Genomic DNA, 57671 nt, shown 5'->3' with positions numbered 1-57671 from the left:
CTGGCGGTCGTGCCGGTGCAATATGTCGAGCGGGAACTGGAGAGCGGCGAATTACATTTGCCGCTCGGAAAGCCGGTTCGCTCCAGCGAATCCTATTGGGCCGTCTATTCGGAGCGCAAGTCGCAAAAACACAGCGTCATCGCATTCCGCGACTGGCTGTTGCATGAGAGCCGGAAAAACCGCCAAGTGACGGGTGGGACTGCGGCGTAACAACACCCCGGCCTGTCCTTGACCGCACTGCCTTTTTCTCTAGTCTTCATCGGTATTTGCAACACCGTGGCCGTTGAGGATTTAAGATGTTTGGAATGACGAAGGCGAGCAAATTTGGGCTCGTGTGCCTGGCCGTGGCGGCCATCTCCAGTTTCGCGTCCGCCGCAGAGACGAAGGTTTCGTTCAGCGTCGACGGGCAAAAGGTGATCGGCACCCTATCAACGATCGACAGCAACCCCAAAGCGCCCGTCGTTGTCATGTTCCACGGCTTTGGTGGCTCGCGCGACGAACTGCCCATCAAGGACACCAAGGACGGGGTCTTTTCACGCAGCGCCCGGCTTCTTGCCGAAAGCGGCTATGCAAGCCTGCGGATCGACTTCCGTGGATCCGGGGAGAGCGATGGCAGATGGGCGGATACCACCTTCTCCCGCCAGATCAAGGATGGCATCGCGGCGGTGGATTGGCTGAAGGCCAGCGACAAGGTCGATGGCTCCAAGATCTCGATCCTCGGCTGGAGCCAGGGCGGCCTCGTGGGCGCCCATGTGGCCAGGGCGCGCCCGGAGGTCAAGTCCGTGACCTTATGGGCGCCGGTGGTGACGCCGCTTTACACCTACGGCAACGTCCTCGGCGCGGATAATGTCGCGAAAGGATTGACCAGCCCGCCGGACACGGAGATCACCGCTAGGTTGCCCTGGGGCGTCGATACCACACTGAAGGCGTCCTTCTTCAAGGAAATGCCGACCACCAGCACGATCGCGGCGATCGCGCATTATCCCGGCCCACTGCAAGTCATTGTCGGCAGCAAGGATACGACGGTCACGCCCCAGCCGGCATCCGGCCAGGTCCTTCTCGACTATCACGATGGCGAGGAACGTCTGGACGTTTTCGACATGGATCACGTTTTCAACGCCTTTACCGGGCCGCAGACGATCGATAGCCACCTGGTTCCCGCAACGCTGGAATGGCTGAAGAAATTCAATCCCTGATAAGGTCACAGATCTGCTGAGCGGCGTTGCGTCCGCTCATCTTTTCTCCATTGATATCCAGCTTCAGCTCTTCAGACGACAGCCGTCGGCAGCGGCGTTCCGGCGAAATGGGCGTCGAGATTGGCAAGCACCAGATCGGCCATTGCCCGCCGGGTCTCATACGTGGCGCTGCCGAGGTGCGGTGCCAGAAGCACGTTGTCCATCTCGAAGAGCTCCTCCGGCACACGCGGCTCATCCTCGAAAACATCAAGTGCCGCGCCGCCGATCCGCCGATCCCGCAAGGCGACGACCAGCGCCCGCTCATCGACCAGCGAGCCGCGTGCCACGTTGACGAGCGTGCCGTTCGGCCCGAGCGCATCGAGCACTTCGGCGTTGACCACATGCCTGGTTTCGGCGGTGGCGGCGGCCGCGAGAATGAGGACATCGCAATTTGCGGCAAGCGCTGCGAGCGTCTCATGATAGTCGTAGGGCACATCCCGCTTCGAGCGGGCCGAATAGGAAATGCGGGCGTCGAAACCTTCGAGGCGCCTCGCAATCGCCATGCCGATACGGCCGAGCCCGAAAATGCCGTAGCGGCGGCCGGCGACCCGCGTCGAAAGCCCCATATCGGCCGAAAGCCACTTGCCTGCCCGGACATAGGCATCGGCACGCGGCAATTGCCGACCAAAGGCAAGGATCAGCCCAAGCGCCAGGTCCGCGACATCGGCCGTCAGTACATCCGGCGTGTTGGAGACACGAATGTCCCGCCGCTTCGCCTCGGCCAGATCGACCTTGTCGAAGCCGACGCCGTTGATCGCGACGATTTCGAGTTTGGGAAGGACGGCGGCCAGATCGGCGGGAATACCGAGGTGACCGCCGGTGACGGCGGCGCGAATGCTATCGCCATTGGCCGCCAGGAAGCCTGCCTTGTCCTCCATCTCGAAGAGGCGGTGGACGGCAAATCGTTTGGCCAACTCAGCCTCAAGAAAGGGCGTCAGTGGGCAGAGCTGCAGGATGTCTACGGTCATGGATCAACTCAAACTTTGAACGAGGGTCATTTCACGTCTGATTTCACGAACTGGCGCAGCTCCGGCGTTTGCGGGTTGGCGAATAGTTCCGCCGACGGTCCCTGCTCCCAGATCGTGCCCTTGTGCATGAAGATGGTTTGGGTCGCGACACGCCGGGCAAAGCTCATCTCGTGGGTGACGAGGATCATCGTCATGCCGTCGCGCGCCAGTCGCTCCATGACCAGCAGCACTTCCTCGGTCAATTCCGGGTCGAGCGCGGAGGTCACCTCGTCGAAGAGCATCACCTTCGGCCGCATGGCAAGCGAGCGGGCGATGGCCACGCGCTGCTGCTGGCCGCCGGAGAGCTGATCCGGATAGGCATCGAACTTTTCCGACAGGCCGACGAGTTGCAGCACTTCGCGGGCGATCTCGCGGGTCTGCGCCTTCTTGACGTCCTTGACGATGCGCGGCGCCAGCATGATGTTTTCGCCGACCGTCAGGTGCGGAAACAGATTGTAGCTCTGGAAGACGATGCCGACATCGGTTCTAAGATCCCTGAGCGACTTGGCATCGCCGCCGAGCGCATGGCCGGCAATCTCGATCCGGCCCGAATTGATCTTCTCCAGCCCGTTCATGCAGCGAAGCAACGTGCTCTTTCCGGAGCCGGAACGACCGATCAGCGCGAAGACCTCGCCACGCCCGACGCTCAGCGACACGCCTTTGAGAACCTCGAGCGCACCGAAGCTCTTGTGAACATTTTCAACGATTACTTCCGGCATGAAGCCTCCTTTCCAGCCAACGCGACAGCTGGGACAATGGGTAGCAGACGACGAAATAGAGGGCCGCCACAGCGATGAAGACGCGAAACGGCTGGAACGTCGCATTGTTGATGAGCTGCCCGGCACGGGCGAGTTCGACGAAGCCGATGATCGAGGTGATCGAGGTATTCTTGACCACCTGCACAGCAAAGCCCACGGTCGGCGGCAGGGAAATCCGCACCGCCTGCGGCAGGATCACGTAGCGATATTGCTGCAACCGGGTCATGGCGAGCGATTCCGACGCCTCCCATTGCTGCTTGGGCACGGCCTGGATACAACCCCGCCAGATCTCCGCCAGATAGCCGGAGGCATAGATCGTCATCGACGCACCCGCGGCAATCAGCGGCGGCAGTTCGAAGCCGGCAAGGCTCAGCCCGTAATAGGACAGGAACAGGATCATCAGGACCGGAATGCCCTGGATCACCTGGATGTAAGTGCCTGCAGCGATACGCACGGCCTTGATCGACGAGGTGCGGGCGAGCGCGACGGCAAAGCCCAGGAGCCCGCCGCCGATCAGCGCAATGATCGTCAGAACGACGGTCCATTGCAGCGATTGCAGTAGGAAGGTGAATTCATTGATACCGAATGTTCTGAGTGTCATGCCTGTGCCTCCGGCAGGGCCGTGATCGTGCGGCGTGCGACGCGGCGGCCGAAGAGCCACATTCCGACGAGCGCGAGACCGGCGCGCAACACAAGCGCCAGCGCCAGATACATCAGTGTGACGACGATATAGACTTCGAAGGACCGGTAGGTCTGCGATTCCACGAAGGCGGCCGAGGCGGCCAGTTCATGGGTCGAGATCGCCGAGCAGATGCTCGATGCCAGCATCATCAGCACGAACTGGCTGCACAGCGCCGGATAGACCTTGGCGACGGCCGGCACGATGATGACATGGCGATAGATCTGAAACCGCGTGAAGCCGAGCGCCTCGCCCGCCTCGATCTGAGATTTGTGCACCGCCTCGATGCCCGCCCGGATGATTTCCGTCGAATAGGCGGCGAGATTGATGGTCATGCCGATCAGCGCCGCCGTATCGGCACCAACCCTCAGGCCAATACCCGGCAGACCGAAATAGACGATGAAAAGCTGGACCAGAAAGGGCGTGTTGCGGATAACCTCGACATAGGCGTCGACCAGAAACCGCACCCACTTGCCCCGGACGGAGCGCAGAGAGGCAAGCACGATGCCGAAGGCGGAGCCAAGGATGATGGAGAGAACCGAAAGCCTGATGGTCAGCCACAGACCGCTCAGGAACTCACCCTGATATTGCGCGAGCGCGCTGAATTGAAACGTATAGGACATGGAAAGGACCTCATTGAGGTTTCGCGACCCGCCGGCGAATGTTCCGCCGGCGGGCACAGGCACAAACCCAATCAGAAGGACGGAAGCTGCGCCATCGGCCGGCCGGTCCACTTCATCGAGATCTTGTCGAGATCACCGGAGACCTTCATGAGATAGATCGCGGTATTCAGCCACTGGCGCAGTTCGAAATCATCGATCTTCGTCGCCATGGAGTTGCCCTGCTGGAAGAAAGTGAAGCCGACCTGCAGACCCGCATCCGGGCGCTGCTTGATGATCGCCTCGCCAACCGTGGACGGCACGGCCGCCGCGTCGGTCTGGCCGGCGATCAGCGCCTGTGCGCTGGTGGAATCGTCCTCATAGACAACGATTTCGAGACCGGGAACCGCCGCCTTGCGCAGCGCCGTTTCCTGCGACGAACCACGATTCACCGCAACGCGCTTGCCTTGGAGATCGGACAGCTGGGTGAATTTCTGGTCGGGACCGGAAATGATGTCCATGTTGAAGGCGCTGTAGGGCTGGGTGAACATCACCGTCTTCGCCCGCTCGCCGGTCGGCGCCAGCGTTGCGACGAGGAAGTCCACTTTACCAGTCTGCAATGCCGGAATGCGCGACGGCGGCGTCAGCGGAACCAGCTCTACCGGCAGCGAAAGGTAGCCGGCGATCAGATTGGCGACGTCGACGTCATAGCCGGCCGGATTGCCCTTCTCATCGACCATGCCCATCGGCGGAGCACCGGTCAGGACGCCAATGCGAACCTTGCCGCGCGAGACGATGTCGTTCAGCGTCGTCGCATGCGCCTGTGTCGTCGCGAGCAGCCCCGCGGCCACAATGCCGACTGCCGCCATGATCCCACGCAGGGATTTCGAAATGTTCATGATACTCCTCCATCTGGTGCTTTGTCACACTCCGCCGCTACCCACTCCCCGGAGCCTTCGCGGTGGAAACCACTACCCCATTCGCGGTACCTATGTTTGCGGTAACATAGGAAAAATGGATGGGAAAATTGCTCTGCCAAAGCCAGCAGCCTTGGGCCTATTAATCCGCTCCCACGGAATTCAAAACGATAATGCTTGCATTCCTCCACCGCTCCCGATCCAGTTCGCACCTTTTCGGTTGGTAGTTGCAATAGAGCATGTTACCGGTATCATTGCAAGTCAGATCAGACACAGCAATTCAGACAGAGCTTTAAGGGAGGAAAATTCATGTTCACTCGCTCCGCGATTTTCGAGGGCGCAATCCATGCCGGCCGCGAAGAGGAATTCTTTCGCATCGTCGAGGAAAAGCTGTTACCCGTGTGGAAGCGCATGCCGAATGCCCAGGCCGTGCGTGTGATGCGAACCGGGCGCAGCGACCCCGGAGCCGCGCCGATCATCATGGTCCAGGAAATCGATTATCCGTCGATGGAAGCCGTGGAAGAGGCGCTCGCCTCGCCCGTTCGCCTGGAGGGTCGCGCCATTACCGACGAGATGATGAGCATGTGCGACGGCCGGTTCTACCATCTCGTCTACCAGCGGATTGCGTGAGCCAGAAACAGGGGAAACCGTGGCGCATCCTTCAGACACATCCCGCAAGGCGACCATGAGCGACGTCTCGCGGCTTGCCGGCGTTTCGAAGATGACCGTTTCGCGCGTGCTGGCCGATCCAACGCTGGTCGCCGAGCCGACACGCAATCGCGTGATGACGGCGATCGAGCAGCTCGGCTATGTGCCGGACCGGACCGCCAGCTCACTCTCCTCGCGTCGGACCAACTTCATCACTGCGATCCTACCGACGCTGACCAACGCCAACTTCGCCGACACCGCACAAGGCCTTGCGGGTGCGCTGCGCGCCGCCGACTACCAGCTTCTGATCGGCTACACCATGTACAGCCTGACCGAAGAAGAACGCATCGTTCGCGCCATGCTGGCGCGACGTCCGGATGCCATCGTCATCGCCAGCGCGGTCCACACCAAGGCGACCAACGAGATGCTGCTGCGGGCGGGCATTCCGATCGTCGAAATCTGGGACGTGTCGGAACACCCGGTCGACCATGCGGTCGGCTTTTCCAACTACGAGGTCGGGCGCCTGGCGGCCCGGCATCTCATCTCCCTCGGCCATCGCCGCATCGGCGCCATCGGATCGGCGGTCACCGCGGACGCCACCGATTTTCGCGGCGAAAGTCGCCTGCTCGGATTTGCCTCGGCCCTTCGGGAGGCCGATCTCTCCGACGACTTCATCGTTCGCCAGAATGCCGCGCCCTCGTCCTACGATCACGGAGCGGAGGCGCTGAGCACGCTTCTCAAAAAAGCGCCCGACGTTCAGGCCGTCTTCGCGGTTTCCGACATATCCGCGGTCGGCGCGCTGATGGAATGTCATCGCCGCAAGATCGTCGTGCCGGACGACCTTTCCATTCTCGGCTTCGGCGATTTCGACATCGCCCACCAGTGTGTGCCAGCACTGTCGACCATCCGCGTCGACGCCGCAATGATCGGCCGAAAGACAGGGGAATTGCTACTTGCAATCCTGGAGCCGGACGGCACCACCGGGCAACCGATGGAGACCCGCCTGAATGTCGGCTTCGAACTCGTGACCCGCGAAACGACGAGCACGCCCAAAACATAGCCGTGTCGCTCGGCCGAACCGCCTCGCAGACAAGCCACGGAATTATCACTTCGCTTGCGGGGTTGACATCACCCGAACCGAGAGCATAGCCTTCACGACATTCACCAGGGGGGTCCCGGCAAGGGGCTGAGATACTGCTGGACAATACGGCTTTGCCGATTGTGGCGCAGTGACCCGTTGAACCTGATCCAGTTCATACTGGCGTAGGGACGGTGCAAGCGCTCGAAAGGCTTATGGATTCACGCGTGGAATCCTGAGCCGGCGTCTTTTCATCATTCCGGCTGAGGACTGGGTCTCCAATCGCAACTTGGAGCCTCAAACCATGAATATCGCCGCAAAGAATATCACCCCGACAGTCACCACCGGCCCCTTGCCGGCATCCCGGAAGATCTACATTCCCGGAGACATCCATCCCGACATCCGCGTGCCGATGCGCGAAATCGGCCTTCATCCGACTTCTGGCGAACCGCCGGTCATCGTCTACGATTCCTCCGGCCCCTACACGATCGAAGGCGCCGATATCCGCATCGAGCAGGGCCTTCCGGATCTGCGTCGCAACTGGGTGCTCGCCCGTGGCGACGTCGAGGCCTATCAGGGCCGTCATGTGCGCCCTGAAGACAATGGCTTTGCCAGCGGCGAAAGGCTGACGCCCGAGTTCCCCACGCTGCGCCAGCCGTTGCGCGCCAAGGGTGGCAGGGCCGTCACCCAGCTCGCCTATGCGCGCGCCGGCATCATCACGCCAGAGATGGAATTCATCGCCATCCGCGAAAACCTCGGCCGCAAGGCGCAGGCGGAGGCCATGGTCCGCGACGGCGAAAGCTTCGGCGCCCATATTCCGGATCATGTGACGGCGGAATTCGTCCGCCAGGAAGTGGCCGCGGGACGCGCTATTATCCCCGCAAATATCAACCACCCGGAAGCAGAGCCGATGATCATCGGCCGAAATTTTCTGGTGAAGATCAACGCCAATATCGGCAACTCGGCCGTCACCTCGTCGATGGCCGAAGAGGTCGAGAAAATGGTCTGGGCGGCGCGCTGGGGTGCCGATACCGTCATGGACCTTTCGACCGGCCGCAACATCCACAATATCCGCGAATGGATCATCCGCAATTCTCCGTTGCCGATTGGCACCGTGCCGCTCTATCAGGCGCTGGAGAAGGTCGAGGGCATTGCCGAGAACCTGACCTGGGAGGTCTACCGCGACACGCTGATCGAGCAGGCCGAACAGGGCGTCGACTATTTCACCATCCATGCCGGCGTGCGGCTCCACTACATCCCGCTCACCGTCAACCGCGTCACCGGCATCGTCTCGCGCGGTGGCTCGATCATGGCCAAGTGGTGTCTCCATCATCATCGCGAGAGCTTCCTCTACGAGCATTTCGAAGAGATCTGCGACATCTGCCGCGCCTATGACGTCTCCTTCTCGCTCGGCGACGGCCTGCGTCCCGGCTCGATTGCAGATGCCAATGATGCGGCCCAGTTTGCCGAGTTGGAGACGCTGGGCGAATTGACCAAGATCGCCTGGGCTAAGGATTGCCAGGTAATGATCGAAGGCCCCGGCCATGTGCCGATGCACAAGATCAAGGAGAACATGGACAAGCAACTCGCCGTCTGTGGCGAGGCGCCCTTCTATACACTCGGGCCGCTGACAACCGATATCGCACCCGGCTACGATCACATCACCTCCGGCATTGGTGCTGCCATGATCGGCTGGTTCGGAACGGCGATGCTCTGCTACGTCACGCCGAAGGAGCATCTGGGTCTTCCGGATCGCAACGACGTCAAGACCGGTGTCATCACCTACAAGATCGCCGCCCATGCCGCCGATCTCGCCAAGGGGCATCCGGCCGCACAGCTGCGCGACGACGCCCTGTCGCGCGCCCGCTTCGAATTCCGCTGGGAGGATCAGTTCAACCTCTCGCTGGACCCGGAAACCGCCCGCAGCTTCCACGACGAAACACTGCCGAAGGAGGCACACAAGGTCGCGCATTTCTGCTCCATGTGTGGCCCGAAATTCTGCTCCATGCGGATCTCGCACGACATCCGCGCTGAGGCACAGAAGGAAGGTCTGGAGGCGATGGCGGCAAAATACCGCGAGGGCGGCGATCTCTACATGCCAGTCGATGCCGTCGAGCCCTCGGCCGGCTGAGATGCAGGTCCTTGTCAAAGGGGCCGGCGTCGCCGGCCTCACGGTCGCGCATGAACTCCATGCTCGTGGTACCGAGGTCACGGTTTTCGACCCGCGTCCAGGGTTCGGCCATGCCGCGTCCTGGCTTGCGGGCGGCATGCTGGCGCCCTGGTGCGAGCGTGAAAGCGCCGAGGAGGCCGTGCTCTTACGTGGCATGGACGCTCCCGATCGGTGGGATGCTATCCTCCCGGGACACGTCGTCCGCAACGGAACGCTCGTGGTCGCACCGGCGCGCGATCACGGCGAGCTGAAGCGCTTCGCCGGCCGCACGACGGGTTATGAATGGCTGGAAGAAGAAGCCATAGCCGCGCTGGAACCGGCGCTTGCCGGACGCTTCCGGCAGGGCTTGTTCTTTCCCCGCGAAGCTCATCTCGATCCGCGACGAGTGTTGCGAGCGCTGCAAGAAAAGCTCTGCAGGCAAGGCGTCACCTTCGTCAGCGAGACTGCACGCGGACAGGATTTCGACGACATTGTCGACTGCACAGGCGGCGCGCGTCTCGCCCAAACTCCAGACCTGCGCGGCGTGCGAGGCGAAATGCTCTACCTCCAGACCAGCGAGGTTGTGCTCGCGCGGCCCATTCGCCTGCTGCATCCGCGTATTCCCGTCTATATCGTGCCTCGCGGCAACGGCCTTTTCATGGTCGGCGCAACGATGATCGAAACCGAGTTCGACGGGCCAATCGCGGCGCGCTCGTTGATGGAATTGCTGAATGCCGCCTATGCGCTGCATCCGGCGTTTGCGGATGCCACCGTCGTTGAAACCGGCGCCGGTATCCGCCCGGCCTTCCCCGATAATTTTCCGCGCGTGAGGCGAGAGGGGAATGCGGTCGTCCTCAATGGTCTTTATCGCCACGGCTTCCTGCTGGCGCCGGCCATGGCCGCTGAGGCCGCTAATCTTGTCTTTTCCCGAACCACCATAGGAGCGCCTTTCCCATGAGACTGATCGTCAATGGCGAGCCCCAGACCATCACCGTTAAGACGCTTTCCGAACTGCTGGTCACGCTGGACTATGAGGGCGACTGGCTTGCGACCGCCGTCAACGGCGAACTCGTTCATCGCGAGGATCGCGCCGACCACGCCCTCAACGACAATGACAGGATTGAAATTCTGACCCCGATGCAAGGAGGCTGACCCATGCTTGCTCTCTATGGAACCGAAGTCGCGTCGCGCCTTCTATTGGGCACCGCCCGCTACCCCTCTCCCGCTATTCTCGCTGAGGCCGTCAGACAATCGGCAACAGAGATCGTAACGGTGTCGCTGCGCCGCGAGACCGCCGGCGGGCGCAATGGCGGCGCGTTCTTCGAGATGATCCGCACACTCGGCGTCCGCATCCTTCCCAATACCGCCGGCTGCCATGGGGTTTCCGAAGCCGTACTGACGGCCAAGATGGCACGCGAGGTGTTCCAGACCAACTGGATCAAGCTCGAAGTGATCGGCAATCACGACACGCTACAACCGGATGTCTTCGGGCTCGTGGAAGCCGCACGCATTCTCGCCAGCGAAGGGTTCGAGGTCTTTCCCTATACGACCGACGATCTGGTGGTGGCCGAGAGGCTGCTGGACGCGGGTTGCAAGGTCCTGATGCCCTGGTGCGCGCCGATCGGCAGCGCGGCCGGGCCACTCAATCTGTCTGCTCTTCGGGCCATGCGGGCGCATTTCCCCGATGTGCCACTGATCGTCGATGCCGGTATCGGCCGGCCATCGCATGCAACGACGGTAATGGAGCTCGGCTTCGATGCGGTGCTCTTGAACACCGCCGTTGCCGGCGCCCGCGACCCCGCTGCTATGGCCGGCGCCTTCGCCAAGGCGATCGATGCGGGCCGGCTGGCCTTTACCGCTGGCATGCTGGAGCCGCGTGACATGGCGGTGCCATCGACACCGGTGATCGGAAAGGCGGTCTTCGCATGAGGCTCGACCCCTTCTACCTAATCGTCGACAGCGCCGACTGGATCGCCCGGCTGGTGCCGCTCGGCGTCAAGCTGGTGCAACTGCGCATCAAGGATCGCACGCCGTCGGAGATCCGTGCCGAAATCCAAAGGGCAAAGGCGATCTGCGCGGCGCATCAATGCCAGCTCATCATCAATGATTACTGGCAGCTTGCCATCGAAGAAGGGTGCGACTTCATCCATCTCGGACAGGAGGATCTGGTCGTCGCTGATCTCAGCGCCATTCGCAAAGCGGGCGTGAAGCTCGGGCTTTCGACGCATGACGAGGCCGAACTCGCCACAGCCCTTGCCGCCAGCCCGGACTATATCGCGCTCGGCCCGGTCTATCCGACCATCCTCAAGAAGATGCCGTGGGCGCCACAGGGCCTCGACCGTCTGCGCGAATGGAAGGACCGGATCGGAGGACTGCCGCTCGTCGCCATCGGCGGCCTGAACCTGGATCGCATCGCGGGCGTGTTCGAGAACGGCGCCGACAGCGCTGCCGTCGTGACCGACATCACGCTGAACGCCGATCCCGAAGCCCGAACCCTGGAATGGATCGCCGTGACCCACATCCCTGCGGCCGATCAATGATCAGATACCGGCAAAGCGAGCCATCCCTCAAGAAGCACTTGCGCGCTTGCGCCTAACCTTCCTGACCTGCCAGTTTGAACGAGCGTGCACGCCTCTTTCGCCTGCTCGCCCTTGCAGGTGTTTGCACCTGGCCTTCCTGTGGCAAGGAAATGACCGCCTTGAGACCGGGATCGTTGGGAGTGAGCTGAATATCGCCGCCGTGCTGTCGTGCAATGGCGCGGGCGATCGACAGACCCAGCCCAACGCCGCCCGTGTCCCTGCTTCGGGACGCCTCCAGGCGGAAGAAGGGCGCGAACACTTTCTCCCGCATGCTCTCGGGAATGCCCGGACCATTGTCTTCCACGACGATGTCGATGGTGGCGGCTGAATGGAGGATATAGACCTTCGCGTGGCCGCCATAGCGCGCCGCATTTTCGGTTAGGTTGCGCACCGCGCGGCGCAGCCCATCCGGCCGGCACCGGTAGGTTGTCTTCGGCCCCTCGATGTATTCCACCGGCAAGCCGAGATCGGCAAGATCGTCGCAGATGCTGCCGACCAGCGCCTCGAGCTCAATGGCGCGTGTTTCCTCCGCCGTGGACTCTCCCCGCGCAAAGGAAATGGCGGCCTCGGTCATGCTTTGAAGCTCGTCGATCGTCGACAGCATCTTCTGCTGGATGTCGGCGTCCTTGACGAATTCGGTCCTGAGCCGCAGCGAGGTCAGCGGTGTCCTGAGATCGTGGCCGATCGCCGCCAGCATCCGGGTGCGGTCATCGACAAAGCGATGAAGACGCTCCTGCATTTTATTGAATGCCTCGGCGGTGCGCCTGATGTCGTCGGGACCGTTTTCAGGCAGAGGCGGGAGGTTTTCACCCCTACCCAAAGCTTCCGCCGAAAGCGCGAGACGTCTCAGCGGGCGAGCGATGCGGCTAGCGATGAACACCCCGATCAGCGACAGGATAAGTGCGGTCATCGCCAGCGAAGTGAGTGATTTCACACTCCACCACTGGTCGATGTCGGGCTTGTAGAAAGCCGTGTTCAGCCAAACGCCATCTCCAAGTTTGATCGCCAGCCCATACCCGTTGTGATCGCCGAAGTAGACGAATTTGGCAGGCTGCGGCGAGTTCCACAGAACCGGCGGCGGCGTGGTCCATCTGATGGACGCATCTGCCGCAATCACCTCTTTGGACATCAGGCTGCCTGCCTTGGGGTTCGAGCGAACACCATACTTTCCGGTAAGATCGATGAAATTTTCGATCGGGCGGGTCAGCTCCGTTGCGGCGCGGGCACGCCACGCCTTAGCATCGGTCGGCTCGTCCTTTGAGAGCCAGAAGCGGGAATAGTTGGTCTCACTGGCGAAAAGAGCTTGGTTGCGTAGCGGCTCGGGCACGGATTCCATCAGCCGCGTGACCGAGGCGCACCGGCTGAAGAACTCGCTTTTCATGGCCGCATGCAGCGCCTTGGTTCGCTCATCCCAGGAGATCACGAATGTCAGGGCCTGCGACACCACGAGTGCAAGCAGCGTGAACCCTATGAACTGCGCGGCAAGGCTTCTCCTCCACCAGTAGATCATTCGAACCCCACATCCACCGACAGGCTGTAACCGCCACCCCAATGCGTCTTGATGACCGACGGGTTTTTCGGGTCCGGCTCAATCTTCTTGCGCAGCCGGCTCACCTGATTGTCGATGCTTCTGTCGAAAATATCGGCCGTCTTGCCGACGGTCAGGTCGAGAAGCTGCTCGCGGCTTAGAACGAGGCCCGGACGTTCGAGGAACACTCTCAAAAGCCTGAACTCCGCGGTGCTGAGCGGAATGCCGACGCCATCATCTCCGGAAAGTTCCTGCCGCCCCATGTTGACGCGCCAGTGCCCGACGCGGACGACCTTTGCCTTTTTCAACGTTTCCCGCTGCTGCTGCGGCACGCTGTTTGCCCGGCGCAGGACGGCCCTGATCCGCGCCAGCAGCTCGCGTGGATTGAATGGCTTCACGAGATAATCGTCGGCGCCGAGTTCGAGACCGATGATGCGGTCGGTATCCTCGGTCATCGCCGTGAGGAATATGATCGGAACATCCATCGTCGCTCGCAGGTGACGGCATACGGAAAGACCATCCTCGCCCGGCATCATGACGTCGAGAACGACGAGATCGACTGCACTGCGCTCAAGGATGCGCCTGAGTGCCGCGCCGCTGTCGGCCACGCTTACCCGGTAGCCCTGCTGCTCAAGATACTGGCCGACAAGGTTTCTTATATCCGCGTGGTCATCGACGACAGCGATATGCGCAGCTTTTTGCATATACAGTTTCCACCATGTTGAGCCACTTTACAAAAGCTCAGGCCCGTCCGCATCGAAAAAAGTGTATCAAAGTTTCACAATGACCGCCCGGTAGCGGCGTCCGTTCCAACCGGAACGGACGCCGCTACTCGACGGGCATTGCCATCAAGTTTCGTGAATGCCGGAACCGACCGCGTTGGTAAGCTCCGGTTCACGCGGATGCGGACTCTTCTCCGGCTTGCGGAGGAAACCGACGACGAAGGCGAAGAACACCGGGACGAAGAAGATTGCGAGCAGGGTTGCGGAAATCATGCCGCCAAGCACTCCGGTTCCGATGGCGTTCTGGCTTGCCGCACTTGCGCCCGTCGCGATCGCCAACGGCACGACACCCAAGGTGAAGGCAAGCGAGGTCATCAGGATCGGCCGGAACCTCATCCGTGCAGCCTCGATCGCAGCCTCCCGCACCGAGCGCCCCTCGGCGACGAGATCCTTTGCGAATTCGACGATGAGGATGGCGTTCTTGGCCGAAAGGCCGATGATGGCGATAAGACCAACGAGGAAATAGATATCGTTCGGCAGCCCGCGCAGCATCACCGCCAGGACCGAGCCGAGCACGCCGAGCGGTACGACAAGCATGACCGACAGGGGGATCGACCAGCTTTCGTAGAGGGCCGCCAGCAGCAGGAAGACGAAGAGAATGCTGAGGCCGATCAGGAAAGGCGCCTGCGATCCCGACTGGATTTCCTGGAAGGATTGCCCGGTCCATTCGAAGCCGAAGCCCGCCGGCAATTGCTGCGACAGCCGCCTCATTTCGGCGATGGCGTCTCCCGAGGAATACCCAGCCGCCGCCTGCCCGCCGATACGGATCGAGGGATAGCCATTATAGCCGACCACCTGCGATGGGCCGCGAACCCAGTCGATCGATGCGAAGGCGGACAGCGGAACCATGCTGCCGTGACTGTTCCTGACGTTCAGCCTCAGCAGGTCCTGGGTCTGCATGCGCTGCACGGCATCCGCTTGCACGGTCACGCGCTGCATACGGCCTGCATTCGGATAATCGTTGATATAGGAAGACCCAAAGTTCGCCGACAGCGTGGCGTTGATGTCGCTGAAGCCGACGCCGAAGGCATTTGCCTTTTCCCGGTCGATCATCAGGTTGATCTGCGCGGCATCCGGCAGGCCTTCGACACGCACCCCGGCAAGCACGGGACTTGCCCGGGCTGCGTTCAGCAACTGCGCCGAGGCCGCGGCAAGCGCCGCCTGCCCCGCGCCTGATCGATCCTGAAGGCGATAGGCAAATCCGTTCGAAGTGCCGAGCCCCTGGATCGGCGGCGGCGAGAGCGCGCGCACCGAGGCATCGCGAATCGCGGCAAATTTTGCATTCACCCGCGCGGCGATCGCGGCGGCGGAATCGCTCGGGCCGCGCTCGCTCCAATCCTTCAGCGTGATGAAGGCAAGACCGGCATTTTGCCCGGAACCAGAATAGGAAAAGCCCGAGACGGCGACGACATTCCTGATGGCGCTTTCCTCCATAAGGATGCCTTCCATCTGCCTGATCGCCTCGCGCGTCCTGTCGGTGCTTGCTTCGGCAGGCGCCTGCAGTTCGGCGATCAGGTAGCCCTGGTCCTCGTTCGGCAGAAACGAGTTCGGCAATTGCAGGTAAGCCCATCCAAGTCCGCCGAGCAGGGCAACATAGATGAGCATGAAACGGCCAGCGCGTCTGACCGTTGCCCCGACGCCGACCGAATATCGTCGCGTCAGGCTGTCGAAACCGCGATTGAATCCGCGGAAGAAGAAAGTCTTGCGTTCATGCCCGTGGGAGACAGGTTTGAGGAAGGATGCGCAGAGCGCCGGCGTGAAGGTCAGCGCCAGCAGGCCCGAGAACAGGATGGAGACCACCATGGTCAGGCTGAACTGCTGGTAGATGACCCCGACGGCGCCGGGGAAAAACGCCATCGGAATGAAGACCGCCGTCAGGACAAGGGTAATGCCGATGATCGCCCCGGTGATCTGCGACATCGCCTTCTTCGTCGCCTCCTTCGGCGACAATTTTTCCTCGGCCATGATGCGCTCGACATTCTCGACCACGACGATCGCGTCGTCGACGAGAATGCCGATCGCCAACACCATGGCAAACATGGTGAGCACGTTGATCGAGAAGCCGGCGGCGTACATCACCGCGCACGCGCCGAGAAGCGCGACCGGGACGACGAGCGTCGGAATGATGGTGTAGCGGATGTTCTGCAGGAAGAGGAACATGACGATGAAGACGAGGACGATCGCCTCCAGCAGCGTGTGCACGACTTTTTCGATGGAAACTTCGACGAAAGGCGTGGTGTCGTAGGACACTTCGTAGCTGAGGCCAGGCGGGAAATAACGGGAGAGGTCCTCCATGGTCGCGCGGACCTGCTCGGCCGTGGCAAGCGCATTGCCGGTCGGCGTCAACTGAATGCCGACATTCGCGCTTGGCTGACCGTTGAGACGGCTTGCAAAATTATAATTCTCTCCGCCGACTTCGACCCGCGCGACATCGCGCAGCCGCACCGTGGAACCGTCTGGATTGGCGCGAAGAATGATCTCGCCGAATTCCTGCGGCGACCGCAACTGCCCCTGGACGTTGACGATGGCCGATGTCTGCTGGCCGGGCAAATTCGGGCTGGCGCCGACCCGCCCCGCCGTGACCTGGGCATTCTGCGCGCTGATCGCATTGGTGATATCGGCCGCCGTCAGGTTGAGGCCGAGCATCCTGTCCGGGTCCATCCAGACGCGCATGGAGCGCTGCGTGGCGAAGAGCTGAGCGTTGCCGACGCCCGGAACGCGCCGCAGCTCGCCAATGACGTTTCTGCTCAGATAGTCTCCGAGACCGACCGCGTCCGTCCTGCCATCCTCCGAGCGCAGCACGACCATCATCAGGAACGAGGTTCCCGCCCGATCCACCCTGATGCCCTGCTGCGTCACCGCGCTCGGCAGGCGCGGCTCGACACGGGCAATGCGGTTCTGCACCTCGACCTGCGCCTCGCCGACATTCGTTCCCGTCTCGAAGGTGACGTTGAGCGCGATGCGGCCGGAGGCCTCCGATACGGATTCGAAATAGAGCAACCCCGGAACGCCATTCAGCTCCTCCTCAATGGGACGGGTGACCGACTGGTAGATGTCTTCCGGCGTGGCGCCGGGGTAGTTCGTCGAAACCGTGATCTGCGGCGGCGCGACCTGCGGATAGCGCGCGATCGGCATGAGCGGCAGGGTGAGGATGCCCGCAAGCGTGATGAAAATTGCCACGACCCAGGCAAAGATCGGGCGGTCGATGAAGAAATTGGCCATGGAGGCACCTTATCTTTGCAGGGGCAAATTGGCTTGGACGGCCGCACGCTCGGCCGTTTCCGCTGTCGGTTTGGCGGCGGCGACAGCAGGATCGATCCAGGGTTGAGGTGCTACCGTCGCGCCGGCGCGCGCCCGCTGGAAGCCGTCGACAACGACGCGGTCTCCGGCTTGAATGCCCTGATCTATGATCCAGCGCTGGCCGACCGCGCGGCCGACCGCAACGCTGCGCTGCTCAAGCTTGTTTTCATTCGCGATGACGAGAAGGCTCGCATTGCCGGCCGCGTCCCTCTGGACAGCCTGTTGCGGGACCGCAAGGCCCGCGTTTCGGGTTCCCTGCGCGACCTCGACGCGCACATACATGCCGGGCAGCAGTTCGCCGTCGGGATTGGGAAACTCGCCCCGAAGAGTGACTTGCCCGGTGGTCGCATCGACGGCCGCCTCCGAGAACAGCAGCCGTCCGGGATGCGGGTATTCCGTCCCGTCATCAAGGCGTAACCCGACGCGGGCCTCGTTGGACCCCGCGGTCAGGCTCCCATTGGCGAACGCCTTGCGGAGACGGATGAGATCGGCAGCCGGTTGCGTAAAGTCGGCATAGATCGGGTTCAGTTGCTGGATCGTCGCCAGGTTCTCGGAGCCGTTGGCCGAGACCAGCGCGCCCTCGGTGATCATGGCGCGCCCGATCCGGCCGGAGATCGGCGCCGTCACATCGGAATATTGCAGGTTGAGCTTGGCCGAGACGAGCCCTGCCTCTGCGACGGCGACATCCGCATCGGCCTGCGCCAGCCGGGCGACGGCGGAATCATAATCCTGCCGGCTGGTGACATTCGACTTGCGGAGCTGTTCCTGCCGCTCGGCAGTCTGTCTCGCATCCAATTGCACCGCCTTTGCCCTGCGCAGGGTGGCTTCGGCACTGTCGACTTGAGCCTTGAAGGGCGCCGGGTCGATTCTATAGAGCACGTCTCCCTGGCTTACCGTCGCGCCCTGTTGAAAGACCTGTTCGGTGACGATCCCCGAAACGCGCGGCCTGACCTCTGCCACTCTCGTGGCGGTCACCCGGCCGGGAAGCTCGGTGGTCATCGGCAAGGCCTCGGGGGAAACCGTGATGAAGCCGACGGCTGGCGGCGGTGGGGTCTGCGGAGCGGAAGCCTCGCCCCGTTCGCACGCGGTCAGGCTCAAGGTTGTTATAGAAGCGGCAGCCAAGCGGACGAATAGCATACGCATATGGAACTCCATATCTGATGGGCGGGGATGGCGATCAGCGGTCACGCCGGCAGTGACCGCCGGTCGGCTCGCCCTTAGATCGCGTGGCCGATACTTTGCATTTCAAAGGGTATGAGGTCGGAACCATCGTGCTCAACTCCGTCGACGTCTTGGGGACTTTGGAGGCGGCAAACTACACGGCGGCTGTCGCAGGGATGTGCCCGGCACGGGCCAATTTGTAACAAGCTGTCGCAACTTTATGGCAATTAACGCGCGCTCCGATGCTGCGACGCAGCAAGAGCCCCGCGCCGTGACGACAAGGGCCAAAGCGGAGCAGAGCTCCTGAAAAACGTGAGGCTTGGCACTGCGTTGGCCCGGGCATTGTCAAGATGAGCCTGTCTTCGTGCCTTGGCCGAGCCGCATCGTGCTCCGCGACATGCGTCTACATCTTCGGCACAAAGCTGCGACATGCTTGGCCTATCTTCCGGTTCGAAATTCACTGCGCGTTCGGCAATGTCGAAACCAACAGGAGGATAAGAAATTGGCCATCGAGCTATCGCAGATCGCAATATTGCGCAAAGTGCTGGAAGACTTCTGCTCCCACCACGATCTGAGGCTTTCCGACCAACCCGCGATCATCGCCGCGCGGGAACTCATGAGATTTGCGGACGAAGGTGAAAGCGATCCCGCGAATCTCGCCCTGCTCCTCAACGAGACGATGCCCTCACATCTTCATCGCGAGCCACAATCCGCAAGGGCATGAGCAGGTGTTCAACGACGTTCGATCGATGCGGCTCATGTTCAAAAAATATTGAGATGAGCCGGCCGCTCGCAACGAGCCTCTGAAAAGGAAGTAAGGGCATGCAGCTTTCTCGCCGTACTATGCTCACCTCGATGGCCGCTATGGCGATCGTTCCAAGCTGGAGCTTCGCAGCGGAACCCCGCAGGATATTGCTCGCCTATTATTCCTACACGGGGAACACCAGATCGGTTGCGGAAAAGCTCCGGGCGCATGTTGGCGCGCAGCTTTTCGAGATCAGAATGGCAGACCCCTACCCCTCCGACATCCGCAAGGCGGCGGAGCGATCGAGATACGAGCTTGAAACCGGCACGCTTCCCGCATTGCTCGGCGATCCCCCTGACGTATCGGATTATGATCTGATCTTCGTCGGAGGCCCGGTGTGGTGGAATACCGTTGCAACACCCATCATGAGTTTTCTCGAGCGGACGGACTTCCGCGGCCGGAGCGTCGGCCTCTTCGCCACCTATGCACTCACCCCTTCACACTATGAGAGCAACTTTGCGGCTCAGGCGCACAACGCATTCTTTCTGCCCGGCCTGATGATCAACGAGTTCGATCTTGCCAACGGACGGGCTGGCGATGCGATAGATTCCTGGGGTATCCGAACCGGGTCAACGGGCAGAGCAAACACGTTGTAAGCGGCATAGGCGACGGTGAGTGCCCGGCCGAAAGCAACTACGTGCTGGATACCAAACGTGCCTCGAGCAGGTCTATTTCGCGAACCAGTGTCTTGGCTGTCGCCTCGGGAAGTTTTCGCGCGCGGGCCATCCCAAAAATCGCATCGCGTTCGGCACGAAGCCCCGATAGCCGAAGGGCGCGTTCGATATCCTCCATACGCTGCACTTGCTCGGCCTCATCGCCCGTCTTGGAGCGCCCGTCGATGCGTTCGCGATAAAATTCCATGAGCCTTGCCCCGACTTCCGAGTAAAAATCGGCATCGCTCCGCCCTTCGCCCATTCGGTGCTGGGCCGTCTGGATCGCCTTGATGGCCGCCTCTGCCGCTGCGATCCGTGCCGCGTCCTCCTCCTGCCGATGTGTCGGCTCGGGGGGCAGATCGAGATTCTTCAGCAGAAAGGGAAGAAAGACGCTCGCCAGGACCAGCGAGGTGATGATAACGCCTGCGGCAAGGAAGATCGCAAGCTCGCGCGCCGGAAAGGCGCTGCCGTCGTCCAGTGCCAAAGGCAGCGTCAGGATACCAGCAAGGGTAATCGCGCCGCGAACGCCGGCAAGCGATGTCGCAACCACGAGCCTCCAGCTCGGTGTCCTTATGGTCTCCCCTCGCCTCGCCGCGCGAAAAAGCGTGAAGCGAAGGGAAATCCAGACCCAGCTCAGCCGCATGATCACAAGCGCCGCCGTGATGGCCGCGACGTAGATGACCAGCCAGATCGGATGACCGTGACCGGTCTCGCGCACGACTTTCGCCGCGCTGGAAGCGATGTTTGGAAACTGCTGTCCAAGAAGCACGAAGACCATGCCGTTCATCGCGAACTGGACCGTATCCCAGACGGTTTGTGTTCTGACCCGTGTAATGGCGAGCGCCCGACCGCGACGTTCGACAAAGCTCATGGTGATCCCGGCGGCGACAGCAGCTAGAATGCCCGAACAATGAAAATGCTCAGCGGCGAGATAGGCACAGAACGGGATCAGCAGGCTGATCAGGATATGGGAGCCGGTATCCTCTCCGAGTTTGCGCGAAACAAGGTCGCGCGTGCGCGTGACGGCCCATGTCAGACCGACACCAATGGCGATCCCGCCCAACGCCAGCCACAGAAATGTCGTGACTGCCTCGCCGACGGAGAAGGCTCCCGTCACCGCGGCGGCCACGGCGAAACGCATGCAGACAAGGCCCGATGCGTCATTGAGGAGGGATTCACCTTCCAGGATGTGCATCAATCGCTTCGGGATCGGAACGCGCGCCGATATCGCCGAAACGGCAATGGGATCGGTGGGCGACAGGATTGCCGCCAGCGCGAAAGCGACGGGCAGCGGCACAGATGGGATCATCCAGTGAATGAAGATGCCGACCCCGAGAACGGTGAAAAGCACAAGGCCGAGCGCCAGTTCGAGAATGATGCCCTTGTCGTGCAGCAGTCCCTCCTTCGGGATGCGCCAGCCATCCAGAAACAGCAAGGGAGGCAGGAAGAGCAGGAAGAAGATCGATGGATCCAGCTCGACCGCCCGGCCCGTCACGACGGCGACCAGCATCCCCAGTCCGATCTGGATCAGCGGCAAAGGCACCGCAATCGGCAGAATCCGGGTCACCGTCCCGCTGACCACCACCATGGCCAAAAGCGCCAGCGCGATCGTTATTCCTTGCATCACATGTCCTTATCGTGGGTCGTCGGCGGGTTCGATCAGAATACCGGATAGAATCAATTCCGGTGCATAATTGAGAACATATCCGTCGAAAATTGAAGTCTGTCCCTTGTTCGGCGAGAGAGGAATGCAAATAGGCTGCCCGGTTGGGGCAGCCTATTTGCGTGGGAATTTTCGTGCTTGACGATGATTGCCGGGCTCGGATGCCTAGGCAGAGATTGACGAAATCTCGCCGCGAGCCTGGGAAATAGCCGCATCTCTGGCTTCAGGGCCGAATGCCAGGCCTTCTGCCCGAACGATGGTCACATCATGCAGGCCGAGAAAGGCAAAAACGCCCTTGAGGTAGCTTTCATGATGTTCAAATGCGGCATAAGGCGAGCCCGGCGCATAGGCACTGCCGCGTGTGGAAGCAATGAAGATCTTCTTCGACGGAGAGACCAGGGCCCGAACCTCGCCGGTATCGTTGTACGTGAATGTGCGACCCGCGACGACGATACGGTCGATCCAAACCTTCAATTGCGAAGAGACCGAAAAATTATACATCGGGGCTCCGATGACAATGATATCGGCACCGAGCAGCTCGGTCAGATATTCGTCGCCTTTGGCAATGTCTCCACGCAGGCCCTGTTCTTCTATCGGTGCACCGTGCCGGGCAGCGATGTGACCGCCCGAAAGGTGGCTTGCAACATCCAAGGCCAGATCGCGATAGATGACATCGATCGAAGGGTGCAGTGCCTTCTGGCGGGCGACGATCTCGGCCGAGAGAATGCGGCTGACGGAGTTATCACCGAGAACACTGGAATCAATGTGTAGCAGTTTCATCGAGGCGTCCTTTAAAGGCTCCCATCGGGGAGTGTGTCTGATCGGTTTGACGGGGGACTATTTCTTTCCCCGGGCTAGGGGAGCGCATTGATTGAAGGTCACGCGCCTTTGGCGAGCGACACCTCTTTCGTGGACGGGCGCCAGACATTATCGAGCGCCCAGCTGCCCGCACCGGCAAAGGCGAGATAAAGGAAGATGAAGCAGAACATGATGGCGGGCTCGCCCATATTGAGCGCCGGCCAGAAGCTCTGTGGTGCATGGGCCATCCAATAGGCGGCGGCCATTTCGCCTGCGGCGACGAAGGCTGCAATGCGGGTGTAGTATCCGACCGTCATCAACAATCCGGTCACGATCTCGATTGCGCCGGCGACCAGCATGATGGCGGGCAGCGGATAGGGCACGCCCGGGATCGCCGCCGGGAACTGAAAGAATTTCATCGTCGCATGTTCAAGGAACAGCAGCGCGGTCACAATCCGCAAGATGGCGAGGATATGGGGCGTCCATTTGGCCGTGTTGGGCATGGTATTTCTCCTAGATGGCTGTTCGGGTGATCAGGCGGCGGCAGCTTTAAGCTCGAGATTCTCTTTCCAGAGCTTCAGCATTGGCTTGAGCGCGCCTTCAACATAGTTGTTAAGCACCGGCATGCTGGCGGGCTCTCGGCCCGACCTAGCGGCCAGAAACGCGATGATGTCGTCGGACTCGGCGATATAGCGACCGGGTTCGAGCTGGGCTGAAGGGAAACTCACCTTCTCGAGGCGAGTGTCGAGTTCGGCGCGAATCTCTTTCTCCTGCTTCGATCCCGGCTCGAATTCACGGATCTCCACATCGTCCATCATGCCGGCTTCGAGCAGGAACAGCTTCACCTTCAGGCAGAAGGGGCAGTTGTTCTTAAAGTAGACAATCGGCCTCGACGTCGTGTCGCTCATTGGGTTTCTCCTTTGGATAGAGGCGCTCCGGGCGCATTGCCGAAGCGGAAGCTGGATGCGGTGAGGCCGCCCGCGAAGTCAGTCTGGTGATAGGTCACGGCGCCGGGTTCGTCCCGGGCGGCACCCACCGCCACCATCAGCGGGATGAGATGATCTTCCTGTGGATGCGCGGCACGGGCGAAGGGAGCTTTCTCCCATTCCAGCAGCCGCTCGGCACGCTCATGCGGCAAGGAGTGAACCAGCGTCTGCTGGAGCCAGGCGTCGAATTGGCGGGAGGGCTCATGGCCGCTGCTGCCCCGCATTTCCCGCAGGTTGTGATAGCTGAGGCCGCTGCCGATGATCAGCACGCCCTCGTCACGCAGCGGCGCCAGAGCGCGCCCGGCCTCAAGATGCAGCGCTGGATCGTAGCTGGCATCCAGTGAGAGCTGAACGACCGGAATATTCTCATCCGGATAGAGCGGCTTCATGATGCTGAACGTGCCGTGGTCAAAGCCGCGGGCCGGATCAAGTCCGGCATCGAAGCCGCGTGCCTGCAGAAGATCCTGCACGCGCTTTGCAAGCGCGGGCGAACCGGGCGCGTCATATTTGATCTGATAGAGGTACTCCGGGAAACCGTGATAGTCGTAGACCATACCCGGTCTGGCACCGGATGAGATGGTGAAGCCCGGCTCCTCCCAATGACCCGAGACCACGAGGATCGCCTTGGGTGCGTTGTCGAGCTCCGCCCGCATCTCGATCAGCGATTGCTCGAGCCTATCGAAATTACGGCGGAAGTCGTCGGTGATATACGGCCAGGGACCGCCGCCATGACTGACGAAATAGGTCGGAAGGCGGAGTTCGGTCGTCATAGTCTATCCTTGCGAAGCAGCGGGTGCAAAACCGATAGGAAGGTTTTTCCTTCTCGTCCGTCGAAACTGAGCCTTTCACACAAGTTGATCAATGTGCCTTACATTGAAGGAACATTTCCTATATGTTGATGATCGATGGATACGTTAACGAGCCTTCGGGTCTTCTGTACGGTGGCGGAGCTTAAGAGCTTCACGGCTGCGGCGGATCGTCTTGGTCTCTCGCCGGCGATGGCGAGCAAGCATGTGATGCACCTGGAAAGCCGCCTCGGAACCCGGCTGCTGAACCGAACCAGCCGCCATGTCAGTATCACCGAAACCGGCATGCTCTATTTCAATCAAGCCAGGCAAATGCTCGACGGGCTGGACGAAGTGGAAGCCGCCGTCAGCAACGTCACGGTCATGCCGCGCGGGATCTTGAAATTCAGCGCTCCCGTTTGGATTGCAAATACGCTCATAGCCCGCACAATTGCTGAGTATCATCAGCGCTATCCTGATGTGCGCTTCGACATGGATCTCAGCGGCCGGATCGTCAATCTCGTGGATGAAGGCTTCGATCTTGCCCTACGGGCGACGACACCCGAGCGGCTAGACCCCAGCCTTATCGCACGCCCATTGATGGAGGTCGGCTTTCATCTTGTCGGGGCTCCCGCCTATCTGTCGCGCACCGGCCGTCCGGTCGCACTGACCGATCTCAATGGCCACTCGCTGCTGCTTTATAGCGGCATAAACGCGAACGGCAGTTTGACGTTCAAGGGGCCGCAGGGGCCGGAGACGGTGAACTTCCGCCCCGTCATGCAAAGTGAAAACGAGATCATGCTGCATCTGGCGGCGCTTGAGGGCATGGGGCTTGTCTTTCTGCCTGTATGGATGACGCAAACCGACATTGCCGAAGGCCGGCTGGAATTGGTCTTGCCCGATGCCGTCAAATTCAGCGCGACCCTCCACGCCGTTTATCCCAGCAGAAAGTACCTTTCCGCCAAGGTCCGCACCTTCATCGATTTCCTGGCTTCGCGCAAAAACCTCTGCTCATCGGCAGGCGAATCTAATTAGCCGGATAATGATAGGTAGAATTTACGACGGGCTGCTGGCGCCGCGCTGTCCTGTTACAGGCCCACCACAGAATGCGGTTACGTCTGTCTCAACAGATTCAGGGCAATCATCCACATTGTCAGCGTGATGACCGTTTCCAGAATCCGCCAGGATGCCGGCCTCGAAAAGATCGGCCGCAGCCAGATCGCGCCATAGCCGAGCGAGAAGAAGAACAGAAACGAGCCGGTTACAGCGCCCGCCGCGAAGGAGACCTCATATCCCGGAAAGCGCGTCGAGATCGTACCGAGCAGCATGACCGTATCGAGGTAGACATGCGGATTGAGCCAGGTGAGAGCAAGGCAGGTGAGGAGGGTCGCCCGAAAATTCGATGCACCCGCGTCCTGAACCCCCAGCGCTCCCGACGAGCGAAAAGCGGAATAGAGGCTTTTCGCTCCGTACCAGATCAGGAACGCTGCTCCTCCATAGCGCATGACCGGATCGAGCCAGGGCAGCAAGGCGGCGATCTGCCGGAAACTACTCACGCCCAGCGTGATCAGCACGGCATCCGACAATGCACAGGCGAAGCAGACGGCGAATATATGCTCATTGCGCAGCCCCTGGCGGAGCACGAAGGCGTTCTGTGCACCGATCGCGACGATGAGGCTTAGTCCCATCATCAGGCCCGTCCCAAAAACCGGAAAATTCATGCCTCGAACGCTCCCTGGATATCGTGAGTTGTCCGCTATCGCATGTCGCTTGTTTAGGGTAATTAATGCTGCTAATCCCAATTAAGAAAAACTAATCCATGCTCGACTATTCCGCTCTCCGCGCCGTTTCGACGGTCGTTCAAACAGGCAGCTTTGAGAAGGCCGCAGGCCTTCTCAATGTGACGCCCTCAGCCGTCTCGCAACGCGTGAAACAGCTCGAGGAGCGCCTCGGCATCGTTCTGATCGTACGGGGCAATCCCTGCATCGCGACCGAGAAGGGAGAATGGCTCTGCCGGCACATGGAAAATGTCGGCATGCTCGAAACCGAGCTATTCGGGCATCTACCCTCCCTTGTCGATCCGACAGAACCCGAACCGAGGGTGACGCTGCACATCGCGACCAATGCCGACAGTCTCGGAACATGGTTCCTGACGGCCATGTCGAACTTCGCCAACCGATCGCCATATCTGCTGAACATCGCGATCGATGACGAGGACCATACCGCCGAATGGCTGCGGCGGGGCCAGGTGGTCGCCGCGGTCACCAGTCTGGAAAAGCCGGTTTCGGGCTGCCGGCGCATGTCTCTCGGTGCGCTGCGCTATCATGCAACTGCAAGCCCGGATTTCATTGCCCGGCATTTCCCGCAGGGTGTCACGGCGCAGACTATTGGCAAAGCGCCCGCCCTGACCTTCAACCAAAAGGACAGGCTCCAGAGCCGGTGGATGCGTCAGGTGTTCGGGGAAGACCTCAGCCCACCGGCCCATTGGCTGCCGTCGACGCAAGGGTTCGTCGAAGCCAGCCTTTCCGGCATGGGATGGGGCATGAACCCGACGACCCTCGTGCGTGAGCACCTGGCGTCCGGCCGGCTGGTCGAGCTCATCCCGGAAACGCCATTGGACGTCCCCCTCTATTGGCAGATGAACCGCCTTGCCGCTGATCGGCTGGTTGACCTGACGCGCGAAGTCACGACGGTCGCCAAGCATCATCTGCTGGGTCTTTGATCAACGGGTCTTATGGCCCGTTTCCACTTGTGGCAGGTTCGCCTTGGCCGCGCGATCAAGTCGCATGAACCCAAACAGGACCATTTCGATTCGCGGTCGCGAAGACAGCGCAGTATTGCCGCTCGTCCCCGCCTCAAGGCGCATCTTCACACGACCCTCCTGTGTTGCAGCACGGATCAAAAATCGACAGTTTGACGTCGTCATAGCGGGCAGAGAAAGGGCTTGCGCCAGACTGTTTTCCCTCCACTAACCATAAGCATCATCTAATATTTGATATATCTAAAATTCCCTATGGCTGGGCTGTTCCAAACCCAACCATAGGAAGAATTTATATGGCTCACGACCCCGCTCGCGGCAGACGTATTCGACAGGCGATCTCTCAACGCAAGATCCGGAAAGTGCATGCCCTCGCCGCCGAGCTTAATGTGTCAGTCGCTGCCGTCTCACGCTGGCAGAATGGCGGTCATACCTCTTTGGAAAGCGTCTCCGCACTGGCCCGCGTGCTCGACGTCTCGCTCGACTGGCTCCTGCTCGGGCGCGGTACCATGGACTGGCACCGGGATAGCACGATCTCCGCCACCGAACTGCAATGGGTGCTCGCGCTGCGCAGCCGGCCCGCGACGATCCGATCCCGCCTCCTCGACCTGCTTGAAGCCATCCCTCCGGAACAGTCATTACGCTGAGCGTAATTCCAATGCGTTTATCAACCTCAAGTCAACAGCTTTAGGTTGATTAAGAAGGCAATACAAAAGATCTTCCTAATCAGGGTTTTGGTCACGGCGCCGGCACAGGAAAGCCAGATCAGCACAGCTTTCGCCGCGGCCGGAACCCTTGCTTCACTCTCAACGCAAAGGATTGTTGACCATGTCTACATTGCTGACCATCAACGTGAAGAACTACCAGAAACAGACGCAGAATTTCTATTTCTTCCAGGAGCCGGCTATCTATTCCGGCGGTGGGCCGGTCTATTCGAACAGCCTCTATTCACTGTCCCTCGGCAACTATGATGATACCGGCGCAATCCTGACCTTCCAGGTCAACATGCAATATTATGCCGGCATCCAGCAGACGCACTCGCTGCCGCAAGTCGGGGCCGCCTCCGGCTTTGCATCCGCCAGCCGTCCCATCGATCTTACTCCGAAGGCGAAAGGCAGTTCGCCGAACAACTGGACGGAAGCATCAGTCGCTCCGCTTGGTCTTTCCAGACCGAAACATCTGGAAGGTGTGCAGGCGGGCTCCTTCCGCATCGAAACGCCGATCGCCGACTCTCCGCCCTACTACAACATCGGCTCGGCGGTCTCCGTCAACGGCGGCATCGTACTCTCCAACTTCGTACACGCAAATCCGAGCAACTATACCGATTGCCAGCCGGTCCTCAAATATTACGTCCAGACCGGTTTGTATACGCCAGGCAACGTCATGAACTTCACGCAGTCGAGCAAGACAGCCGCTGGTTGCGACTTCACCGGCGGCTACACCATCTGCGACGTCGAACTCGAATCGAACGGCAAGTGGAGCGTTGAACTCGAATAAGCCTCGTGTGGCCATGCGGGTGAAGCGCCGCCCCAACACCCCTTCACCCGCATGAGCCACATGATGTCCGCCGCCCCCCACCAGGGCGGCGGACAGCCCGGACCCTCATCCTCTCGAGCAGCACCTCACCCCGACGCCGGGAACATCCTGCGCAAGACCATGGTGCGGGGCGCCGACGCGCCTTTCGCTTGAATGCCCGGAGGCGACCTCAACGCGCCTCCCCGAACACTCACAGACACGGCGGACGGCGCGAATTCGCTCACCGCCTAGCAGGTCCGGCGACATGCGTCGCCGGTCAGCGCTCCCCGTATGCCGCGGGGAACGTTCATCCCCCTATCGTGAAAAGGAGAACCGCTATGCAAATTACCAAACTACGCAGCCGCATCCTTGCTGCGACGCTTACCGGCCTTGTCGCCTTCGGCGCGACAAGTTCAGCGCACGCCTATTCCGTCTATCGTGGCGTCAACGCCAATGCCGCAACGGGAATTGTCGATTGGACTTTGGCAAGCTTCGGCGTCAGTGCGGGCCCTGCTCCGATTCCACCGAATCCCCCCCACCTCCCGACCCTGTCGTTCTTCCACTATGCCGATGACGCTGCAGCACGCGCCGGCCGGCCTGCTGCGCAGTGCTTCATCAAGGTGGACCTCGGCAATCTGATGGATCCAGCGCTCAATACCCAGGTTCCGGTCGGGAACGTCAATATCCCAATCAACGGGGTTGGTGGCTACAATCCAAGGGCGTTCCCCTGGAATATCACCTTCGACAATGATCCGGCCGATCACTGGAGTATTGCAAAGACACAGATCCAAAGTCCCATAACGACCAATGGGGAGGCAAGCAGAGTAGCGGCCGCAGCTTTCCAAAGCCTCGCCACCACAGCCGGCTCCAGTGTTACCGTCATCAATGGCAATCAGAACAATTGCCGCGCCCAATAGACTTAACCTAAGAAAACCCTAATACTTTCAGACGCAGTGACTTTCACCGCCGGCCCCTGGTCCGGCGGCTTTTCACGGGAGAATTCGACATGGCAGTGCTTCATCACGCTTTTCGTTGCGCCATCACGCCAGCCTTGAAGCGGGAGATTTCGGAACTGTTGGCGGCATGGGAGATCGGTGACCGGGAAAAGTTGTCGGCCATGGCCGTCGCCCGGTATGCGGCACTGGCTGGGCGCGAAGACATTCACGCAGCCTTTTATCTCGGCCCGGAAGGCGCCGCACAGTCCTGGCTGCAACCGCAATTCATCAGTCCCGGACTTGCCGCCTTGGTGGTGCTCGCCCAGAACTTCGCCCCCCTGCCCACATTGAGCGCCGGCAACGATACAAATCATCATCGGCTGGAAACGCATCTCCCGGCGCTTGGCTGGTCGCCCGAAGAAATCGACTCTCTCATCCATGGACAGCCGATTGAAACAATGCTGCATGACTATGCCAATTCTGCCGACCGGATGGAACCCGGTGGATTCCGCCACACGGGCGGCTGGACCCCTCCGGGCATGGCGCAAAAATTGGGCGTAAAACTCGACAGGCTAGCCCTCGAACCTCCCAAGGCATCAGACAAGGCAACATGGAGCTTGCTCAACGAAAGCAAGGCACTGGACGATGCGCGCGCGATGCTGGCCCCACTTCGCGATAACGACTGGCTGGTAACGGCGATTACACACTGAAGACGCCGCACAACGTTGGTCGCGGGTTGTGGAGACCATTTGCGAGATGGCGCCCTCCAATCTCGGCTTAACCAATGTCCCCATGCGAAGTCGGCTGAAACCGACCCATTGGAGCAAAGCCCGGGCGAAACCACTTCGCCTGGCTGATGTCGACATCGATCAAATCCTGTCCGCTCAATACCGCTTCATTGTCTTTTCTCCGTCTGTAGTCCTTCTGATTCAATTCTGTTTCTTTGCGCCGCTTGCGCGACGAGTGTTGCCGGCATGAGCCGGGCTATTCGCCCCGCATAATGAGGGTACGCATCCATGCAGTGGCGATGAAGGTGGATGAAACCGGATGGCCCCGCTCCTGCCAGAGAGCGTATGCCCAAGAGGAGTGACCGCCGCGGTTTCTGGACCAGCGGAGGCTAGAGTTTTCCAGCTTCATTCAAGAAGAAATTTGTTGGTTCCGGCAAACGACTGCCGACCTCTTTCGCTTGCCGGCCAAGCGCCGCTGGCTATGATTTACGCATATAAATCAATCGCCTAATTTTCAGGCATCCCCATCCACCCTTTGAATGGCAAAGAAATCTATATGCCATAAAAATATTTTCGATTGGACAGCGAACCTCAACGAAGCTGGACTGTCCGACACAGAACGAAGCCGCACTTTCCCTCCAACAATTTCGAGGCAACTGTGACACCTTCCGATTCCCTGAACTATAAAACGACGAGACGCAGGGTACTGGTCAGCCTGGGCGCAGGTATTGTCGCGCTTACATTGCCGCAGGGCACCCATGCCCAGACACCCGGCACTGTGTTGAAATTCGGCCTCTCCACCTTCCCGCCGACCATCAAGCCTTTCGACAACACGGGCGGCGCTGCCAATACCGTCAAACTGATGCTGTTTCGCGGACTGATGGGCTATGACGCGGCCGGCAAGCTGGTCACCGAGCTCGCCGAAAGCGTGACATGGAGCAATCCGACCACTGCCGTCTTCAAATTGCGCCAGAACGCCGTCTTCCATGACGGTAGTCCGGTAACCGCTACCGATGTGATCTATTCGCTGAACGAGATTACCAAGGAGGGCTCTACCGCCTATCTGAAGAGTGATCTGAAGATTATCGCGGCCGTGAACGCTTTGGATGACAAGACCGTGCAGGTCACGCTGAAGGCGCCAAGCGCCATCTTCCTTGATCTGATGGCCAGCTATTGCTGCCCGGTGATCTCGAAGAAGAGTACCGAAAGCGCGATGATCGGCGCCGGGCCGTTTACGATGAAAGGCAGCGAAAAAGGAGTTTATATCGAGCTGTCGCGTTTCAAGGGCTTCTATATGGCGGATCAGCCCGAGGTCGACGGCATCCGCTTCATTGCCTATGCCGATGAGAACCTTCGTTATGCAGCACTCGAGGCGGGCGACGTCGATCTGATCGAATATCTTCCCTGGACACAGTTCGATGCGGTCGAGGCTTCTAAAACGCTGAAGATGAAGACCACGCTGGGGCCGTTCATGTTCCTGCTGTTCAATGTCACCGACGGTCCTTTTGCCAATGCCAAGGTGCGCCAGGCGGTGGGCTATGCCATCGAACGACAGGATGTCGTTGATGCCGCGTTTGCCGGACGCGGTGTGCCGCTTTACGGCCTGCCGAACCCGCAGGGATCGCCATTCGATCTCGCCGATCCGGCGCATGAATGGAAATATGATGTCGAGAAAGCCAAGGCATTGTTGGCAGAGGCCGGATATCCGAACGGCTTTGAGTGCCGCCTGCTGGCAACCGCCACTTACGGAATGCATCAGGATACGGCATCCGTAGTTCAGGCCTATCTTGCCGCGATCGGCATCAATGCCACGCTGGACCTTCCCGATTGGGGCACACGCGTCACAGCGGGCAAGGAAGGCAAATACAACATTGCCGTTCACGGCACGTCGGGCAACTACAACGACCCCGATGCGCTCTGGTCGCTGTTGTACTCGGGCAACCCCTCCTATCTGCAATCCTTCGGCTTCAAGAGCGCCCGCATCGACGGGCTCTTGGAACAGGGCCGCAACGAAGTCGACCAAGCCAAGCGCAAGACGATCTATCAGCAGCTCGTGGTCGCCTATTACGAAGAGGTGCCGCAGGTTCCACTGAACTGGCGGATCCAGGCCTATGCCATGAAGCAATCGGTCGAAGGGTTCGAACAGCTGCCCGGGTTTCTCAGCGGTTCATCAGGCTACGCGCTCGACGAGACGAAACTCGCATAAGGAGTGCTGAATGCTGGCCTTCATCTCTCGTCGCATAGCAGCCGCTGCTGCCATGCTGCTGGTTATCGGCACAATCATTTTCTCGCTTTTGATCATTGTGCCGGGCGATCCGGCGGAACTGCTGCTATCGACAGGCGGCGGCTCGGCGACCCCGGAGGCCATTGCCAATCTCCGCTCCAATATGGGCTTGGATAAGCCCGTCATGGTCCAATACGCGACCTTTATCTACAATACCGCGCGGCTGGATTTCGGTACATCGATCGTGGACAACGGCTCGATTTCCTCTGCCATCGCCCTGCGCCTGCCACGTACACTGGAGATCATCGTTGTCGGCGCCATCCTGGCACTGATGCTGGCAATTCCGGCGGGCACAGCGGCGGGTTTGCGGGCTGGCGGCAAGTTCGATATTGCGACCTCGGCCGTGAATGCACTGCTTACCTCCGTGCCGGGTTTCGTCGTCGGCACCCTGTTCATCTATTTCTTTGCGCAGTTGCTGGGTTGGTTACCAGCCGGCGGCTATGTCGCGTTCCCAAGCGATCCTCTCCAACACCTGCAGATGCTGGTACTGCCTTCGCTGACCGTCGGCCTGCACCTGGCCACAATTGTCTTTCGCATGACGCGCGCAAGCGTTCTGGAAATGCGTGGTCATGACTGGGTCCGCACTGCCGTGGCAAAGGGCCTGCGCCGCAAACGGGTGGTCCGTCGTCACATTCTCTACAACGCGCTCGGACCGATCATCACCGTAGTCGGCCTACAGCTTGGTATTCTTCTCGGATCCACCGTCCTCGTCGAATTCGTCTACAACTGGCCAGGGCTCAGCGGCCTGCTCGTTTCGGCCGTCGAACAGCGGGATTATCCCACCGTTCGCGCCATCATCCTGACGGTCGCCGCCATCTTCATCGGCATCAATATGGTGATCGATATCCTATCCTCGCTGCTTGATCCGAGGATCCGCCTGCAATGATGTCAATCCCCCGTTTTCCCAAGCGCATGATCATGCCCAGCGTCCTTCTTGCTGTGTTGATCATCATCCCGTTCGCCGCCCCGCTGATCACCGCGGAAGATCCCATCAAGATCGGCGTACGCTACCGTCTTGCCGCTCCGGATCTCACACACTGGTTGGGACGTGACGAATTCGGCCGTGACCGGCTGGCCCGGGTGCTTTACGGCGGACAGGTCTCGTTGACCGTCGCCTTTGTCGCCACCACGATCGCCTGCATTGTCGGCACGCTTTTCGGCCTGATCGGTGCCTATTTCCGTGGTCCGTCGGAGTTCGTGACGACCCGGCTGGCCGACATTGTCCTATGCTTCCCGCCGATCCTGTTGGCACTGCTGGTCGTTACCCTGTTCGGCCCCGGTGCCGGCACCTTGGTGGCAGTGCTGTCCGTACTCTATTTTCCGACATTTGCGCGCATCGCCTTTTCCGAAGCGCTGCGCGTCACCTCGCTCGATTTTGTCGAGGCCTCGCGCGCGCTTGGCACGCCGTCATACCGTATCGTGCTTGGCACTATCCTGCCGAACATCGCCGGCCCCGTATCGGTCCAGTATTCGCTGACGGCTGCCGCGGCGATTACCATCGAAAGCGGCCTTTCATTCCTCGGCCTCGGCGTGGTGCCACCCGCACCGTCCTGGGGTCAGATGATCCGCGGTGCTCGCCAGTTCATGAACCAGGATCCAATCGGCATCATGATACCCTGCACTGCATTGGTGCTGACTATTTATGCGATCAACTTCTTCTGCGACCGCCTGCGCGATATGCTGGACCCGAAGGGGGCCGCCAGCAATTGCATGGATGAGGTCTCGGTGCCACTGGCCCTCGCAGACTCGCCGGCGATACGCGATCCCGATATTGTCGCCGTGATCAGCAATCTGCGGCTTGAGACCTCCCGGTTTGAAACGCCTGTTGCTGTGATCGAAGACGTCTCGCTGACCTTGCGCGCCAATCAATGTACGGCACTTGTCGGCGAAAGCGGCTCGGGGAAATCCCTATCTTCGCTTGCGCTGATGGGTCTCCTGCCCGGAGCCATCCGGCAGGCGTCGGGCACGCTGCAACTGCGCCGCAAAACCGGCGATGTGGTTAACCTGGGCTTTGTGGATGCCCGCACGCTCGAGGAGATCCGCGGCAATGACATTGCCATGATCTTTCAAGAGCCGATGACTTCGCTCAATCCGATCCACAAGATCAGCGACCAGATGGTCGAGGCCATTCTCTCGCACCGCCCGATGTCCAAAGCCGACGCCCGCAAGCATGCGATTGAACTGCTGAAGCGGGTGGGCATGACTGACGCTGAACGACGGATCGACAGCTACCCAGATCAGATGTCGGGCGGCATGCGCCAGCGTGTCATGATCGGCATGGCTCTGACCTGCGAGCCGCGCCTTCTGATTGCCGACGAGCCAACGACCGCGCTCGACGTAACGATTCAAGCCGAGATCATCGAGCTGCTACACAGCCTGCGGCAGGATCAGGGGAGCGGTCTCAGCCTGCTGTTCATCAGCCACAATCTCGGGATTGTCGCCGACATCGCGGACCGCGTAGCGGTCATGTATTCGGGCCAGATCGTCGAAGAAGGCCCTGCCGACCAGATCCTGTACGATCCGCATCATCCCTACACGCGCGCGCTGATTGAAAGCATGCCCTCTTCCCATGACGGGCTGCATTCCACTGGAGGTGACCGGCTTCCGGCGATTTCCGGCACACCGCCCCTGCCCTCCGCCCGCCCCTCGGGCTGTGCCTTCCGTGACCGCTGTCCGATCGCAATATCCGCATGCGCCGAAATCCGGCCAGCGCTCTATCCCAGCGCCGATAGCGAGCGCGCCGTGCGCTGTCTGCGCGCGCCGGAGGCGCCTGTCGGCCTGCAGAACCCCCAGACGGAGGCCGCATGAACCCCGCTCCACTTCTCGACGTTCAGAATCTCAAGAAGAGCTACCCTCTCGGGCGAGGCGGTCTCTTCTCCAAGCAGACGTTGAAGATTTTGCACGATGTCAGTTTCAGCGTTGCACCCGGAGAGGTGCTGGGCCTCGTCGGCGAAAGCGGCTCCGGCAAGAGCACGATCGGCCGTGCCATCCTGCGACTGATCGAATCCAAGAGCGATGTGATGCGCTTCAACGGACAGGATTTGAACACGGTCTCGCCTGCCCGGCTGCGCGATCTGCGCAAGGAGATGCAGATCATCTTCCAGGATCCCTATGCCAGCCTCGATCCGCGCAAAACCATCCGCTCGGTTCTATCGGAAGCACTCGATGCGCATGGACTGCACAAGGGACCTGCCCGCGTGCCGCGCTTGATCGAGCTCGTCAATCTCGTCGGACTGGATCCGAGCTTTCTCGACCGACGGCCGCACGAATTTTCCGGCGGGCAGCGCCAGCGCATCGGCATTGCGCGTGCGCTGGCCGTCGAGCCAAGCTTCATCGTCTGCGATGAAGCCGTGTCGGCGCTGGATGTATCCATTCAGGCACAGGTACTCAACCTGCTGGCCGATTTGCGCGCCAAGACCGGGGTTTCGCTGTTGTTCATCAGCCATGATCTCTCGGTGGTGCGCTACATCTCAGACCGGATCATGGTGCTTTATCTTGGTCGGGTCATGGAAGTTGGTCCCGCCGATCAGGTGCATTTCACGCCAAAGCATCCCTATACCGCGGCGCTGGTTTCGGCTGAGCCCAGCCTGCACCGCGAAAGCCGCCGCATCCGCCTGACCGGCGAGATCCCCTCGCCGCTCTCCCTGCCGTCCGGCTGCGTTTTTCGCAGCCGTTGTCCCTACGTCCAGTCCGCCTGCGCTGAAACCGTCCCGACGCTACAATCGGTCGGCGATCAGCATCAGTCGGCCTGCCTTCGACATGATATTCTTTAAGGATTCGAATATGCTGACCAACAAGATCAAGATCGCCGAACTGACCAGTGAAGAAGCCCGGCAATTCCTGAACGATGACGCCGTCATCTTGCTGCCGATGGGCTCCCTGGAGGATCAGGGCACCCATGCGCCGATGGGCGATTATCTTGCCGCCGAAGCGGTGGCGCTTGACATCGCCCGCGCCGCGCGGGCCGAAGGGGTACCGACTTTCATCGCCCCGGTCATCCCCTTTGGCGGAGCCGACTATTTCGGCTCGTCGCATGGTGGTATCGCCCTCAGCCAATCGACGCTCGCCGCCGTGCTCGACGACATGTTCGCCTGCCTTGCCCGCCACGGGTTGACCAAGGTTCTGGTGATCAATGGCCATGGCGGCAACGTCGGCGCCATCAACGATGTTTCACTGAAATGGCGCCAGACCAACGGCATGTTCGTGGCGTCGATGTATCTCTGGCAGATCAGCTATGAATTGCTGAAGGAAATCCTCGGTCCGGAAGCTGCGGCCAAATCCTCCGGTCATGGCGGTGATCCGCTAACCTCGGTCGGCTTGCATTACTATCCAGAACTTCTGCGCATGGATCTGGCGAAGGCGCCGCCGAAGGGCCAGAAAGCCATGGGCGTCGACGTGGCAGGCTTTGCGGCGTTAAAGTATGCCGGTGCCCGCTTGCAGGCGCCGATCGAGGCGATGGAAAGCGCGCCGAACGGCGTATGGGGCGGCGACCCCGTCTATTGCTCGGCTGAAACCGGGGCGGCGCTCACAGCGCGCCTGGTTCAGATCGGAGCCGGCTTCATCCGCGATCACGTCTCAAAGCGTTTTGCCGCCTGAGCCGTCATGGCCAAGAGTGCCGCGCCTGTCGGCGCCACACTCTTGGGTAGTATCGATATGGACGACGCAACGCGCAGCGATCTGTCTGGCGAATAAACTCAGGTCGCGCGAAAGCTGACATAACGCGGATGGGCGGCAGCCCATTCTTCGGCGGCCTGCCGAGCAAGCTGGAATATTTCTTCGGTCTGCGCCTTGCGCGCCCTGTTCTGGTGCACGCAGCGGATGTCCAATGGTGCCAGTTGGACCGTAGTGGGTATCTCGACCAGCATTCCGGTTACGATTTCCGGCTCAAGCGACACCAGAGGCATCGCCGACGCACCATAACCGGCCCTGACCATCTCGCAGATCGTGGCCAGTGAATTGCCGGTGTGCCGGGAATTTGGCCGTCGCTTCGTTTCTTCGATCAAGTCGGCGACGGGTCCGAACAGTGGCGATGTGTGCGGATAGAGTACCAGAGGCAGTTCGCGCAGTTCATCGGGCGTCAATGGCCGGGTGATCTCACCCACGACATCCGGGCGCGCCACCCACCCGACATGATAAAGGACGGAAAAACTGTCCGCCATCTGCGGTAGACCGGCTTCACCTGTTACGAAAGCCATATCCAGCGCACCGGATTTGACCATGGGTCGCAGATCGAGATTGGCGCCGGAATAGAAATCCACCAATGGCGGGTCGGGCAGATTGGCAATCTTGTGGCGCAGGGTGATTGCCCAGGTCTGTGTCACCATCGAAACGACGCCAATGGTATAACGTCTTTTTTGCTTCGACTTCAAACGGCTGGTCAGGGTCTCGCTGAGATTGAGAAACGTCTCGGCATATTCGGCGACCTCGTAACCTTGTTCTGTCAGGGTGAAATCGGCCTGCGAGCGATCTATCAAAGGAATACCTAAACTGTCCTCCAACCCCGAGATCCGTGCGGAAACAGCCGGTTGCGTCAAGCCGATATGATCGGCGACGCGCTGATAGCTTTTAAGACGAGTGAGCCAGTAAAAGGCTTCCAACTGTTTGAAATTCATAGTCGAAGCCTAGAGCAAAGCGATGGAAAATCTACATAAAAATTTTCTATGAGACTCACAGGAATTTTTGCTTTGACCTCCGCGCCAGTCCTGCTGTGAATGGAGCTACACTATGATGCATGAGCCAATTGAGGACGCTCCATGAACATTGCCGTTTCCCTGCCCGCCGAAGACAAGACCGAGTGGTGGTGCCAGATGCTCCGTGATTTGATGCCGGATTGGAACATCTATCCAATCAACAAGGTGCCTGATCCTGATGCTGTGACCTACTCGGTGGTCTGGCGCCCAGCGACCGGAGCCATGAAGCCGTTCAAAAACCTGAAGGCAATCGTGTCGCTGGGGGCGGGCATCGACCATGTGTTGGCGGATGAACAACTGCCACTGCACGTCCCGATCATCCGCACGGTCGGGACCGACCTGACGCAGCGGATGAAGGAATATGTAGCCATGCATGTTCTGCGCCACCACCGCGAACTGCCCGCCATTCAGGCAAACCAGGCGCACCAGGTCTGGGAGCAGATTGTAGTGCCTCCCGCCACGCAACGACGCGTCGGCGTGATGGGACTCGGCAATCTGGGTGCGATCGCCGCAGATCTCTTGAAGCAAATTGGCTTTGAGGTCAGCGGCTGGTCGCGATCTCAGAAGGACCTGCCGGGCATAAAATGCTTCTCCGGCGCCGAGGGCTTCGGAGCGTTTCTGGAGGGTACGGAGATCCTTGTCTGCCTATTGCCTTTGACAGAAAGTACCCGTGGCATTCTCAATGCCGACACCTTCAATCGACTGAAACGTGGCGCCAGTATCATCAACGCCGCGCGTGGTCCGCATCTGGTCGATAGCGATCTTCTGGAGGGCCTGAATTCCGGACAGATTAGCAGCGCCACACTCGACGTGTTCCATGTCGAGCCGCTGCCCAAATCGCATCCTTTCTGGACCAACCCGAAGATTACGGTCACGCCGCATGTCGCCTCGCTGATCGACGCGCCGACTGGCAGCAAGATCGTGGCGAAGAACATTCGGACCTTCCACGAGACCGGGACCGTCGCTGATCTTGCAGACGCGAAACGCGGCTACTAACCCGATAGATTTCACTTTGGAAAACTCTCTTCATCCTCCGGCGCCTTCGTGCGACCGGAGGATTTTTGTTTGCTATAATGATTAATTTTCAGGCTCTTAGCCGGAGAATTCGGCTATAAATTTAGCCAGATTTTGCGCAAAATTTTTCTGATGGCAACACTAAGAAAATTCGATTGGACTTTGTCGGTCCGAGATCGTTGCATCGCGGGGCAGTGGATCGTTTGAACCTCCCATCACCTTCTTCGCGACGGATCAGTCGGGCGCTGAAAGGTCTGGCCGATCCGTGCCTCACCGTGCTGCTTGCCATCCTGGCAGCCATTTCGACAACCGGGCCGCTTCACCCGACAGGAGAATTTGTTGATGAGTATCCGTCTTGTTCCTGCCATCATCTTTACTGCGCTGCTCTCTACCACCGCACACGCGCAATCCTCCGATGTCTCGGGCGAGATCACGCTCACCGCTTATTCCGGAATCTTTCAGGACAAGTACAACGAAGCGGTCATCAAACCCTTCCTGGCAAAGTACCCCAACGTGAAGGTGAACTATTTCCCTTCCCCTGCCTCGTCGGCGATGCTGGGCAACCTTCGCTCGCAGGCCGGCGATCCGCAGACGGACGTGGTGATTTTCGACGTCTCCACCTCGCTAATCGGCGACAAGGAAGGCTTGCTCGCGCCGCTGAGCAAGACTGATGTACCGAGCCTTGCTGATCTGGTGCCGCAGGCGATCGTCAAGGAAGGTTATGGCCCGGCGGTAACCTTCGACAACCTCGTCGTGATCTACAACACCGAAGCCTTTCCAACCGCACCGACCTCTCTCCAAGTTCTCTGGGACAAGACGTACGCCGGCAAGATGGCCGTGACTTCGATGCCCTCCATCCTCGGCTCGGGCCTGATGGTGATGACCTCGGCCATGCTGGGAGAAGACTATACCAAGTCCGTCAAGCAATCCGCCGCCAAGCTTGCCGAGATGGCACCGGGGGTCCAGACCTTCGACCCGAAACCTGACGCCTATACCCTGGTCATCAATGGCACCGACGTGCTGGGCACCGGCTGGAATGCGCGCGGCCAGTATTATGCCGATGAATCCAAGGGCAAACTGGGGGTCATGCTGCCAAAGGAAGGCACCATCCTGCAGATCAATACCATCAATCTCGTGCAGGGTTCCAAGAACCCGGTCGCTGCCAAGGCCTTCATCGACTATGCGCTGTCTCCCGAGGCCCAGGCCGCGTTCACGGAAGTGATGTTCTACGCACCGGTGAATGCCAAGGCCAAGGTCAGTGAAGCAGCCACGGCCCGCACTGTGGCAGGCAAGCTCGACAAGACACTGCCACTCGACTGGGGCTGGGCTGCGACAAAATCGGATGAGTGGAACCAGATCTGGAAGCGCCAGATCATCTCGGCCGGCAAGTAAACCAGCAGGACGGACCGATGAAACTCGCCGCATCCCCCGCCCATATCCAGATCGACAAGCTTACCTTCGACTACGGCGGTGAGCGACCGGCAGTGGACTCCTTGTCTTTCGACATAGCAAAGGGCGAGTTCATCGGGCTCCTGGGTCCGTCCGGCTGCGGCAAGTCCACGACGCTGCGGATGTTCGCGGGGCTTCTGGCCCCGACTTCCGGACAGATCATCATTGGCGGCGAGAACATCGTGTCGCGGCCTCCTTGGGAGCGCAACCTCGGTCTGGTGTTCCAGTCCTATGCCCTGTTTCCTCATATGACGGTGGCTCAGAACGTTGCCTTTGGCCTGCGCCTGCGTAAAGTCGGCAAGGAGGAGACCGCCGCGCGCGTCACGGAGGCATTGCGCGCGGTGCGGCTCGAAGGGTTCGGCACCCGTCGCCCCGCCGAGCTTTCAGGCGGCCAGCAGCAGCGTGTCGCCATCGCCCGCGCCATTGTCATCGAGCCCAAGATCCTGCTGCTCGACGAACCTTTGTCAAACCTCGATGCGCGACTGCGCGACGAGATGCGCTTCGAAATCCGCGATATCCAGACACGGACCGGCATCACGACACTATTTGTCACGCATGATCAGCAGGAAGCACTGACCATGTGCGACCGGATTGCGGTGATGAATGACGGCCGGCTCGAACAGATAGGAACGCCTGTCGAGGTCTACGACAAGGCTGCAACACCCTTCGTGGCGGGTTTCATCGGGCGTGCCAATAGTGTCTCCGCCACGCTCAGCCATATGGCGAGTACGCCGCAGCTGAGCCATAAGGGTCAGTTACTTCCCGCACCACGCGCCGAAGATCTACCCAAAGACGTCGCTGACGGCGCCAAACTTTCCGCCATGGTCCGGCCCCACGCCATCCAGCTTGGCAAATCGAATAGCGGCCTGATGGCGCGCGTGATCCGCAGCGTCTTCGTTGGCAGCATTATCGAGGTGGAGCTGGAACTGGCCGGGGGCCAGACATTGGTCGCCGAGCTTCGTCCCGGCAGCGACGAGGCGCAACTCGCGCAACTGGGGGCCGAGGTGGCGCTCAGCTGGCGGTCCACCGATATGCGGATCTTTGCCCCATGAACCGCTTTACCGTTCCCGGCAGCAGCACAAGATTCACGCCATGGCTGCTTCTCAGCCCGGTGCTGATCGTGCTGATCATTTCCTTCATTGCCCCGATCTTGTGGCTGTTCCGCATGTCGTTGAACATTTCTGATTACGGGGCAATTACCAAGGCTGTCAGCCTGCAGACCTACATCGGCATCCTCCAGGATAGCTATTACCTGGATCTTCTGGGTCGGACCCTGCGTGTGTCGATCACCTGCTCCGTGGTAGCACTGCTGCTTGCCTATCCGATGGCGTTGTCGCTCTCGCGGATGACTTCGCGCTGGCGAACGCCGCTGACAGTGCTCGCCGCATCGCCACTGTTGATCTCGGCTGTGGTGCGATCCTTTGGCTGGCTGGTAACTCTCGGAGACGACGGCCCGGTCAACCACCTGCTGCGAATTTCCGGGCTGACAACGGAGCCGCTGCACATGGTCAATAACTATTCGGGTGTGATCATTGGCCTGTCCGAAAGCATCATGCCCTACATGTTCCTCACCATCGCGGCCGGGCTTGGCAAGCTGGACAGACGGCTGGACGACGCAGCCATGTCGCTCGGCGCACCGCCACAGACGGTATTCTGGCAAGTCACCCTGCCGCTCAGCCTGCCGGCGATCCTTGCCGGACTGACGATCGGCTTCGTGCTCTGTGTTTCCTCCTTTATCACGCCATCGCTACTCGGCGGCGGCCGGGTATTCCTACTGGCGACCGAAGTCTACGATCTTGCGCTTGTCTCACTCGATTGGCCGACAGCGGCGGCGCTTTCCTTTCTCATGCTGGCGTTTTTTGTTCTCGCGATGGGACTGACCGGCCTCCTCCTTCGACTACTGACCCGGAGGGCGTAGAATGACGAAGTTCCTCTCCTGGTTCTCCCGCACCTATGTCACCCTGGTCTTTTGCATCGTGTTCATGCCGATGGCGATCATCCTCGTCATTTCGTTTAGCGCCGATAGCTATCTCTCCTTCCCGCCCTCGGGCTGGAGCCTGAAATGGTATGGAGCCGTGCTGGGCAATGCCAGCTTCATGCAGGGGTTCCGCAACAGTGCGCTGATTGCGACGATTGTCGCCGCCCTCAGCCTCGCGCTTGGACTGCCGGCCGCCTATGCGCTGGTACGGCTTGATTTTCCGGGCCGCAATCTGATCCGCAGCCTGGTCATCGCGCCGCTGGTCCTGCCAGCCATGATGCTCGGATTGGGGATCCTGATGGTCTTCACCCCGGCCGGCTTGGTCGCCACCTATCCTGGCCTGGTGCTCGCGCATCTTGTCATGACGCTCCCCTTCAGCATCCGCATCCTCCAGACGGCGCTCAGCAACCTCGGGACGGATGTCGATGAGGCGGCGATGACGCTCGGCGCCCGGCCGTTGCAGGTTTTCATGCAAATTACTCTGCCGCGGCTGACACCCGGCGTGATCGCGTCCAGTGCCATCGCCCTCATTCTGTCCTTCGACGAGATCGTATTGTCGCTCTTTATCGTCGGGCCGCGGCTGCAAACGTTGCCTGTTGCCCTCTACCGCTATGTCGACGAGCGGACTGATCCGATGGTGGCCGTGCTGGCTGTGCTGATGATCACGCTCTCGCTTGCCATTGTCTTGGTCGTCGAGCGCAGCATTGGTTTTGCCAAGGCCTTTGACCGTTAACCTTCACGTCACAGATTGGATCCGAAAATGAGCTATAAAATCAATCCGATGCCAGCACAGATCGCCAAGGAAGACCTCGCTCTTCTGGCTCAGGTCGAAACCGCAACGCTCGGCCATTGGCGGCATTTCGGCTTTCTGAACCGGCAGATCCAGCCACTGATTCCGGGCCGGCGCGTCGTGGGGACCGCCGTCACCATCGCCATCCCTGGCCCTGATTCCACCCTGCTGCACCATCTGTTGAGCCTCATCCGTCCAGGTGACTTCGTCATCGTCGATCGGCTGCATGACGATCGTTATGCCTGCTGGGGCGGCGGCGTGACGGTTGGTGCGAAAGCGGCAGGTGCCGTGGGCGCCGTGGTTGACGGCCCCTGCACCGACCTTGAAGAAATCGTCCAGTCGGATTTCCCGATGTGGTGCCGCGGCATCTCGCCGATCACCACCCGTATCTATGACCTTGGCGGTGCGATCAACGTTCCGGTCTCGGTCGGCAATACCGTGGTCATGCCGGGCGACGCCGTTCTGGCAGACGAAAGCGGTGTGATCGTTCTTTCACCAGACGAAGTGGCATCAGAAGCACAGAAGGCCATCGACACGCAGATCCGCGGCAAGGCACGCGAAGCGAGCGTTCGCGAAACCGGCGTCAAGCTCGGCGATCTGTCGGGCGCGACTGCCAAAGTTCTGGCAAAGCTCCTATGATCCGTGCTCTCTCTAGCCGGAGCGCCGTGCCCCGGTTAACCTGCGGCGACTGCAGTGCCCCTTGAAATGAGATCCAACATGACCCCTGCCCGCCTACCCTTCACCTGCGAAAAATCCCCAGCCAGCGGCGCGGGCGGCATGGTGGTGACCAACCACCCTCTGGGCTCGGCGGCGGGCTTCGAGATGCTGTCGGCAGGCGGCAATGCTGTGGATGCTGCGGTCGCTGCACTGCTGGCACTGACCGTGGTGGAGCCGATGATGGTCGGCATTGCCGGCGGCGGCCTATCGCATCTGCGGCTCGCGGATGGACAACATGTCGTGATCGACGCCCTGTCTTCGGCGGCTGCAACGATGCACCCCGAGATCTATGAACCGGTTTCAGATGAACCGGCGCGTTACATGGACGCCAAGGGGCGACGCAACATCATCGGTGCATCCTCGGTTGCCGTTCCCGGCAATCTGGCGGGCTGGTGCGATATGCAGGCGCGATATGGCAAGCTGCCCTTTGCGGATGTTGTCGAGCCAGCGATCCGACTGGCCTCGCGCGGCTTTGCCGTCACCCATTATCTCTCTGGCGCAATTACCGAGGCCGCCGGTGAGTTGTCCCAGGATGCAGAAATCGCCCGTATTCTCATGCCCGACGGCAGAGCACCGGCACCGGGCGAGCGCCTCGTCATGAGTGATTATGCCGAAAGCCTACGGCTGATCCAGCGTGAAGGAGCCGCAGCCCTGCACGGCGGCGCCCTTGGCGCTGCGCTGGCCGCAAGGATGCAGACTGGCGGCGACGATGCCGGCTGGGTCACGGAAGCCGATCTGCGGGCCTACCGCCCGATCGAGCGCAAGCCGATCATCGGCAGCTATCGCGGGTTCGAGATCGCCGGGCCGCCGCCGCCAGCTTCCTCCGGCGTGCATGTCACCCAGATGCTGAATATGCTCGAAGCCTATGACGTGGCGGGCATGGGCTTTGGCAGCCCCGCTTCCCTGCATCTTCTCGCCGAGGTCATCCGCATCGCCTTTGCCGACCGGCGTGAACACTCGGGCGATCCGGCCTTCGTCGATGTGCCGGTCGAGCGGTTGACCTCGAAGGCCTATGCCGCCGAATGCCGCGCCCAGATCGGTCACTCAGCGAGCCTGCCGGCGACCTATGCGCCGGGCTATGAAAGCCACGACACCACCCATATCACCGTCGCCGATCGTGATGGCAACATCGTCAGCGCCACGCATACGATCAACGGACTCTTCGGCGCGCGACTGGCGGTACCCGGCACCGGCATCATTCCCAACAACTACATGAGCAATTTCGACCCGCACCCGGGCCACGCGCTCTCGGTGGTTCCGGGCAAGCGGGTGCCGACATCCATGGCGCCGATGATCCTGATGAAAGACGGCGCTCCGGTTTTTGCGCTTGGTCTGCCCGGTGGCCTACGAATTTTCCCCTCGGCCATGCAGGCCATCGTCAACCTGATCGATCACAAGATGAGCCTGCAGGAAGCCGTGGAAGCGCCGAGAATCTGGACGCAGGGCCAGGAAGTGGAAATCGAACACGCCTACGCGCCGCAACAGACGAAGCTCGAAAAACTCGGGCACGATGTCCGAGTGATGCCGCATATCGGCGGCGGGATGAACGCGATCGCCTTTGGCGACACGATGACCGGCGCCGCCTGCTGGCGCGCTGACGGCACTGTGGCCGCGCTCGGTGGCGGCCTCGCCCGTCCTGGCGTGCGGTTCTGGCCGGACAAGGCGCCGGCAAAACCCGTGCAGGGCTGATGAAGCTCAATCCCGTCAACGGTCAGAGTTGCAGTTCAGGGGCAGCAAGATAGTCTATTCGCGCCGGCAACTCGAACGCCAATACCTTCATCGACTGATATCGAGTGAAACGTCGTTGAGATATTTGATGCTTACGGCATCCAGAAGGGGCCTACAATGACACAGCGCTACATGCTCTTGACCGGTGCCAGTCGCGGCATCGGACATGCCACGGTAAAGCTATTCCTGGAGAAAGGTTGGCGCGTTCTAACAGTTTCGCGGCAGCCTTTCTCCGAGGAGTGCCGGTGGCCATCGGCCCGTGAAAGCCATATTCAGGCTGATCTGGCCGATCTCACGCAAATCGATCAGCTGGTGGCCGACGTTCGCGACCGCTTGAACGGTGCGGCGCTGCATGCGCTGGTGAACAATGCGGGAATTTCGCCGAAAGGCCCAAATGGCGCGCGCCTCGGTGTCATCGATTCCGATGCGCAGACTTGGACGACGGTCCTCAATGTCAATCTCGTCTCGATCGCCCTGCTCGCGCGGGCATTGCTGCCTGAACTGGAGGCCGCGCAGGGATCAATCGTCAATGTGACCTCGATTGCCGGTTCAAGGGTGCATCCCTTTGCCGGTGTCGCCTATGCCGCCTCGAAGGCCGGTCTTGCAGCGCTCACGCGGGAAATCGCCCACGAATTCGGCCCACACGGCGTTCGTGCCAATGCCATCGCGCCGGGCGAGATTGCGACCTCGATTCTGTCTCCCGGCACAGATCTTCTGGTTGAAACTAACGTCCCGATGAAGAGACTTGGCACACCACGGGAAGTCGCCGAAACCATCCACTTTCTATGCAGCGATACATCCGCCTACATCAATGGTGCAGAGATCCACATCAATGGCGGCCAGCATGTCTGACCCGGCGGAACAGCGTCAACACCAGCTGTGGCGGCCAAGCATGCACTAACGATCATTCCGTGGGGGCATGCCATGGGGGCGATGTCTTACCATGGTTCTCTTGAATGAGCGCCAGATAGTGGCTCTTGAAGGAGCAGAACCGGAGGCCGTTAATTCGAATTTCGGTTTAGGTCTTTCGACGACCTCTGCGGCCAATTGGCCCTCAAATCAATCGTCACACGCGGAGGCGTTCTGGAAATCTTTCCGAACGGAGCGCATCGTCTAGTTGCCAAAAAACCATAATTGTTCCACCAAGATCACACATTAGACAGTCAACCTTGAGAATCGGATCAAAGCTTAATGCGTATACGATATGGTTTCCTCTGCATATTCTTGGCAATTGCACCGTCGGCATATGCTCTGGAAGCCGGCTCGCCACCAGTTTTGACGCCGCTACCGCAACAGGGGCAGGCCGCTCATTTGAGCGCGCAATTTCTGACGCGTTTCCACTATAAGCCCGTTCCGCTGGATGATGCCTTGTCGGTCAAGGTCATGAATCGGTTTATCAAGTCTCTGGATCCGGACCGTGTCATCTTCCTGCAGACGGATATCGACACGTTCATGGCCAGCAGCACCAAGATCGATGACGCCATCAATCAGGAAGACTTGAATATCCCATTTTCCATTTTCAACGTTTATGAGCAGCGCGTCGTCGATCGCATGAGCTACGCACGCAGCCTGCTCAGCCAGAAGTTCGACTTCAGTGTGCAGGAAGACTATCCCCTGATCCGCGACAAGGAGCCTTGGCCGAAATCCGAAGCGGAAAGCAATGAGCTGTGGCGGAAACGCGTCAAGAGCGACTGGCTGCGCTTGAAACTGGCGGGCAAGACTGACGCTGCTATTCGCGATACGCTCGACAAACGTTACAAAAACTCCCTCGATCGTGCCTACAAGTATAAGAGCGACGATGTGTTCCAGTCGTTCATGGATGCCTACACAACGTCGGTTGACCCGCATACCGATTATTTCGGCGCGACCGCTTCGGCTGAATTCGATATTTCCATGAAGCTTTCACTGGTTGGTATCGGCGCGGTATTGCAGGAAAGAGATGACTACACGACGATCCGTGAACTCGTGCCCGGTGGCCCGGCGCAATTGTCCGGCAAGCTTGCAGTCGGTGACCGCATTACCGGTGTCGGTCAAGACGAAAGCGGCCCGATAAAGGAAGTGGTCGGTACGCGCCTTGATGAAATCGTGCAAATGATCCGCGGCGCGAAGGGGTCTGTCGTGCGCCTGGACATCTTGCCGGCCGATGCGGGACCGGATGGCAAACATCGCCTCATCAGCCTGGTGCGCGATAAGATCAGTCTCGAAAAGCAGGCCGCCCAGAAGACCATCCTGTCAGTCAAGGATGGCGACGCCACACGCAAAATCGGCGTGATTACTCTGCCGGCGTTTTATGAGGACTTCGAAGCACGGCGAAAAGGCGACAAGGATTACAGAAGCGCAAGCCGCGACGTCGCCAAGCTTCTCACCGAGCTGAAGCAAGACAAGGTCGACGGCGTTCTGATCGACTTGCGCAACAATGGCGGCGGTTCGCTCTCCGAAGCGATCGATTTGACCGGCCTGTTTGTTGGCAAAGGTCCGGTGGTTCAGCAGCGCGATGCAGACGGCAAGGTCGACGTAGAAAGCGATGATCTTTCCACACCTGCCTGGACTGGCCCGGTTGGCGTGTTGATCAATCGCGGCTCGGCATCAGCCTCCGAGATTTTTGCCGCAGCGATTCAAGACTATGGTCGAGGAGTCATTGTCGGCGAACCCAGCTTTGGCAAGGGCACCGTGCAGACTGTGGTCAATCTTGACCAGGTGGCCCGCAACAGCAAGCCGAAATTCGGCGAGCTGAAATTGACGGTTGCGCAGTTTTTCCGTGTCAATGGCGGGACGACACAGCTACGCGGCGTGACGCCTGACATCAGCCTGCCGGGCCTTTCGGACCCTAAGACCTTTGGTGAGGCAAGCTATGACAATGCTCTGCCGTGGACTGAGGTCAAACCAGCAAACTATAAGGCCGATGGCACTATAAAGGCATTGCTGCCGCAACTGCAAAGCCGCCACGATGCCCGGGTGCAGAACGATCCGGATTTCCGACGCTTTGTGGAAGACATTGCCGTACTGAAGGCACAGCGCGAAAAACGGGTTATCTCCCTCAATGAAACCGAACGTCGCAATGAAATGGCCGCTCAAGCAAATCGCCTCAAGTCGCGCGAGAAAATAGACGATGGTGTGGATACCGGCGGAGATGATGGCCTGCAGGCAAACGAGCGCAGCCTGAGTGCTGACATTGCTCTTGAAAAGGCCCGCAAGAACGCAAAAGACGTCCTCTTGAACGAGGCCGCCTCCATTCTTGCCGACGAGGCAGATCTACAGGCAGGTACTCGCTGAAGATTTGGGTCGCGGCCGTCGCGAGGAAAAGGCCAGCCCAACACCAAAACGCACATTCTTTAAGCCACTCGATTGCTTGACACTTTTTTAGTCGACCCATAGACTTTTGACCAAACGATCAAAAACCTGGGAACAGACAATGACACATGACATCATGCTATCGCGCCGTGCGGTGATCGCGTCGGGCATCGCTCTTGGTGTGAGCGCGCTTGCGCCCGCCGCTCGCGCCGCCGCACCGCTGAAAGTGGCCGGCATTCATGCTTCGCCGGTTGAAAATGCGTGGAACTCCTGTCTGCACAAGGCACTTCAGGATGCGGCTAAGGAAGGCGTGATCGAGTATGTGTTCTCCGAGGGCGTATCGGGCACCGACTATCCCCGCGCCATGCGCGAATATGCCGAACAGGGCAACAAGCTGATTATCGGCGAAGCCTATGCGGTGGAAAAGGAAGCGCGACAGGTGGCCGCCGATTATCCGGACACCGCCTTCGTGCTCGGCTCCAGTGGCGAGGCCGCCGGCGGCAATTTCGGCGTGTTCGGCACCTGGAACCATGACGGCGCCTATCTCGCCGGCATGCTCGCCGGCAAGATGACCAAATCGAACGTCGTCGGCTCGGTCGGCGCGATCCCGATCCCGGAAGTCAACATGCTGATCAATGCGTTTGCGGCCGGCGTCAAGGCGGTCAATCCCGACTGCAAGCATCTCGTCTCGTTCATCGGCACCTTCTTCGACCCGCCGAAGGCGCGCGAGGCGGGCCTGGCGCAGATCGATGCCGGCGCCGACATCCTGTTCGGCGAACGCATCGGCACGGCGGATGCCGCCAAGGAACGCAAAATCAAGTCAATCGGCTCGCTGATCGACTACACGCCGCGCTACCCGGACACGGTGTTTGCCAATGCCATGTGGTATTTCCGCCCCATCCTCAATGCGGCCATCGCCGACGTCGCCGCCGGCAAGTCGGTCGGGCGCAACTACACGGCCTACGGCCTGATGAAGGATGGCGGCAGCGACATCGTCTATGTGAAGGGCGTGGCACCGGCGGACGCCGAAGCGGCGATGGAAAAGGTCCGCGCCGACATCAAGGCCGGCACCTTCGAGGTTCCCAAGGTGATGGAGCAGCCGAAGTAATCCGGCGCGACCATGCCCAGTCCCCTATCCGCCGATGCCACCGACCTGGCCGGCGCCGTCAAGGCCGGAAAACTCACCTGCGTGGACGCCATGCAGGCCGCTCTTTCCGCTAACGAACAGCAGGCTTCTCTTGGCGCGATAGCTCATCTCGACGCCGGGATGGGCCTTGCCTCCGCTAAGGCCTTGGATCAGGAACGATCGCAGCATCCGGACCGCTTTGCCGCCCGGCCTTTCGCAGGTGTGCCGACGCTCGCCAAGGATCTCGGTGGCCCCTTCGCGGGGCTGCCGGTGACGGCGGGTTCACGTCTTTTCAAACGCGAGGGCGGTGAGGCGGATAGCGATCTTGCAAAACGGTTCCGCGAGGCAGGCTTCTGCCTGTTCGGGCTGACTACCAGCCCGGAGTTCGGCTTCTCCCTGGTATCCGAGCCCGCCATAGGCCCGATCTGCCGCAATCCGCTGTACCCTGCCCGCACCGCCGGCGGTTCATCGGGCGGCGCGGCGGCGGCCGTGGCGGCAGGCATCGTTGCGCTTGCCCACGCCACGGATGCAGGCGGCTCGATCCGCGTGCCGGCCGCATGCTGCGGCCTTGTCGGCCTGAAGCCGACACGGGGCGCGATGCCGGCCGGCCCATCCTTCGGCAACCATCTCGGCGGCATTGCCAGCGAGCTTGCGGTGACGCGCTCGGTGCGCGACGCCAGCAGGCTTCTTGAGGCCCTCACCGGTAAAACCAAGGGGCCTTTTGCGGATATCGAGCGGATCGCAGCGCAAGCGGGATCACTGCGGATCGGCCTGCTTGCCGACACAGGCACACGCCATCCCACCATGCCTGAACGGCAGCAAGTCGTCGAAGCCGCAGCACGCTTGCTCGAAACACAGGGACATCAAATCATCCCGCTCGCCTGGGGCGATGTCGAACAGCCAGTCTTGGCCAGCGGACGCGCCTTTGGCGATATCATCTCCGTCAACATCGCCGCCCTGGTGGATAGCCTCGATCTCGACATGCGGGCTGCCGAAACATTGACACAGGCTTTCATCCTGCGCGGACGCGCCATGACGGCAACGGCGCTCTGGGATGCGCTCAACGGCGCGGTGCAGGCGAGCCGCAGCCTGTGGACCCTCTTCGACAAGGTCGATATTCTTCTGATGCCGATGCTTGCCTCGCCGCCGCCGTTGGTCGGATCCTTTCCCACCGATCATTCCGATACGGACCTGCATCTCGACCGCATGACGGCTTTCGCGCCGCTTGCCTCGCTTGCCAATATCTCCGGCTTTCCGGCCCTGACGCTGTCCTTCGGCACAGATGCCGATGGCCTGCCCTTGCCCGTCCAGATCATGGCGCCGATGGGCAAAGATGCCCTTCTGCTGTCTCTTGCCGCCCGGCTCGAGGCGGACGGACGCTGGCAGCATCGCTACCCGATCGCGGGGCTCGCGGCATGACTGGACCGGTCCTTGAAATAGACAGCGTCAGCAAACGGTTCGGCGACATCGTCGCCAATGACGATATCTCGCTCACGCTTGCCAAAGGCGAGATCGTGGCGCTGCTCGGCGAAAACGGCGCCGGCAAGACGACACTGATGAGCATCCTCTTTGGCCATTACGTGCCTGATACCGGGCGGATCCTGATCGACGGCACCGAACTGCCGCATGGCAAGCCGCGCGCGGCGATCAGCGCCGGCGTCGGCATGGTGCACCAGCATTTTTCCCTCGCGCCCAATCTGACAGTGCTCGAAAACGTCATGACCGGCACCGAAAAGCTCTGGTCGTGGCGGTCGCACACCGCCGCCGCGCGCAGGAAGCTGCTGGCACTCTCCGAGCGTTTTGGCCTGAAGGTCGATCCCGATGCCCGGCTCGGAGACCTTTCCGTCGGCGAACAGCAGCGCGTGGAAATCCTCAAGGCGCTTTATAACGACGCCCGTATCCTGATCCTCGACGAACCGACCGCCGTGCTCACCAATATCGAGGCGGAACGCCTGTTTGCGACACTCAAGGAAATGGCCCGCCAGGGTCTGTCGCTGATCTTCATTTCCCACAAGCTCGACGAGGTGATGGCCGCAGCCGACCGCATCGTCGTGCTGCGCGGCGGCAGGAAAGTGGCCGAACGCGAGGCGTCGCGGACCGACAAGGCGGAACTTGCCGAGTTGATGGTCGGGCATCGGGTGACCCGCCCAGTCCGCGAGCCGGGCACGCCGGGCGAGATCACGCTTGAAGCGCGCGACGTGACGGTGAGCATTGGCGGCGTCGAGCGACTGAAGAAAGTCAGCTTCAGCCTGCGTGCCGGCGAAATTCTCGGCATCATCGGCGTCTCGGGCAACGGCCAGACAGCACTCGCGCAGATACTCTCCGGCACGCTTGCCCGCACATCGGGCGAGCTTCTCTTCTTCGGCAAGCCCATGGGTAATCCCGACGTCGCTGAAATCGTGGGGGCAGGCATTGGCCGCATCCCCGAAGACCGCAACAAGGAAGGTGCGATCGGCGAAATGGCGATTTGGGAAAACGCCGTGCTGGAACGCCTTTCCTCCTTCTCGAAAAACGGGCTGGTCGACCGGAAGGCCGGCATCGCTTTCGCGCAGGAAATCATCGCCGAGTTCGACGTGCGGGGCGGTGCTCCGACAAGCCGCACCCGACTGCTGTCGGGCGGCAACATGCAGAAGCTCATTCTCGGTCGCAACCTCCATCAGCGCCCGAAAATCCTCATCGCGGCGCAGCCGGCGCGCGGGCTGGACGAAGGCGCGGTGGCCGCCGTTCACGCCCGCATTCTGGAAGCACGGCGAAAGGGGACGGCAGTGTTGCTGATTTCGGAGGATCTCGATGAGGTCATTGCCTTGGCGGACCGTATCCAGGCAATCGTCGGCGGCAGGCTGTCCCCGCCGGTCGAGGCCGAGGAGGCTGACGCCCGCATGCTGGGCCTGATGATGGCCGGAGAATGGTCGAAAACGCCGGAGACCATCCATGCGGTTTGAACGTCGCGAGCATCGCCCGCTCTACCTGATGATCCTGACACCGTTACTCGCTGTCGTCGCTGCGCTGGCGCTGGCCGGCATATTGATCGCGATTGCCGGCGCGCCCGTTCTCGAGGCCTACCGACGCATCCTGATCGGCGCCTTCGGCTCGCGGCTTTCGGCAACGGAAACGCTGACGCGCGCCACGCCGCTGATGCTGACAGGGCTTGCGGCTGCCGTCGCCTTCCGCGCCCGGCTCTGGAACATCGGCGCCGAGGGACAGTTCTATCTCGGCGCGATTGCCGTCGCCGCCTTCGGCTCGAACATGCTGGCCGGATTGCCGGCGCCGATCCTGATCCCGCTGCTGCTCGTCATCGGCGCCGTCGCCGGGATGGTGCTGATCCTGATCCCGCTCTGGCTGAGATTGCGTTTCTCCGTCGACGAGGTGGTGACCAGCCTGATCCTGAATTTTATCGCCGTGCTCTTCGTCTCCATGCTGATCGACGGTGCGCTGAAGGATCCCACGGCCTTCGGATGGCCGCAGTCTCAGGCGGTCGTCGATCACGCCATGCTGCCGAAGCTGATCGCCCGCTCGCGGCTGCATATCGGCTTTTTGATCGCCATTGCCCTGGCTGTCGTCATCTATTTCGTCCAGTCGCGCACCGTCTTCGGCATGCGGTCGCGCGCCGCCGGCCTCAACCCTTCCGGCGCGGCCTTCGCCGGCGTGCGGCTCGGCAGCACGCTCGTCAAGGTCGCCTGCCTTTCAGGCGGGCTTGCCGGGCTTGCCGGCGCGGTCGAGGTGATGGGCGTCAAGGGCTACGTGACCACCGACCTGTCACCCGGCTTCGGCTATGCCGGCATCGTCGTTGCCATGCTCGCCAATCTCAATCCGCTCGGTGTGGTGCTAGCCGCCATCTTCACGGCTACCATGTTTGTCGGCGCCGACGGCATGAGCCGCAGCCTCGGCATCCCGACCTATATCGCCGATGTCACCGTGGCCCTATCACTGCTCACCATGCTGATCGCGGTGTTCTTCACGCAATACAGGATCCGCCGATGAGCGCGCTGTTCGACATCATCGCCTCCGCCGGGCTTTGGGCCGCCGTGCTGCGCATCGCGACACCACTGATCTTCGGCACGCTGGGAGCCCTGCTTTGCGAGCGCGCGGGGGTGCTCAATCTCGGCATCGAGGGCATCATGACCTTCGGCGCGATGATCGGCTGGCTGTCGGTCTATCATGGCGCCGATCTGTGGACCGGCCTTCTGATCGCCGCGATCGCCGGCGGCGTCTTCGGCCTGCTGCATTCGGGGCTGACGGTGACATTCGGCCTGTCGCAGCATGTCTCCGGTCTTGGCGTGACGCTGTTCGCCTCGAGTTTCAGCTATTATGTCTTCCGGCTGGTCGTGCCGGTCGCCGGAACGCCGCCGACCATCGTGCCGTTCCAGCCGATCAGCATTCCCGGCCTGTCGACCCTGCCCTTCATCGGCCCCGCTTTCTTCACACAGACCGCGCCGACCTATCTGGCGATCCTGGTGGCGCTGCTCATGGCCTATGTCGTCTTTCGCACGCCAATTGGGCTTGCGATCCGCATGACCGGCGAGAACCCGCATGCCGCCGAAGCGCAGGGCGTCAACCCGATGAAAGTGCGCTACGGTGCCGTGATTGCCGGCAGCGCGCTGATGGGCATGGGTGGCGCCTTCCTGACGCTTTCAGCCTTCAACAGTTTCTTCCCCACCATGGTGCAAGGCCGCGGCTGGATCTGCATCGCCCTCGTCGTCTTTTCCTCCTGGCGACCGGGCCGGGCGCTGTTCGGCGCCCTGCTCTTTGCCTTCTTCGACGCCTTCCAGCTCCGCCTGCAGACGGCGGTGCAAGGCGTGCCCTACCAGATCTTCCTGATGACGCCCTACATCCTCTCCATCGTCGCGCTGGCCGTCATGAGCCGCCGCGCCCGCGTGCCGCAGGCGCTGATGCAGCCCTATCGGCGCGGCGAGAGATAACTCAGACAGGCATCACAGCGACAAGATAGATGGGAGTTGTGTTATTCAGTCAGCTCGCCGTCACACCAAGCCGCAGCAGTGCTGCCATATCCCCGATGCGATCAAGGCCGAGAAGTCCTTCGAGCAACTTTTGCGACGCTTCGGTGCCAATGACCGGAGCGACATTGGCTTCGAATTTTTCGAGTGTGAAATCATCCGATACCGGGTTCAAAGGGCTGCCGGGTGCGAACTGGACAAGTGAGGAGGCCAGATGCCTGCCGTCCTTTGTCCGGATGCTCACGCGGCCGGTGGGACGGCGGATGCTGTCGAGCAGACGATCGGCCTCGTCATCGATCTCCGCCTCGACCCTGCCGGAAAACGCCTTGAGATCGGCGTGCGCCATGGTCTCCGGCTCGTACCAGCGCGCGGCGGGCGCGATGTCGAGCGCGTCCCGCCCAAGCCCCTTCTGCTTGCCAGTTGCTGAGGTATTTGCGGATCATCACGTTTTCCCTCCCCTGACCGCTCTGGGACAGGATCCATAACTGATGCGCAAATCACCCAGTATATGTTTCAGGATCTGCGTCAGTGGGAGTTTGGATTTACGCGATTTTGCCGCCGCCCAGGCGAGCGCTCGAAGGCTTTATTTTGGGACGCCGTGTGCCGGACCGTCATCCTTGACTTCGCGCGGTGTCGGCGTAGGGATGACGCCGTGCTGAGGATCCGTCACATCCTGCCCCTTCGAGCCATCCGCACCAGTTGAAAGCTCTCGATCACGGGTCTTACGTCTGGCGTCTCGCAGGCTCCCTGCCTCTTCGATGAGAGAGGTAAGCTCCTCTTCGGAGAAGTCGGACAGATCAAAGGTCTTGGTCATGATAGCCTCCTGGATGGCTCGGTTTCTCCCAAACTAAACGCGCGACTTCATGAAACGACCCAAGGCTGCAAGAAGATTTTGATAAAGCGCGACAGTCCGAGCCGAAAACACAGCGCTACCGGCATCAAGCGCGGATCATACAACGAGGCGATCGGCCTTGACCATGAGGCGGATCGACAACCCTTCACGGTTCCATTCACGAGAAATCTCACCACCGAGCTGACTGCGGACCGTTGCCTTGGCGAGGATACTGCCAAAACCATCTCCATCGGTCTGCCGATCAACCGGTGGCCCGCCACTCTCGGTCCACGTCAGGATAAAGTGCTCCCCGTCCTCGGCGCATGCGATATCGACGCGCCCGTCCGAGGTGGAAAGAGCTCCATATTTCGCGGCGTTGGTTGCAAATTCATGCAGCAGCAATGCAAAGCTCGTGACCGCGCTGCCGCTAATGGCGATATCGGGACCCGTAACGATGGCTCGCGATTGCCGGATGTCGGTGGTGATATCGTAGGGCGCCACAATCGTCTGTATCAGGGCATGCAGCGTGGTTGCCTGCTCGTTTCGACTGGCTGCGTCAGACGTGCGAGGAACCGTCAAGGCATGCGCGCGCGCCAACGCGTTCAATCGGGCCGAAACAGCGGAGGCAAGCTCTCCAGGTGTCGTCGCGGCGCGCGCGCTCAGCGACACAACGCTGCTTGCAAGGCTGAACAGGTTTTTGACGCGGTGGTCCATCTCCCTGATCAGCAGATGTTGCTGCTCTTCAGCGCGCCGGCGCTCGGTTATATCGCGCGCGATCTTGGACACGCCGATGACACGGCCTTCGCGATTTTTGATCGGCGAGACCGATAGCGATATCTCAACGAGACTGCCGTCCTTCCGGCGTCGGATCGTTTCATAGTGGTCGATGCGTTCGCCACGGCGGATGCGAGCCAGGAGTTCCGGCTCCTCGTTCTGCCGATCAAGCGGGATAAGCATGAGAACGGGCTGGCCGATCGCTTCCTGCGCCGTATAACCGTAAAGCCGCTCGGCACCACGGTTCCAGCTGACGATTTTACCGTTCAAGTCCTTGGCGAGGATCGCGTCGTCGGACGATTCGACGATGGCCGCAAACCGTTGGGCCGCCTCTTCAACACTCGCGCGATCGGTCAGATCGACGAGCATATTGACGGCACCGCTAAGGTTGCCGGCGGCATCGAAGATCGGCGTTGGAAATGCAAGGAACGCGGTACGCGTACCGTCCGGGCGCTCGGCAATCGCTTCAAGCCCTCTGACGGCGCGCCTCTCTTTCAGCGCGATCGCCATGGGGCATTCGTCATGCGGCAGAAGCGTTCCGTCGGGCCAGTAGAGTTTCCAGGAGCCGCAGAATTCGCTCTCACCAAGCTTGGGGCTGACACCCCACATCTCGGTTGCTGCCTTGTTGTAGAAGGTGATCCGGCCGAGTGCATCGGTCGTGTAAACAGCCTCCGGTAACGCTTCCAGAATGTCTTGAAGTGCCAGCGGATGGTGGATTAAATTGGGTTGAGACCCGCTTCTCGCGGACATGCCGACGTATTCGGCGACCGTCTCATTCTCGTTGGTCGACAGATGGCTCATCCCGTATGCTCCATTATCCGGCAAGGCTCACATACCGATGTCCCGACAAGCGTAGGTCTTCTTCGCATGATGTTAAAGTACAATCGGAGAGCATCATAGTTTAGTGATGGAATACGCTGGCGCATTGATCCCGAGGCCATGAAAACGGTTGCAACCGCAACGATGATCTTTTCACGAGGTTTCCTTCATAGCCTGG

At 60.6% G+C, this 57671-nt stretch carries 55 protein-coding genes and 1 riboswitch (1 of these 56 only partly in view); of the genes, 36 read left to right on the top strand and 19 right to left on the bottom strand.

Annotation, left to right across the window (positions count from 1 at the left end; translation table 11 throughout):
* Together PMI03_RS01845 and PMI03_RS01840 are read left to right on the top strand one after the other, a co-directional pair.
* Window positions 1–210: the 3' portion of a LysR substrate-binding domain-containing protein gene (locus PMI03_RS01845; protein ID WP_039973558.1), read on the top strand. 708 nt of this gene lie to the left of the window's left edge; the window shows 210 of its 918 coding nt (coding positions 709–918); the start codon falls outside the window, past its left edge; it ends in the stop codon at window positions 208–210.
* Window positions 211–305: 95 nt separating this feature from the next.
* Window positions 306–1196 carry an alpha/beta fold hydrolase gene (locus tag PMI03_RS01840; protein WP_309574296.1) on the top strand — a complete coding sequence of 297 codons (891 nt, stop codon included), beginning with the start codon at window positions 306–308 and terminating at the stop codon, window positions 1194–1196.
* Between the two features lie 71 nt (window positions 1197–1267).
* On the opposite strand, the gene PMI03_RS01835 is transcribed toward PMI03_RS01840, so the two are convergent.
* The 5 genes from PMI03_RS01835 to PMI03_RS01815 form a co-directional block, all read right to left on the bottom strand.
* The gene (locus PMI03_RS01835; protein WP_007689257.1) at window positions 1268–2203 is read right to left on the bottom strand and encodes a 2-hydroxyacid dehydrogenase; all 936 of its coding nucleotides are present in this window, start codon (window positions 2201–2203) and stop codon (window positions 1268–1270) included.
* A gap of 26 nt (window positions 2204–2229) precedes the next feature.
* Complete coding sequence (locus PMI03_RS01830) at window positions 2230–2961, bottom strand: amino acid ABC transporter ATP-binding protein (RefSeq protein WP_007689256.1); 732 nt, start codon at window positions 2959–2961, stop codon at window positions 2230–2232.
* Window positions 2942–3601, bottom strand: a complete 660-nt coding sequence (locus PMI03_RS01825) for an amino acid ABC transporter permease (RefSeq protein WP_007689255.1) — start codon at window positions 3599–3601, stop codon at window positions 2942–2944. The genes PMI03_RS01830 and PMI03_RS01825 overlap by 20 nt, the downstream gene beginning before the upstream one ends.
* Complete coding sequence (locus tag PMI03_RS01820) at window positions 3598–4302, bottom strand: amino acid ABC transporter permease (protein ID WP_007689253.1); 705 nt, start codon at window positions 4300–4302, stop codon at window positions 3598–3600. The genes PMI03_RS01825 and PMI03_RS01820 overlap by 4 nt, the downstream gene beginning before the upstream one ends.
* Window positions 4303–4373: 71 nt before the next feature.
* Window positions 4374–5177: a transporter substrate-binding domain-containing protein gene (locus tag PMI03_RS01815; RefSeq protein ID WP_007689251.1), complete on the bottom strand. Its 804-nt coding sequence runs from the start codon at window positions 5175–5177 to the stop codon at window positions 4374–4376.
* A 327-nt stretch (window positions 5178–5504) separates the two neighbouring features.
* Between PMI03_RS01815 and PMI03_RS01810 the strand changes: the two genes are divergently transcribed.
* The 7 genes from PMI03_RS01810 to PMI03_RS01780 all read left to right on the top strand — a co-directional run bounded on the left by PMI03_RS01810 (window position 5505) and on the right by PMI03_RS01780 (window position 11610).
* Window positions 5505–5825: a hypothetical protein gene (locus tag PMI03_RS01810; protein WP_007689249.1), complete on the top strand. Its 321-nt coding sequence runs from the start codon at window positions 5505–5507 to the stop codon at window positions 5823–5825.
* A gap of 55 nt (window positions 5826–5880) precedes the next feature.
* Entirely contained in the window at window positions 5881–6903 is a 1023-nt protein-coding gene (locus PMI03_RS01805) for a LacI family DNA-binding transcriptional regulator (protein ID WP_007689245.1), read from the top strand.
* Window positions 6904–6999: 96 nt separating this feature from the next.
* A riboswitch (TPP riboswitch) is annotated at window positions 7000–7131 on the top strand.
* Between the two features lie 94 nt (window positions 7132–7225).
* Window positions 7226–9052, top strand: a complete 1827-nt coding sequence (gene thiC / locus PMI03_RS01800) for a phosphomethylpyrimidine synthase ThiC (protein ID WP_007689244.1) — start codon at window positions 7226–7228, stop codon at window positions 9050–9052.
* A 1-nt stretch (window position 9053) separates the two neighbouring features.
* Window positions 9054–10028: a glycine oxidase ThiO gene (gene thiO / locus PMI03_RS01795; protein WP_007689243.1), complete on the top strand. Its 975-nt coding sequence runs from the start codon at window positions 9054–9056 to the stop codon at window positions 10026–10028.
* Complete coding sequence (gene thiS, locus PMI03_RS01790; RefSeq protein ID WP_007689242.1) at window positions 10025–10222, top strand: sulfur carrier protein ThiS; 198 nt, start codon at window positions 10025–10027, stop codon at window positions 10220–10222. Before thiO ends, thiS begins: the two co-directional genes overlap by 4 nt.
* Before the next feature lie 3 nt (window positions 10223–10225).
* Entirely contained in the window at window positions 10226–10999 is a 774-nt protein-coding gene (locus PMI03_RS01785) for a thiazole synthase (RefSeq protein ID WP_007689241.1), read from the top strand.
* Entirely contained in the window at window positions 10996–11610 is a 615-nt protein-coding gene (locus PMI03_RS01780) for a thiamine phosphate synthase (protein ID WP_007689237.1), read from the top strand. Before PMI03_RS01785 ends, PMI03_RS01780 begins: the two co-directional genes overlap by 4 nt.
* A 52-nt stretch (window positions 11611–11662) precedes the next feature.
* On the opposite strand, the gene PMI03_RS01775 is transcribed toward PMI03_RS01780, so the two are convergent.
* From PMI03_RS01775 to PMI03_RS01760, 4 genes are all read right to left on the bottom strand, one after another.
* Complete coding sequence (locus PMI03_RS01775; RefSeq protein ID WP_007689236.1) at window positions 11663–13159, bottom strand: ATP-binding protein; 1497 nt, start codon at window positions 13157–13159, stop codon at window positions 11663–11665.
* A complete protein-coding gene (locus PMI03_RS01770; RefSeq protein ID WP_007689235.1) occupies window positions 13156–13881 on the bottom strand; it encodes a response regulator in 726 nt (241 codons plus the stop codon). The genes PMI03_RS01775 and PMI03_RS01770 overlap by 4 nt, the downstream gene beginning before the upstream one ends.
* A 144-nt stretch (window positions 13882–14025) precedes the next feature.
* On the bottom strand, window positions 14026–17181 hold the full coding sequence (locus PMI03_RS01765) for an efflux RND transporter permease subunit (RefSeq protein WP_007689234.1): 3156 nt from the start codon (window positions 17179–17181) through the stop codon (window positions 14026–14028).
* A gap of 9 nt (window positions 17182–17190) precedes the next feature.
* Entirely contained in the window at window positions 17191–18402 is a 1212-nt protein-coding gene (locus PMI03_RS01760) for an efflux RND transporter periplasmic adaptor subunit (protein ID WP_007689233.1), read from the bottom strand.
* 520 nt (window positions 18403–18922) lie between these two features.
* Between PMI03_RS01760 and PMI03_RS01755 the strand changes: the two genes are divergently transcribed.
* Window positions 18923–19144, top strand: a complete 222-nt coding sequence (locus PMI03_RS01755) for a hypothetical protein (protein WP_007689232.1) — start codon at window positions 18923–18925, stop codon at window positions 19142–19144.
* A 98-nt stretch (window positions 19145–19242) separates the two neighbouring features.
* On the top strand, window positions 19243–19821 hold the full coding sequence (locus PMI03_RS01750; RefSeq protein ID WP_007689231.1) for a flavodoxin: 579 nt from the start codon (window positions 19243–19245) through the stop codon (window positions 19819–19821).
* A 37-nt stretch (window positions 19822–19858) separates the two neighbouring features.
* Here the strand turns inward: PMI03_RS01750 and PMI03_RS01745 are convergent, their stop codons facing one another.
* The 5 genes from PMI03_RS01745 to PMI03_RS01725 form a co-directional block, all read right to left on the bottom strand.
* A complete protein-coding gene (locus tag PMI03_RS01745; RefSeq protein WP_007689230.1) occupies window positions 19859–21502 on the bottom strand; it encodes a Na+/H+ antiporter in 1644 nt (547 codons plus the stop codon).
* A gap of 204 nt (window positions 21503–21706) precedes the next feature.
* Window positions 21707–22321 (bottom strand): FMN-dependent NADH-azoreductase, encoded by a 615-nt coding sequence (locus tag PMI03_RS01740; RefSeq protein ID WP_007689229.1) that lies wholly within the window; start codon window positions 22319–22321, stop codon window positions 21707–21709.
* A 98-nt stretch (window positions 22322–22419) separates the two neighbouring features.
* Entirely contained in the window at window positions 22420–22842 is a 423-nt protein-coding gene (locus PMI03_RS01735) for a DoxX family protein (protein ID WP_007689228.1), read from the bottom strand.
* Between the two features lie 30 nt (window positions 22843–22872).
* The gene (locus PMI03_RS01730; protein ID WP_007689227.1) at window positions 22873–23247 is read right to left on the bottom strand and encodes a glutathione S-transferase N-terminal domain-containing protein; all 375 of its coding nucleotides are present in this window, start codon (window positions 23245–23247) and stop codon (window positions 22873–22875) included.
* Window positions 23244–24095 carry a class III extradiol ring-cleavage dioxygenase gene (locus PMI03_RS01725; protein ID WP_007689226.1) on the bottom strand — a complete coding sequence of 284 codons (852 nt, stop codon included), beginning with the start codon at window positions 24093–24095 and terminating at the stop codon, window positions 23244–23246. The genes PMI03_RS01730 and PMI03_RS01725 overlap by 4 nt, the downstream gene beginning before the upstream one ends.
* A gap of 135 nt (window positions 24096–24230) precedes the next feature.
* Here PMI03_RS01725 and PMI03_RS01720 point away from each other — a divergent pair, with 135 nt between their 5' ends.
* Window positions 24231–25145: a LysR family transcriptional regulator gene (locus PMI03_RS01720; protein ID WP_007689225.1), complete on the top strand. Its 915-nt coding sequence runs from the start codon at window positions 24231–24233 to the stop codon at window positions 25143–25145.
* Between the two features lie 77 nt (window positions 25146–25222).
* Here the strand turns inward: PMI03_RS01720 and PMI03_RS01715 are convergent, their stop codons facing one another.
* A complete protein-coding gene (locus PMI03_RS01715) occupies window positions 25223–25831 on the bottom strand; it encodes a LysE/ArgO family amino acid transporter (protein WP_007689224.1) in 609 nt (202 codons plus the stop codon).
* A 98-nt stretch (window positions 25832–25929) separates the two neighbouring features.
* Between PMI03_RS01715 and PMI03_RS01710 the strand changes: the two genes are divergently transcribed.
* The 10 genes from PMI03_RS01710 to PMI03_RS01660 all read left to right on the top strand — a co-directional run bounded on the left by PMI03_RS01710 (window position 25930) and on the right by PMI03_RS01660 (window position 36926).
* On the top strand, window positions 25930–26832 hold the full coding sequence (locus tag PMI03_RS01710; protein WP_007689223.1) for a LysR family transcriptional regulator ArgP: 903 nt from the start codon (window positions 25930–25932) through the stop codon (window positions 26830–26832).
* A gap of 332 nt (window positions 26833–27164) precedes the next feature.
* Entirely contained in the window at window positions 27165–27515 is a 351-nt protein-coding gene (locus PMI03_RS01700; RefSeq protein WP_007689221.1) for a helix-turn-helix domain-containing protein, read from the top strand.
* Between the two features lie 181 nt (window positions 27516–27696).
* Complete coding sequence (locus PMI03_RS01695; protein ID WP_007689219.1) at window positions 27697–28365, top strand: hypothetical protein; 669 nt, start codon at window positions 27697–27699, stop codon at window positions 28363–28365.
* 356 nt (window positions 28366–28721) lie between these two features.
* Window positions 28722–29300: a hypothetical protein gene (locus PMI03_RS01690; RefSeq protein WP_007689218.1), complete on the top strand. Its 579-nt coding sequence runs from the start codon at window positions 28722–28724 to the stop codon at window positions 29298–29300.
* 89 nt (window positions 29301–29389) lie between these two features.
* Window positions 29390–30028, top strand: a complete 639-nt coding sequence (locus PMI03_RS01685) for a hypothetical protein (protein WP_007689216.1) — start codon at window positions 29390–29392, stop codon at window positions 30026–30028.
* Window positions 30029–30704: 676 nt separating this feature from the next.
* On the top strand, window positions 30705–32252 hold the full coding sequence (locus PMI03_RS01680; protein WP_007689214.1) for an ABC transporter substrate-binding protein: 1548 nt from the start codon (window positions 30705–30707) through the stop codon (window positions 32250–32252).
* Window positions 32253–32262: 10 nt separating this feature from the next.
* Entirely contained in the window at window positions 32263–33216 is a 954-nt protein-coding gene (locus PMI03_RS01675) for an ABC transporter permease (RefSeq protein WP_007689213.1), read from the top strand.
* Window positions 33213–35138: a dipeptide/oligopeptide/nickel ABC transporter permease/ATP-binding protein gene (locus tag PMI03_RS01670; RefSeq protein ID WP_007689211.1), complete on the top strand. Its 1926-nt coding sequence runs from the start codon at window positions 33213–33215 to the stop codon at window positions 35136–35138. Before PMI03_RS01675 ends, PMI03_RS01670 begins: the two co-directional genes overlap by 4 nt.
* Entirely contained in the window at window positions 35135–36103 is a 969-nt protein-coding gene (locus tag PMI03_RS01665; protein ID WP_007689205.1) for an ABC transporter ATP-binding protein, read from the top strand. Before PMI03_RS01670 ends, PMI03_RS01665 begins: the two co-directional genes overlap by 4 nt.
* 10 nt (window positions 36104–36113) lie before the next feature.
* Window positions 36114–36926: a creatininase family protein gene (locus PMI03_RS01660; RefSeq protein ID WP_007689204.1), complete on the top strand. Its 813-nt coding sequence runs from the start codon at window positions 36114–36116 to the stop codon at window positions 36924–36926.
* Between the two features lie 98 nt (window positions 36927–37024).
* Here the strand turns inward: PMI03_RS01660 and PMI03_RS01655 are convergent, their stop codons facing one another.
* Entirely contained in the window at window positions 37025–37942 is a 918-nt protein-coding gene (locus tag PMI03_RS01655) for a LysR family transcriptional regulator (protein WP_007689202.1), read from the bottom strand.
* A 141-nt stretch (window positions 37943–38083) separates the two neighbouring features.
* Here PMI03_RS01655 and PMI03_RS01650 point away from each other — a divergent pair, with 141 nt between their 5' ends.
* The 14 genes from PMI03_RS01650 to PMI03_RS01585 all read left to right on the top strand — a co-directional run bounded on the left by PMI03_RS01650 (window position 38084) and on the right by PMI03_RS01585 (window position 55032).
* A complete protein-coding gene (locus tag PMI03_RS01650; protein WP_007689201.1) occupies window positions 38084–39016 on the top strand; it encodes a glyoxylate/hydroxypyruvate reductase A in 933 nt (310 codons plus the stop codon).
* Window positions 39017–39376: 360 nt separating this feature from the next.
* Window positions 39377–40426, top strand: coding sequence for an ABC transporter substrate-binding protein (locus PMI03_RS01645; protein ID WP_007689199.1), 1050 nt, complete (start codon window positions 39377–39379; stop codon window positions 40424–40426).
* Between the two features lie 17 nt (window positions 40427–40443).
* Window positions 40444–41535 (top strand): ABC transporter ATP-binding protein, encoded by a 1092-nt coding sequence (locus PMI03_RS01640; RefSeq protein WP_007689198.1) that lies wholly within the window; start codon window positions 40444–40446, stop codon window positions 41533–41535.
* The gene (locus PMI03_RS01635) at window positions 41532–42401 is read left to right on the top strand and encodes an ABC transporter permease (protein WP_007689196.1); all 870 of its coding nucleotides are present in this window, start codon (window positions 41532–41534) and stop codon (window positions 42399–42401) included. The genes PMI03_RS01640 and PMI03_RS01635 overlap by 4 nt, the downstream gene beginning before the upstream one ends.
* A 1-nt stretch (window position 42402) precedes the next feature.
* A complete protein-coding gene (locus PMI03_RS01630) occupies window positions 42403–43194 on the top strand; it encodes an ABC transporter permease (RefSeq protein WP_007689195.1) in 792 nt (263 codons plus the stop codon).
* A gap of 27 nt (window positions 43195–43221) precedes the next feature.
* Window positions 43222–43890 (top strand): RraA family protein, encoded by a 669-nt coding sequence (locus PMI03_RS01625; protein WP_007689193.1) that lies wholly within the window; start codon window positions 43222–43224, stop codon window positions 43888–43890.
* Window positions 43891–43968: 78 nt separating this feature from the next.
* Window positions 43969–45657, top strand: coding sequence for a gamma-glutamyltransferase (gene ggt / locus PMI03_RS01620; protein ID WP_007689192.1), 1689 nt, complete (start codon window positions 43969–43971; stop codon window positions 45655–45657).
* A gap of 156 nt (window positions 45658–45813) precedes the next feature.
* Entirely contained in the window at window positions 45814–46548 is a 735-nt protein-coding gene (locus tag PMI03_RS01615; protein WP_007689190.1) for an SDR family NAD(P)-dependent oxidoreductase, read from the top strand.
* Between the two features lie 339 nt (window positions 46549–46887).
* Complete coding sequence (locus PMI03_RS01610) at window positions 46888–48969, top strand: carboxy terminal-processing peptidase (RefSeq protein WP_007689187.1); 2082 nt, start codon at window positions 46888–46890, stop codon at window positions 48967–48969.
* Between the two features lie 139 nt (window positions 48970–49108).
* Window positions 49109–50095 (top strand): BMP family protein, encoded by a 987-nt coding sequence (locus tag PMI03_RS01605; protein WP_007689185.1) that lies wholly within the window; start codon window positions 49109–49111, stop codon window positions 50093–50095.
* Between the two features lie 12 nt (window positions 50096–50107).
* On the top strand, window positions 50108–51532 hold the full coding sequence (locus PMI03_RS01600) for an amidase (RefSeq protein WP_007689184.1): 1425 nt from the start codon (window positions 50108–50110) through the stop codon (window positions 51530–51532).
* Complete coding sequence (locus PMI03_RS01595) at window positions 51529–53055, top strand: ABC transporter ATP-binding protein (RefSeq protein WP_007689183.1); 1527 nt, start codon at window positions 51529–51531, stop codon at window positions 53053–53055. Before PMI03_RS01600 ends, PMI03_RS01595 begins: the two co-directional genes overlap by 4 nt.
* Complete coding sequence (locus tag PMI03_RS01590; RefSeq protein ID WP_007689182.1) at window positions 53045–54094, top strand: ABC transporter permease; 1050 nt, start codon at window positions 53045–53047, stop codon at window positions 54092–54094. The genes PMI03_RS01595 and PMI03_RS01590 overlap by 11 nt, the downstream gene beginning before the upstream one ends.
* Window positions 54091–55032 carry an ABC transporter permease gene (locus PMI03_RS01585; RefSeq protein ID WP_007689181.1) on the top strand — a complete coding sequence of 314 codons (942 nt, stop codon included), beginning with the start codon at window positions 54091–54093 and terminating at the stop codon, window positions 55030–55032. Before PMI03_RS01590 ends, PMI03_RS01585 begins: the two co-directional genes overlap by 4 nt.
* A gap of 49 nt (window positions 55033–55081) precedes the next feature.
* Here PMI03_RS01585 and PMI03_RS01580 read toward each other — a convergent pair whose 3' ends face one another.
* From PMI03_RS01580 to PMI03_RS01570, 3 genes are all read right to left on the bottom strand, one after another.
* Window positions 55082–55450 (bottom strand): hypothetical protein, encoded by a 369-nt coding sequence (locus PMI03_RS01580; RefSeq protein WP_309574312.1) that lies wholly within the window; start codon window positions 55448–55450, stop codon window positions 55082–55084.
* Window positions 55451–55651: 201 nt separating this feature from the next.
* Entirely contained in the window at window positions 55652–55882 is a 231-nt protein-coding gene (locus PMI03_RS01575; protein ID WP_007689179.1) for a hypothetical protein, read from the bottom strand.
* A gap of 135 nt (window positions 55883–56017) precedes the next feature.
* Window positions 56018–57475: a PAS domain S-box protein gene (locus PMI03_RS01570; RefSeq protein ID WP_007689178.1), complete on the bottom strand. Its 1458-nt coding sequence runs from the start codon at window positions 57473–57475 to the stop codon at window positions 56018–56020.
* Window positions 57476–57671: the final 196 nt, after the last annotated feature.

Origin of the sequence: Rhizobium sp. AP16 (assembly GCF_000281735.1) — a bacterium.
GTDB lineage: Bacteria > Pseudomonadota > Alphaproteobacteria > Rhizobiales > Rhizobiaceae > Rhizobium > Rhizobium rhizogenes.
The sequence above is the reverse complement of the archived record's forward strand: the minus strand, read 5'-3'. Positions and strand labels throughout refer to the sequence as shown.

Coding starts and splice junctions, on each gene's coding strand:
- PMI03_RS01840 (WP_309574296.1), top strand. CDS start 306: ATGACGAAGGCGAGCAAATTTGGGCTCGTGTGCCTGGCCGTGGCGGCC.
- PMI03_RS01835 (WP_007689257.1), bottom strand. CDS start 2,203: ATGACCGTAGACATCCTGCAGCTCTGCCCACTGACGCCCTTTCTTGAG.
- PMI03_RS01830 (WP_007689256.1), bottom strand. CDS start 2,961: ATGCCGGAAGTAATCGTTGAAAATGTTCACAAGAGCTTCGGTGCGCTC.
- PMI03_RS01825 (WP_007689255.1), bottom strand. CDS start 3,601: ATGACACTCAGAACATTCGGTATCAATGAATTCACCTTCCTACTGCAA.
- PMI03_RS01820 (WP_007689253.1), bottom strand. CDS start 4,302: ATGTCCTATACGTTTCAATTCAGCGCGCTCGCGCAATATCAGGGTGAG.
- PMI03_RS01815 (WP_007689251.1), bottom strand. CDS start 5,177: ATGAACATTTCGAAATCCCTGCGTGGGATCATGGCGGCAGTCGGCATT.
- PMI03_RS01810 (WP_007689249.1), top strand. CDS start 5,505: ATGTTCACTCGCTCCGCGATTTTCGAGGGCGCAATCCATGCCGGCCGC.
- PMI03_RS01805 (WP_007689245.1), top strand. CDS start 5,881: ATGAGCGACGTCTCGCGGCTTGCCGGCGTTTCGAAGATGACCGTTTCG.
- thiC (WP_007689244.1), top strand. CDS start 7,226: ATGAATATCGCCGCAAAGAATATCACCCCGACAGTCACCACCGGCCCC.
- thiO (WP_007689243.1), top strand. CDS start 9,054: ATGCAGGTCCTTGTCAAAGGGGCCGGCGTCGCCGGCCTCACGGTCGCG.
- thiS (WP_007689242.1), top strand. CDS start 10,025: ATGAGACTGATCGTCAATGGCGAGCCCCAGACCATCACCGTTAAGACG.
- PMI03_RS01785 (WP_007689241.1), top strand. CDS start 10,226: ATGCTTGCTCTCTATGGAACCGAAGTCGCGTCGCGCCTTCTATTGGGC.
- PMI03_RS01780 (WP_007689237.1), top strand. CDS start 10,996: ATGAGGCTCGACCCCTTCTACCTAATCGTCGACAGCGCCGACTGGATC.
- PMI03_RS01775 (WP_007689236.1), bottom strand. CDS start 13,159: ATGATCTACTGGTGGAGGAGAAGCCTTGCCGCGCAGTTCATAGGGTTC.
- PMI03_RS01770 (WP_007689235.1), bottom strand. CDS start 13,881: ATGCAAAAAGCTGCGCATATCGCTGTCGTCGATGACCACGCGGATATA.
- PMI03_RS01765 (WP_007689234.1), bottom strand. CDS start 17,181: ATGGCCAATTTCTTCATCGACCGCCCGATCTTTGCCTGGGTCGTGGCA.
- PMI03_RS01760 (WP_007689233.1), bottom strand. CDS start 18,402: ATGCGTATGCTATTCGTCCGCTTGGCTGCCGCTTCTATAACAACCTTG.
- PMI03_RS01750 (WP_007689231.1), top strand. CDS start 19,243: ATGCAGCTTTCTCGCCGTACTATGCTCACCTCGATGGCCGCTATGGCG.
- PMI03_RS01745 (WP_007689230.1), bottom strand. CDS start 21,502: ATGCAAGGAATAACGATCGCGCTGGCGCTTTTGGCCATGGTGGTGGTC.
- PMI03_RS01740 (WP_007689229.1), bottom strand. CDS start 22,321: ATGAAACTGCTACACATTGATTCCAGTGTTCTCGGTGATAACTCCGTC.
- PMI03_RS01735 (WP_007689228.1), bottom strand. CDS start 22,842: ATGCCCAACACGGCCAAATGGACGCCCCATATCCTCGCCATCTTGCGG.
- PMI03_RS01730 (WP_007689227.1), bottom strand. CDS start 23,247: ATGAGCGACACGACGTCGAGGCCGATTGTCTACTTTAAGAACAACTGC.
- PMI03_RS01725 (WP_007689226.1), bottom strand. CDS start 24,095: ATGACGACCGAACTCCGCCTTCCGACCTATTTCGTCAGTCATGGCGGC.
- PMI03_RS01720 (WP_007689225.1), top strand. CDS start 24,231: ATGGATACGTTAACGAGCCTTCGGGTCTTCTGTACGGTGGCGGAGCTT.
- PMI03_RS01715 (WP_007689224.1), bottom strand. CDS start 25,831: ATGAATTTTCCGGTTTTTGGGACGGGCCTGATGATGGGACTAAGCCTC.
- PMI03_RS01710 (WP_007689223.1), top strand. CDS start 25,930: ATGCTCGACTATTCCGCTCTCCGCGCCGTTTCGACGGTCGTTCAAACA.
- PMI03_RS01700 (WP_007689221.1), top strand. CDS start 27,165: ATGGCTCACGACCCCGCTCGCGGCAGACGTATTCGACAGGCGATCTCT.
- PMI03_RS01695 (WP_007689219.1), top strand. CDS start 27,697: ATGTCTACATTGCTGACCATCAACGTGAAGAACTACCAGAAACAGACG.
- PMI03_RS01690 (WP_007689218.1), top strand. CDS start 28,722: ATGCAAATTACCAAACTACGCAGCCGCATCCTTGCTGCGACGCTTACC.
- PMI03_RS01685 (WP_007689216.1), top strand. CDS start 29,390: ATGGCAGTGCTTCATCACGCTTTTCGTTGCGCCATCACGCCAGCCTTG.
- PMI03_RS01675 (WP_007689213.1), top strand. CDS start 32,263: ATGCTGGCCTTCATCTCTCGTCGCATAGCAGCCGCTGCTGCCATGCTG.
- PMI03_RS01670 (WP_007689211.1), top strand. CDS start 33,213: ATGATGTCAATCCCCCGTTTTCCCAAGCGCATGATCATGCCCAGCGTC.
- PMI03_RS01665 (WP_007689205.1), top strand. CDS start 35,135: ATGAACCCCGCTCCACTTCTCGACGTTCAGAATCTCAAGAAGAGCTAC.
- PMI03_RS01660 (WP_007689204.1), top strand. CDS start 36,114: ATGCTGACCAACAAGATCAAGATCGCCGAACTGACCAGTGAAGAAGCC.
- PMI03_RS01655 (WP_007689202.1), bottom strand. CDS start 37,942: ATGAATTTCAAACAGTTGGAAGCCTTTTACTGGCTCACTCGTCTTAAA.
- PMI03_RS01650 (WP_007689201.1), top strand. CDS start 38,084: ATGAACATTGCCGTTTCCCTGCCCGCCGAAGACAAGACCGAGTGGTGG.
- PMI03_RS01645 (WP_007689199.1), top strand. CDS start 39,377: ATGAGTATCCGTCTTGTTCCTGCCATCATCTTTACTGCGCTGCTCTCT.
- PMI03_RS01640 (WP_007689198.1), top strand. CDS start 40,444: ATGAAACTCGCCGCATCCCCCGCCCATATCCAGATCGACAAGCTTACC.
- PMI03_RS01635 (WP_007689196.1), top strand. CDS start 41,532: ATGAACCGCTTTACCGTTCCCGGCAGCAGCACAAGATTCACGCCATGG.
- PMI03_RS01630 (WP_007689195.1), top strand. CDS start 42,403: ATGACGAAGTTCCTCTCCTGGTTCTCCCGCACCTATGTCACCCTGGTC.
- PMI03_RS01625 (WP_007689193.1), top strand. CDS start 43,222: ATGAGCTATAAAATCAATCCGATGCCAGCACAGATCGCCAAGGAAGAC.
- ggt (WP_007689192.1), top strand. CDS start 43,969: ATGACCCCTGCCCGCCTACCCTTCACCTGCGAAAAATCCCCAGCCAGC.
- PMI03_RS01615 (WP_007689190.1), top strand. CDS start 45,814: ATGACACAGCGCTACATGCTCTTGACCGGTGCCAGTCGCGGCATCGGA.
- PMI03_RS01610 (WP_007689187.1), top strand. CDS start 46,888: ATGCGTATACGATATGGTTTCCTCTGCATATTCTTGGCAATTGCACCG.
- PMI03_RS01605 (WP_007689185.1), top strand. CDS start 49,109: ATGACACATGACATCATGCTATCGCGCCGTGCGGTGATCGCGTCGGGC.
- PMI03_RS01600 (WP_007689184.1), top strand. CDS start 50,108: ATGCCCAGTCCCCTATCCGCCGATGCCACCGACCTGGCCGGCGCCGTC.
- PMI03_RS01595 (WP_007689183.1), top strand. CDS start 51,529: ATGACTGGACCGGTCCTTGAAATAGACAGCGTCAGCAAACGGTTCGGC.
- PMI03_RS01590 (WP_007689182.1), top strand. CDS start 53,045: ATGCGGTTTGAACGTCGCGAGCATCGCCCGCTCTACCTGATGATCCTG.
- PMI03_RS01585 (WP_007689181.1), top strand. CDS start 54,091: ATGAGCGCGCTGTTCGACATCATCGCCTCCGCCGGGCTTTGGGCCGCC.
- PMI03_RS01575 (WP_007689179.1), bottom strand. CDS start 55,882: ATGACCAAGACCTTTGATCTGTCCGACTTCTCCGAAGAGGAGCTTACC.
- PMI03_RS01570 (WP_007689178.1), bottom strand. CDS start 57,475: ATGAGCCATCTGTCGACCAACGAGAATGAGACGGTCGCCGAATACGTC.